This is a genomic window from Rhodococcus sp. USK10 (assembly GCF_019378875.1).
Taxonomy (GTDB): Bacteria; Actinomycetota; Actinomycetes; order Mycobacteriales; family Mycobacteriaceae; genus Rhodococcus_F; species Rhodococcus_F pseudokoreensis.
Genome location: NZ_CP076047.1, coordinates 683,506 through 740,833, shown reverse-complemented (window position 1 = coordinate 740,833; position 57,328 = coordinate 683,506). Strand labels below are relative to the sequence as shown.

Here is a 57,328-nt window from a genome sequence, read left to right as displayed (position 1 = left end):
GCAGGACTCGACACCGACGTCCCTGGCCGACCTGGATCGGCAACGCCACATCGAGCCGTATCTGGCTGCCGTGGCCGCCGCCCGCAACCCGCGCACCGGCGCAATCTTGTCGGCATCGGAACGACGCTCCCGGATACTCACCCTCGGCAGGTTGATCGACGACATCAACGAGTGGGGGTGGGCCGAGGCGCCCGGCCGCAAGCTGGTCTTCGCCCGCGACGTTCCCCGGCTCCCACGGGCGCTGCCCCGATACCTGCCACCCGACGCCGACCGCCGGCTCACCGCCGCGCTGCAAGCCTCACCCAACCGGTTGCGCGCCGACGCGCTGCTGCTCCTGCGCGCCACTGGGATGCGCATCGGCGAGCTACTCGACCTCGAGTTGGACTGCGTGCACGAAGTTCCCGGCGCCGGCGCCTGGGTGAAGGTTCCGCTGGGCAAGCTCGACACCGAACGGATGGTGCCGGTCGACGACGACACCCTCGACCTGCTCGACCGGATCGTCGAGCACCGCTCGCCCGCCCGGCCGCTGCCGCACCCGCGCACCGGCAAACCGGTCGAGTTCCTATTCACCCACCAAGGCCGCCGCATCTCCGCCGACACACTCCGCGTCGAGCTGACCCGGTCAGCCACCGAGGCCGGACTGAAATCGACTACGCCGCACCAACTTCGGCACACCTACGCCACCGTCCTGATCAATTCCGGGGTGTCGCTGCAGGCGTTGATGGCCATGCTGGGGCACGTCTCAGCGGAGATGAGCCTGCGCTATGGCCGGCTTTTCGACGAGACCGTGCGCGCCGACTATGAGCGCGCGCTCACCCTCGCCAAGGCCCAGCTCGGCCCGGTCCTGCCACAACGCACCCAGCTGCCCCTCACCGACATCACCGGCGGTGACCGCGACTGGCGCGGCGCGCCGCTGGTCAAGGCGCGGATGGCCGGCGGGTACTGCCTGCGCACCCCCACCCAAGGCGCCTGCGCCTACGCCAACATCTGCGAACACTGCCCGAACTTCCGCACCGGCCCGGCCTTCCTGCCGATCCTCGCCACTCAACGCGCCGACGCGGCCACGCTCGCCGCGGACGCCGACGCTCGCGGCTGGGGCGACGAAGCAGCCCGCCACCTGCGTCTCGTTGAACGGCTCGATCTGATCATGAACCGAGCGGACACACCGTGACAGACGACCTAACCGTCCGCGTCGAACGAGCGTGTCGACAACTCCTCGCCGCGGGCACCGACATCACCTTCGCCGAGGTCGCCACACACGTCGGGATCGGTCGCGCCACCCTCTACCGGCGCCCCGAGCTTCGTGCCATCGTCGAAGAACACCGCCAACGCGGCAAAGACGCGTTCACGCTCACCGGCCTCCAGGTCCAGATCGACCAACTCCGCACCACCCTCGAAGCCGTCGCCGCCAAAGCTCGGCGACACGAAGAAGAAATCAGACGACTCAAACGCGTCCACCAAGTCGACTGATGCGCTCTCCGCACGAGCGCAAGCTTCCCCCAGGATTAGCCGGATAACCTCAGGGCCGAGGCAAGATCGAACGGTTCTTCCGGACCGTCCGCGAGCAGTTCCTCGTCGAGGTCACCGGCACCAGCAGCGAGGACCTCACCGCCGCCGGGGTCGGCCACGCGGCCGCACTGCTCGAGATGAACCGCCTGTTCACCGCCTGGGTCGAGACCGAGTACCACCGCCGCGTGCATTCGGAGACCGGGCAGAGTCCGCTGGCGCGGTGGCAGGACGGTTGGGACCGGCTCGGCCGCACCCCGGCGATGCCGACGGCCATCGATCTCACCGAGGCGTTCTTGTGGTCCGAGTACCGCACCGTCACCAAGACCGCGACCGTGTCACTGCACGCCAACGTCTACCAGGTCGATCCCGCCCTGGTCGGCCGCCGCGTCGAGCTGGTGTTCTCCCCGTTCGACTTGGAAACCCTCGAGGTCCGCTACCGCGACAAGAGCTTCGGGACAGCGACACCGCATACCATCTCCCGGCACGCGCACCCCAAGGCGACACCGGAGATCACCGAGCCGGAGAAACCCACAGCGACGGGGATCGACTACCTCGCCCTGACCGCCGCCACCCACCACGAGCAGCTGCGCGGGAACGAACGCATCGGTTACCACGCCCTCTACGGCACCACCGACACCGACGGCGCCGACGAGAACCCGGACCCGCCGTCCCTCGACGATGACGGCCTCGACCACACACCCGCCGCCAACGACGACGAGGTGTCGGCATGAGTATCCAACGACTGCAATCACATTGGAGTTTCACCCGGATGCCATTCGGGCGAGACCTGGCCCCGGGGATGCTGCACCGCCACCCCGGTCACGGCGAGGCAGTCGCCCGGATCACCTGGTGCGTCGACCAACGCGCGATCGGGGTGATCACCGGCGAGGTCGGCGCCGGCAAGACCGTCGCCGTCCGCGCCGCGGCCGCGGCGTTGGATCCGTCCCGGCACGTGATCATCTACCTGGCCAACCCTCCATCGGGGTGCGTGGCATGCTGGGGCACGTCGTCGCCGCGCTCGGGCACACCCCCGCCTTCCACACCGCCAGCCTCGCCCCGCAAGCCTCGGACGCACTCGCTACCGAACACGCTGAGCGGGGACGTAATCCGGTGCTCGTGATCGACGAATCCCACCTGCTCGACAACCACCAGCTCGAAGCGATTCGCCTGCTCACGAACCATGAGATGGACTCCGGATCCCCCTTCGCGGTCGTGCTGGTCGGCCAACCCACCCTGCGGCACCGGCTCCGACTCGGTGTGCTCGCCGCCCTGGACCAACGCATCGCCGTGCGCTACACGATCGCCGGGATGAGCGCAGCCGACACCACCGACTACATCCGCCACCACTGCCGCATCGCCGGCCGCGACGACACCCTGTTCTCCGACGACGCGACCGAGCTCATCCACAACGCCTCACGCGGGCATCCCCGCGCCGTGAACAACCTCGCACTGCACGCCCTCACCGCTGCCTTCGCCGCCGACCACGCCATCGTCGACGAGAAGGCCGCCCGCATCGCCATCAGCGAGATCGCCGCGGACTGAACCCGACCCCCATCAGCCCGACCACCACCGCGTCAACCCGACGAGCACTCCGTCACCACGCCCACCACGGCCCCGCTCACCACCCCCTAGCGGGGCCGTTCTCACACCGCATCATCGTCAACCCCAATGACGCCGTCGTCGTCACAGTCAACGACGCGCAACACACAGCTACGTGGGCAAAACGGTGTGAACCAATCAAAGTTCGAGTCGTTTGAGCTATACCGTCGAAATTTTTACGAGCCGGAGATCATCACGTTCGACGAGTTGTTGTCACGGGCCGAATGGCACTGCTCCTTGGTAGACGGAGAGGTATAGAGCACCATACTGCCGTACTCGTACTCGTACTCGTACTCGTACTCGTGGTCGTGGTCGTGGTCGTGGTCGAACAGATGTATCGAACGCAATTCTGCTCAGTTTCGGAGTCACAACCCAATGTCCGTGACGGCGTTGCCGGCGAGGGGTGCGTGCTCGCGCCTGTACACCTCGACGGAATCGAGACTGACGTGTCCGGTTTGGCGGGCGATGGCTGAGCCGTCGGTGCCGTTGCGGGTGCCCTGCGTAACGAAGCCTGCGCGGAGGGAATGCCCGCCTAGCTTGGCGAGCGCTGTGGGGTCGTAGCCGGCGTGTTCGGCGCGGCGGCGGATGGTCTGGTGGACCGCTGCCCCCGAGAGCGATGTGGCACTGAGGTTGCCGTTCTTCGCAATCGCTCGGAACAACGGTGCCCGCGCGGCGGTCCGGGGTACTCCCCCACGGCACACATGTGCGTCGAACGCCTCCCGCTTGCGGAGTAGCCGGATGACCGACGGCCGTCCGCCGGCATCGAATGCGGCGACCACCTGGACCCAACGGACGTATGCCCAGGGCGGGCAGGTCTCGTGAGAACGCGTCAACCGCGGGATCCGCTATTGGTCGACGACATCAAACTTCTCGTCCGCACTGCGCGGGACCGGTGTTCAGGTTGGGCCGACGAGGTGCTCGAACGCCGAGATTCGGCGATTCTCCTCCTCGGGTTCGCCGGTGCGTACCGACGTAACGAGCTGTCGGAGATGGTGTGCGGGGACGTCACCGTGCACCGTCACGACGGACTCCATATCCGGCTGCGAAAGTCCAAGACCGACCAGGAAGGCCGGGGAGCGGTGAAAGCACTGCCATACACCCGGTCGGTCCCCCCGCAGACGCGTACTCCCGCCGAATCCCCGACAAGGTTGCAGTCACGAGTTCGTGCGCGGACGGGGACAGATGTCCGGTGGTGCGATGGTGGTGGTTGATGGCGGCGATCCAGGTGCCGAAGGTGGCGACGGCGTAGGCCCGCTCCCCCGTCTCGGTTCGGGTGTCGGCAGCGTCGACGAGGTAGGCGGCGACGGTGATCGGGTGCGCCGGCAACGTCACGTGACCATTCGACTCGCACCAACCGGTGAAGCGTCTCCAGGCGGCAGCGTACGTCTTACGGGTCCCCTCGGAGCGGGACGAGTGAACCGCGGCCGCGATCCGCTTGGCGACCGCGGGCGGGATCTCCGGCTCGACCGCGACCGACTCAGCACCCGCAGGGATGCCCACCGCAGGTGCTTGGGCCGGTCGGAAGTCCATATGAGCAGCCTAACGCAGGTCACCGATAGATCTGCACAGTAAAACTGTGCTGAACTGGCGTTTCAGTCAAGATGCTGCGGAAAATGCAATTTATACGATCAACATCCATGAAATTGGCGGTGACTACGGCGAGCTGGAAGTGGACCAAGAATATGGCGGTGTTGGCCGAGAAATTTCACCAAATGTGAATCGCTTGACCTGCGGTTTTTCAAAACGAGTCAGCGGAGTTTCCCAGTCGGTGTCCGTAGCAACGACTTGTTGTGTGAGGGCTGAGCTGGGGTTTCAGGCGGGTTAGGCGGGTGCCTCAGGTTGTCCGCCGCAGAATGCCTGTGCAACCTATTCAGCGCCGCACTACCTGTGGTGGCCGGGGTGCATCCGAGCCAGGATGAGCGCGACGGTGCTGCGAAGCCCGGCACCGCGCGCCACGGGTGCCGGCACCGGGTGCCTCACAACGCACAGGCGCCGCGTGCGGATGCCGGATGCTGCTGCTGCCAATCGTGTCGGCGAACAGGCGATAACCGAGTCGCGAATCTTCTATCGAAAGAGGCGGTGGCAGACAGAATCTGGCCGGTGCCGGAATCACATGTACAACCCCAGGACGGTGGGTTCGCGGCGGCGCCTATGTCGATGGAATCACCGCGTCTCCCATGATGGTGTTCAGAGGGTTGATTGCGAAGCTGTGGGAGCAGGCAAGGCGCGATACGCCTCACTATTCGTCACTGTGACGGTGCGTACGCGTCGCCACTTCCCTGTCTCATACGCCGATCCGTACTTGCAGTCACCGCTTGGTCTCGCTTGCCCGCATGTTTGCAAAACGACCATGGCGTCTCGGCGTTCTTCCGGTTGCGAAGCCGCCAGACTCCCGAATAGCGGAGCAGTAGTGGCGGGGTGACAGCTTCGACGTTCTGGGCCGTTCGGATTGGCATTCCGTTCTGACTGCTTACCGCGTGAGCTGTGGCCTCGGCGCGGGCGTTGAGGGCGAGTGCGAATCGCTCTAGAGCTTCGGCCCGCTCTTGTGGTGACCACCGCGACCATCCTGTCAGGTCGTCGAACGCCTCGCGTGCGGCCGTAGCAGCACGGTCGATGTCTGCTCGAGAAGCAGATCGAGGGCGGACGACCCGGTCGAGGATCATCGACCAAGCCGTCGAGGCGTCGGTCGACGAAGCGCCCGCGCCATTTGTTGACCGTGTTGGCGGATATCCCCAGGTCTGCCGCAACTTGCTTGTTGGTCATCCCCGGCTCCGCGCAGGCCAACACGATCCGCGACCTCAGTGCCAACGACTGTGGGGTTTTCGCTCGCCGCGACCATCGAACGAGTTGCTCGCGTTCGTCATCGGTCAACATCAACTCCGCCTTCGGGCGTCCAGTTCGAGGCATGCCCCAGACTATCAATTAAAAGCACGAATTTATGGCGTAGAACACTAGTGCTTCGTGGGGCAAGTAGTTTGACGGTCAAATTGTCGCGAGACACTAGAAGCTCCGGTCACACCCAATGACGTGTGGGCCGCCGACTCGACGGGCCGCGGGTACATTCTCGCTAGAATGCGTATCTCGTCTTGGAGACCGTTCGATTCAGGGATGACCTGCCACAATCGCTCGATAAACCGGCGCATTGTCATTCCGAAATGCACAAGGACTTCCTCCTCCGGGGCGCCCCCGAATGGTGCCCACCTGCTGGCAAACTCAATGAGGCGCTCCGCCTCGGAGTCAGGATGGTTGCGTTTGCGGTTGGCTTCGATCCAAGCGGCGCGACGCCGTTGGCGCCACTGGCGATACTCACGAGAGTTCATGGGAATTCACACATCCAATAGTAGGGATAGCCGAAGCCTGGAAACTTTGGGGACCTCGATGCAGCAAGGGAAATACGCAGAGCGCCAGTCGCTCTCGAATGTCAAAGTACTTATGTCACGCCGCACAGGGTCAGCCCGGCGTTCCAATGGCGACGGGTACGCCGGTAGCGTCGTTCCAGGTGGCGAATCGGCCGGTCATTTCGGAGCGATAATAGCTCGCGGTGAGCTTGCGTCGTCCTGGCCGCAAGTGCGGCGAAATCGCACTGAACGCCGCCAGAAACCGTTGTGCCGCACCCGGTGAACGGAAGAATTGCATGGCGCGTTCGCGCTGCCCGGTCGGTTGGTGCGAGTTTTCGGCCCGGTTGTTGAGGTAACTCGAGCGCCGATGTTCGACCGATGGCATCAGGTATTTGTGCGCTACAACGCAACTGGCAATCGTGTCGGTCACCAGCACCCTCGGCACGCGGCCCTGTTTGCGCATCAGCTTGCCGAAGAAGCGCTTCGCTGGCCTTCGCGTTGCGGCGGGACTGGACCAGGATGTCAAGGACCTTGCCGTCCTGATCGACCGCCCGCCACAGGTAATTTTGGATGCAACCGATTTTCTTGACTAACAGCTCGTCCAGAAGCATGTTTCGCCGAGTTCGGGAGCACGGCGGCGCAGGCCACGGGCGTATTCGGGCCCGAACTCCGCGACGTCGCGCAAGCTCAAAAGGTGAACCTGTAGTAGCCACACGCCGTGCGCGACGATCTCCGCGGAATAGCGGTGCCGTTTATACAGCGACCGCGTCACATCCGCCCGCGTTCCGTCTCCACGACTCATCCGACCATCACCCCTGCTTCACGGCCCAGTTAAGTTGACAGAGTGGCCATTGGCTAGTGGAGTGCACAAACGCTAGTCGCCCAAGCTCTCCCCGACCCGTTCACCGGTGTGTAGAACTGCCAACAACGCCAACAGACAGAGGCCGATGATGACTGCAGATATCAGCTCGATGCCAACGTCCAAGGTGATTAAGGCACTGGCAATCAATGGGGTGAATCCAGCGATCACCGCACCACCCTGGTACGCCACCGAAATGCCGGTGTTACGCACCTTCGTTGGGAACAACTCGGGTAGCAGTGCACCCAGGCCTGCAGTCATCGACGTCGAGATTCCCACGAAGAGGACCGCAAAGGTGAGGAAAAGCAGAACGCCGTTGCCCGAATTGAGCGCCAGGAAGGCTGGATAGGCGAGGATGATGAACGCAGTCAGCGAGACAAAGAAGATGGGACGTCTGCCGACGCGGTCGCCGATTATTCCGTAAATCACCATCGCCGGAATACCGGAAGCCCAGGCAACCATCAGTGCGGCGAGCACCGTCGTCCGGCTGTGACCGGCGTCGACCGCGTAGGTGATTGCCCAGCTGCCGTACAAAGTGGTGACAACGATCGTCGGAGCTACGATGAAGATGCCTCGTGCGATCGCGAATCCGTGGTCGTCGCGTTGCGCGTACCCGTATGCGGACATGAAGCGCCGCGCGTCAATAGTCGGAACTCATGAATCGCGCCCTCACGCCTATGGCGTCACCACTACTCGTACTCGTCCTCAGTTGGCGGCCGACGGCGGGCGCCATGCTTGTTCTAGTTCGCTACGCAGAGCGCTCTTCATCGATCGGACGGGTTCTTGATCTGTTCCGCTTGGCGTGAGTGCGAGGCCGACGCGTTCCAGGAACCTGGCTCGGTCTACGCCGAAAGTGACAAGTATTTCCTCCGCTGGGGCACCGTCGTAGGGAGCCCAGGTGATGGCAAAGGTCACGAGAATCGACTCGAATCGCGATAGTGCGCCGCGCTTTACGAGCGAGTCGCATATCCCGATCTTTTGACGCATCCAGGCTGCGTCAAGAGATCGGGACAACGTACTGTCTTCACTGGTGCCGACCCGACTTGAGCGAGGGAGGTTCGGTGGCGTGGTTTCGCGATTCGTGTCAGGCCGCTGAAGGTGCGGAGGTGTCGCGGATCCTTCCATCCTTCGGTCAAGGATTGCCCCAGCCGCAGGATGGGAAGTGCCCCAGTCTTTCTCGTCCACAATCCTCTCCTCCCGTCACTGCGCGGCGTGCCTCTGTCGGCTGCTTCGGTCGCCGCCCGCGCTTACCAGCGGCGTCCAGCCATCTCCCCCTCCCATATGGCATTGAAGATTCGACGAGGCGACTGGCAGTCACCGATCGCGACGACATCGAGGCCTGCGGCTTCGAGAGCGCGCGCTAGCGTGTCGTCTGCCCGGTTGCCGATCGAGAGAACGACGGCGTCCACGTCCGGACGTCGCGTGATCTCGCCGGTGTGGGTATCGGCGAGTATGGCGACATCCTCGTCGATTTCGCGAAGGCTGGTGTTGACCTGGAAAGTCACACCCTTGCGCCGTAGCGAGCCGTAGACGAAACCGTGGTCAAGACTTCCTGTTGTCAGATGGCCGATCTGAGGAAAGGCGGTGACGACATGCACGGGATGTCGGCGATCAGCGAGATACTCAGCAACCGCGAAAGCGTGCCGATCACCTGTGTCGTCGAGAATGAGTACGGAACGTGGCATGTCTGCATCGCCGCTGAGTACGTCGGCCGGCGTGAAGACGTTCCATTGGTCCGAGCCGGGTAACGGGTCCGCTGCTGGCGACCATCGGGCGGGATCGATAGATGTCCATCCGTGGCGGACGGGGACAGATCCGGTCGCCACGATCACAGCGTCGTACTGACGAAGATCGTCGAGTTCTGCCTTGTGATTCAACCGAATATCCACATCTGTCTTGCGCAACTGGTCTTCCAACCAGCTGACGATCCCCGTCCACTCCCGGAAGGTCGGAGCTTGCGCGAGCAGGTTCACCTGCCCACCAAGAACCGGGAACTGCTCGAAGATGGTCACGTCGTGGCCGCGTTCTGATGCTGTCAGGGCGGCGCGCATCCCGCCTGGCCCTCCGCCCACCACTGCAAGGCGTCGTGCGCCGGTGGAGGACGACATCTCACGGAACTGGCGCTCCCGCCCGACCTGTGGATTGTGGATGCAAGCAAGAGGAGTGCTTCGTGCTTGAGTGGCGACACACCAGTTCGCGCCGACACACGGGCGAATGTCGTCCGACCGGTTCTCCTCCGCTTTACGGACCCACATCGGGTCGGCAATCAGCTGACGGGCCATGCCGATCATGTCTGCTTTGCCCGACGCGATGATCTCCTCTCCGATCTCCGGTGTGGTGATGCGGCCGACTGCGATGACCGGCAGCGAGCCGACTGCCGACTTGAGGCGTGCGGTGTCCTCGACCTCGTAGGCAGTCGGCTTGGCCGCCGATGTTCCGAAGATGGACATGAAGTCCATGTATGTGCCTTGAGTTGTCGACATGTAGTGAAATACGCCCCAGCTTGCGATCACACGGGCGATCCCGGTCCATGCCTCGTTGTCGAGCCCACCTTCCATACGGCCGTCGCTGCTGTTGACCCTGATGCCGAAGACGCGGTCGGCCGGGAGGATTGCTCGCACCGCGTCGACGATCCGGCGTAACAAGCGCATGCGGTTCTCGAGCGAGCCGCCGTATTCGTCGGTTCGATGGTTCGTTGCCGGCGAGAGGAACTGGTTGATCAGGTACCCGTGCGAGACCCCGTGGATCTCGATGCCGTCGACGCCCCCCTCGATTGCATATTGAGCAGCGAGGACGTAGTGGTCGACGAGTTCGTCGATCTCACTGACAGTCATCGCATGGGGAACCTCGCGATACGCGACATCCGGAACAGCACTCGGTGCCCATGTCGGCATCCGGCTGACCTGTCCGTCCGTTTGCCGGCCGCGATGCCACAGTTGTGCAATGAGAAGGGTTCCATGAGGTTGGACCGCCGCTGCAACCCGTTTGTAGCTCTCGATGACGCGTCGGTCATATGCGAGGATCACCCCGCGGCGTGGCTGGGAGGTCGGATGGACGGCCATGGCCTCCATCGTGATCGCCGCTACCCCGCCCCGTGCGCGTTCACCGTAGTACTCGACACTGGCGTCGGCGAACGTGCCGTCGGTGGCGAACTCGGTGGCGTGGGCTGTTTGCCAGATGCGGTTGCGTGCGATGCGTGGGCCGAGCTCTATCGGTGAGAGCAGGTACTTGTAGGGGTTGCCCGGTGTAGGAGCCGTGAGCGGTGCTTGAGCCATCAGAACTCCGAGAGAAGGCGGCCGAAGCCGGTGATCTTGTCGTCGATTCCCGACATCCGCAGCGCGTACCAGTACGTCGCGGTGTTGACTGCAATGACAGGGATACCCAGCTCGGTCTCCGCTCGTGCAGCGACCTGGCCGAAGGGGAGGTTGGCGCCGAACTGGACGATGGCTTGCGGTCCGGATTCTGCGAGTGCATCGACCTCGGGCCGGATGCGTTCCGGGGGGTTGTGCGCGATCTTGACCAGCGTGTCGGAGACGAGGTGTCGGACACTGTGAAGCTTGTACCCGCAGTGCTCGACGAACGAGGTGAGGTGCGGTTCACCCTGAGGACCGTAGGGAGAGAGGATCGAGATGGGTCCGTCTTCGATGCCGTAGGCGCGGAGCGCAGCAGGGAGCGCGTCGCCGGCGTGGATCAGTGTCAGATTGGGCTCGTTGAATTTGTCCCGAAGGCGATTCTGGATTGCTCCGCCAGCTGCAGGGTCACCGTAAATTGCCTCGATCGACACGCCGAGCACGATCACGCCTGGCTCTGCCGTCAGGACACTTTCCACAGAATTGTCGAGTGCGCGGTCGAGGTCGGTGACCGATTGAAGGAGTGCGTCGTCATTGTCGGTCGTGATGTTGGGGACGTGAATCCGCGAAATGTGGTTGGTCACGCCTTCCGGTCGCATGCGGTCGTACTCGTACTGGACGACGGTGTTGACCGAGGGGGTCACGACGCCGAGTTTGAGCCTGTGTCCGTAGATGTCAGTCACGTTTTGTTTCTCCTGTTCGTCAATGGGTTTCACCGCCGTGCGCATGTCTGCGCTCGAGTGATGTGTCGAGCGGGGCTGCGGGTCAGTTGCGGAGTTCGGTGGCACCGTTCCAGTAGGACATGTCGATGATCTGGTCGTAGGAGAAGGTGTCTTGGGTGAGGTCCTGCCCGGTGTTGTGGTACTTCATGACATCGAGGGCTTTGTCCCAGTTGTCCTTGGTGATGCGGCCGTCGTCGGGTGCAAGGAAGGGAGGGTCGTACTTGAGGGTGCTTTCGATGAGCTCGGCGGATTGTCCGGCGAAGGCGGGATGCTTGGCGAGTTCGGCGGCGACCTCCGAAAGGGGGGTGGTCATGACGTACTGATGAGCGTCACGCAGTGCCGCGATGTAGCCCGTGACAGCCTTCGACTTGGACTGCAGGTTGGACTTCAATCCGAACAGGGTGGCGGCAGGAAAGTCACCACCGGTGATCTCGGCCATCACCGGGTCGGTGTTCGGGACGATCATCTTCAGCTTTCCTTCGGCAATCGCTGCCGCGCTGTAGTCCGGTAGACCCAGGGCTGCGTCGGCCTGCCCGCTGATCAGCTGCGCCGTGGGCCCGTCTGCGGTGTCGACACTGACGATGGTCGGCCGTTCACCGCCGTGGTCTTCTACCCACTGGGCAACCATCACCGAGTTGCCGTATGCCGCGCCCACCGTTCCCTGAGTGACCAGCTTTGCTCCGGAAAGCTGCTTGAGGACGTCCTCGGTAGTGCCCTCTCGAATCGGGGACTGTGTCGACACCCCGATTCCACGCGAGATGTTGTTGACGAGGCCGTAGATGATCGACACATCGCGTCCTTGAGCAGCCGGACCGAAGGCGGCGGCAGTGCCGAACTGAGCCAGATCAGCTTTGCCGGCGGCGACCTGCGTGGCCCCCAGTGCGCCCGAGTTGACGTACTCGACGTCGACGCCGTACTTGTCGGTATATCCGAGCTGCTCTGCAATGTAGAGCTCTGCTTGAAACGTGTTCGCCGACGAAGTCGCGACGGTGAGCTTGCTGGACGCTTCAGACGAGGCGCCGCTTCCACAGGCCGCCAACAGTACAGCGCTGACCGCCGCCCCGAGGGCCGCGATGGTCTTCCGATTGACAATGTGCATTTCACGTCCCTTGGTGAATAGGGTTGAGCGGTTGGTTCGTTGAACTGAAGTGGCGCCGGGTTACGCGTTCCACCACGGCACGACCTTGCTGCGCAGCCAGTCGCTGCCCTGCACGAGGACGACGCCGACGACGGTGAGCATGACGACGACACTGAAGGTCAGAGTTGCGTCAGCGGTATTTACCGCAACCTGGAGTTGGTGTCCGATTCCGGGAGCTCCGGTGAAGATCTCCGTGGTCACGGATCCGACCAGCGCGAGCGCGAAGGCGCTCGGCATGGACGCAAATACCCAGGCCACTACGTAGGGGAATCGCACTCGGAGCATGACGTCGCGCGCGGAGGCGCCCATGAGGCGGGCGCCGTCGATCATTTCCTGCGGCACTGATCGCCCCCCTTCGAGAGCGCTGTAGAAGACCAGGCCCACGACCACTGCGGCAGCGGTTGTGATGTCGGCGCCGGCTGCTGACCGCGCGATGATGACCACGATCGGCACGATCGCGATGCGGGGGACGGCGTTCAGTGCTGCTACGAGAGGCCGAAACACGCGCTCCGCAGTTGCGTTGTTGCTCAGCAGCAGTCCGGCAGCGGTGCCGATGACCACGGCGATCATCATGCCGACAAGCGCTGTCCAGACGGTGAAGAAGAGGGGGTCCCATATCGTCACCCCGGGGCCTGATCCGGTGCACAGGTCCCACAGGCGTTGCGCAACTCGCGTTGGTGAGCTGATGAAGAAGGGGTCGAGCCACACGACACTGTCCGAGATGCCGGGGATTCGGGGTAGGTATTCCCATGCGGCCAAGAGCGCACCGACGATGGCGATACGCCAGGCCGAGACGGTGGCGATCTTACGCCAGCGTGTAGTGGCAACCGCCTGTTCGCCGGCCTTGATGGGGCGGATGGTGCTCGTCTGAACGCTCATGCTGTTGTCCCGATCTGATCCCAGAGCTTGTCCCACAGGTCCCGGTAGATGAGCTGGTACGTGTCGGTACTGCGGATGTGGTGGACGTCGCGATCGCGGCCCAGGGGCACGTCGACGAGAGAGGCGACAGTTCCGGGTCGTTTTGTGAATACGACCACTTGGTCCGAGAGTGACACAGCCTCGCTGAGGTCGTGGGTGACCAGGAGAATCGACATGTCCAGCTCGTGAGCCATGTCGAGGAGATCTGCGTGAATCCCGATGCGTGTCGGCTCGTCAAGCGCCGAGAACGGTTCGTCGAGGATCAGAAGTTTGGGTTGCGGTGCGATCCCGGTGAGGAGCGCCACCCGTCGTCGCATGCCGCCCGACAGCTGGTGTGGTCGGCTGTGGCGGAAGTCCTCGAGCCCACCCATTTTGAGCAGGCGGTCGATCCGCAGTGCCTTCTCCTTCTTCGGCAAGGGCAGGTACCGCAGCCCGAACGAGATGTTCTTCTCGACGGAGAGCCAGGGCATGACGGTGTCACGCTGGAATACGACATTGACGAGTCTTTGGTTCAGTGCGTTGGCGGCATCGACGTACTTTTGGTTCCACTCGATGGTGCCGGACGCTTCCCGCAGTCCCGAGACGATCGAGATCATCGTGGACTTTCCGCAGCCGCTCGGCCCGATCAGTGACATGACCTCGCCTGAGCGAATCTCGATGTCTAGGTTCTGTACTGCCTGTACACCGCCGGGGTACGTGTACGACACGTTGTGCATTCGCAATAGCCAGTCAACGTTCATCGCTGGTCTTTCCGGAGCGCCGGCCAGAACCGGTTCCGTGTTGGTGATACCTGTGGTCATCGGGGCATGAACCCTTCTCTGGCGAGGCGGGGCAGCAGTCCACCGGCGTCGATGATCTCGCGCATCATCGACGGGATGGGCGTCGCTTGGTGGCTCCATCCGGTGGACAGGTTCTGCACGGACCCGACCTCGATGTCGATGCGCGCGATATCACCGTCGGAGAACCGCGTGGTTGCGTTGGGAACGGTCAGCGCAGGCAGGCCGAAGTTGATGCAATTGCGATGGAACAGCGAGTTGAACTCTTCTGCGAGCAGGGCCTGTACTCCGAGCAGTCGGAACAGTCGGGCGACCGGCCTCGACGAGCCGATTCCGAAGTTCTTGCCCGCGACCACGAGGTCTCCTTCCTGCACTTCGTCGACCCATCCCGGTCGTAGATCGTGGAAGACATAGCGGGCCGCCTCTTCGATCGGTAGCCGCATGGCGAAGCCGGGATACATCGCATCGGTGTTGACGGCATCGCCGACAACCCAGACTCGTCCTTCCATCACGGTGTTCACCTGAGGGCCTTTCGTGGGTCGGTGATTCGTCCGGCGATGGCCGACGCCGCGACGGTGGCGGGCGAGGCCATGTAGATCTCGGCTTCGGTACTACCCATGCGGCCCCTGAAGTTCCGTGTCGAGGCGGTCAGGCACACCTCACCCGGACCGACGAGACCCATGTGGTAGCCGAAGCACGCTCCGCAGGTCGAGTTGGTGACCACGCCGCCTGCGTCGGCGATGTCTTGCAGATAGCCCAGTCGCATCGCGTCGCGATAGACGCTCTGGGAGGCGGGGGTCACGATGAGACGTACCCCGTCGGCCACGCGGCGTCCGCGCAGCGTCTCAGCAGCAATGCGAAGGTCGTCGAGTTGGCCGTTGGCGCAGGACCCGATGAAGCACTGATCGATGGCCCTGTCCTCGATGTCGGTGATCGGTACGGCGTTGCGGCTGACGGTGCCGGGGCGTGCGACGTAGGGAACGAGCGAGTCCAGGGCAATGGTCCGGACGTCGGCGTACTGGGCGTCTTCGTCGGCGTGGGCTGGCGTGTACGGGGACGTGGTGACGGTCGAGAGATACTGGTGGCACAGGGCGTCCGCTTCGAAGATGCTGAAGTCGGCGGAGATTTCCGCCCCCTGTGTCGCGATGGTCCTGCGGTCGTTCATCGGGATGGTGCCGAGACCGGGTCCGCCGTATTCGATGTTGTGGTTGGTGGCGTCACCGTAGAGTGCCGCGATGTGCAGGAAGATGTCCTTGCCGCTGACCTGATCGGGCTTGGTGCCGATGAACTCGTACCGGATGGTGGGCGAGATGGTAAACCATGTCTTGCCGGTGCACATGATCGAGTACACCTCCGCAGGACCGAGGCCACGGGCGGCATTGTTGTAGGCGCCGCCCGCACAAGTGTGGGAATCCGTGCATGCGAGAATCTGCCCGGGAAGGGCGAGTCCGTTCTCGGCGATCACCTGGTGACAGATCCCGTGCTGACCGACGTCGTAGAACTTGTCGATTCCGAAATTGCGAGCGAATACGCGGGCCCTGCCCCCACCGACGGCGTCTTGAACCGATGGTGCTGGAACTGCGTGGTCCATGACCACGGCGATCTTCGACGGATCTGCGACCTTGAGAGGTTCGACCCACCCTGTGCTGAACTGCAGGTCGATCAGGACGGTCATGTCGACGTCGACGACGACGGTGTCGCCGACCCGAACCTCGTCCACACCGGCCGATCGGGCGAGGATTTTGTCGATCATCGTCATCGGCATGTCAGAACCTGCCCCACTTCTCACCGACTGCTGACCATTCCGGTAGGCCAACCAGGTCGAAGAAGGCCGCGACACCGACCGAGTCCGTTCGCGGATCCCGCCCTCCGAGAGCCTCGAGCTCTACAACCATCGCGTTGGTCGCGGCGGCCAGTGGATTGCTCGGGTGGATGGCGATCGCGAATCCGAGCGCGTCGAGTCGATCTGCTCCTTCGTCGGGAGTCATCCCGGTCTGGACGATGTTGATCAGCAACGGAGCGGACACCTCTTTGCTGATGCGCTCGATTTCGTCGACCGATTCCGGCGCCTCGACGAAAACGATGTCGGCTCCGGCATCGGCGTACGCATTCGCGCGATCGATTGCTGCCGACAGGCCGAGCACGGCCCGTGCATCGGTTCGTGCGACGATCAGCGCGTCGGAACGGGTGTCGAGAGCGGCACCGAGCTTGGCCAGGAAGTCGGCCTCGCTGATGATCTCCTTCTCGGGCAGGTGTCCACAGCGCTTGGGAAAGGCCTGGTCCTCGAGCTGGATCGCGGCCACCCCGGCCTTCTCGTACGTCTGCACCGTACGCACGACGTTGAGGGGCGATCCGTAGCCGGTATCAGCGTCCGCAATGAGCGGAACGTCTTCGAGAATGTCGACCAGAACCGACGCGCGTGCCGCCATCTCCGTCGCCGTCACCAGCCCGACATCCGGGAGTCCATATCCCGATGCCGCGATCCCTGCGCCGGTCATGTATGCCGCCGAGAAGCCCATCCGCTTCACCAGATGCGCGCTCAATCCATCGAACACGCCTGGAGCCACTATCAGTCGGTCTTCTTCGAGTTGCGCCCGAAGGCGCGATCCACTCTTCATTCGGTTTCACCATCTGACACTCATAGGTCTATTTGCTGGAACTTGAACCTAGGTGGCGGACGCCACAATTGTCAATAGGGGTGACGCACGGCAACTCGCCGGTGCCGAGCCCGACAGGAAGGCTGATGGGCATACGCTTCTACTCATGCAGCCGCAACCGAGAACAGAAGGGGCCGACACAGCCCGCAGGGCGCTCAGGGTCCTCGAGGTCATCAGCCATGCCGATCAGCCAGTATCGCTCGAGGAAATCGTCCGGCGCACGGACCTCGGAAAGAGCATGGTGTACCGGCTCATCCGGGCACTTCAGGAGGAGTCGTATGTCGAACGCGCCAACGGCGGGGGGTACACGATCGGAGGACGCTTGTTCGCTCTCGCCTCCGCCGCACTGCCCAACTTCGACGCGTACGCGAGCTACCTCCCGCTCCTTCGCGCGCTTGCAGCAGAGTCAGACGAGACATGCACCCTTCATCGCCGTGCCGGCCATCGAGTGGTACTTCTACTCGGGGCGGAGAGTGAACAGCCGCTTCGCCGGGTGTGGGTGGCCGGAGAGTTGACACCCCTCGCGCAGGGCAGTGCCGGCCTCGCGATCATGTCCGGCCTGCCCGGTAAGGAGATCGATGACGTCCTCGAGCGCCTCGACGATTCGGCGGCCGCGAGGGCTCGCCGGGACGTGGCGCGCGCACGCCGCCGCGGATACACGGTGTCCTTCGGCGTCAACCACCCGGGGGTGAACGGTGTGGCCGTGCCGGTTCCCGGCCTCCCCATGGCGATTTCGGTTTCCGGACCGGATGCCCGGTGGTCGGAGAAGCGAATGATCGAATTCGCTCCACGCCTGATCGAAATGGTCGAGGAGTTTCACCGAGTCGGTTGACGGCCTTCCTCGTCACCCGTTAGCGTGTTTCACAGTTCAGAACAGAAGGTTCTGATTAATGAAACGAGGGGCGATGTCTCTTCCGAACTCTGCACCCTCCCCGACCGAAGACCGTTGGGCCGCGTGGCTCACACTCGTCGGCCATTCAGCAGCATCGCTGCGCACCACGGCGACCGGAGTCGAAGCACTCGGCTTCCGGACGCTGTGGTTTCCCGAAACACCCAACAGCCGTGAAGCATTCACGCAGGCGGCGCTCCTGCTCGGCGCCACCGAACGGCTACGGATAGCCACCGGAGTAGCGAACGTGTGGGCCCGCGACGCGACCGTCGCCGCAGCCGTGCGCCGGACCCTCGAAGACGCGTACCCGGGTCGGTTCATCATGGGACTCGGCACCAGCCATGCGGTTCGCAACGCCGATCGAGGCCACACCTACACCAAGCCGCTCACCTTCATGCGTGAGTACCTTCATGCGATGTCTGCTGCCGGGCCTTTCGATGCCGGCTCAGGCCAGTCACCAGTCATGATCGCAGCACTTCGCGGCCGAATGCAGGAGCTTGCTCGTGAAGCAGCGGACGGTATGCACACCTTCTTCGCTCCGCCGGAGCACACCGCACGAGCGCGCCGCATTCTGGGGCCTGATCCACGTTTGGTGCCGCAGCAAGCGTTCATCATCACCGATGATCGAGACTCTGCCGTCGAGCGTGCACGAGCGTACGTCAGTTCGCGTCTGGCCTTGCCGAACTACGCAAACCACCTGATTGAACTCGGCTTCACTGAGCGCGAACTCGCAGACGGTGGGTCATCGACTCTCGTCGAACGCATGGTCGCCATCGGCGACGCGGACGAGGTTGTCACCCGGCTGAGCGAACATCACCAGGCCGGTGCCGATCAGGTCGCCGCGCACCCACTGGACGAGCGTGGCGGTGGACTACCCCAGCTTCGTCTTCTCACCGATGCCATTGCCAGAACATACCAGGAGCCCACGTGACAAATCTTGCGACACTGCTCGACGACACGGCGTACGCCCACCCTGATCGCACCGCCGTCGTTGCTGCCGGCACGCAGCTCAGCTACAACGAGATTCAGGCTGCGTCCAACCAAGTCGCCAACTTGCTCGCAGCCAACGGTATCGGCCGCGGCGACACGGTTGCGCTGTCGATGCCCAACATCCCGCACTTCACCATCGCCTACTTCGGAATCCTCAAAGCCGGCGCCTGCGTCGTGCCGCTCAACATCCTGCTCAAGAGCCGCGAAGTCGCATACCACCTGAGAGACTCGAATGCGAAGGCGTACTTCGCATTCGAAGGGACTTCCGAACTCCCCATCGGGACCGAGGCGGCCGCCGGATTCGAGCAGACCGACACATGTGCGTCACTGTTCCTGATCCATGCCGATCCCGCGACAACAGCGCCCTGGACGCAGCAATCACCTGCGTTCGAGACCGTCGACGTCGACGACGACGACACGGCCGTGATCCTGTACACCTCAGGGACCACCGGCCAGCCGAAAGGCGCGCAACTCCGACACCGCAACATGCGCGACAACGCACTTTCCTGCGAGCAGATTCTGGCGGTCGACCGAACGAGGCCGGACACGTACCTCTGCGCGCTCCCGTTGTTCCACTCATTCGGCCAGACCGTCATCCAGAACGGTGGAATCGCTTCCGGCGGCACGATCGTGATGATGCCCCGCTTCGATCCACTCGTCGCGGTACGCACCATGCTCGACAACCACGTCACTGTGTTCGCGGGTGTACCCACCATGTACTGGAATCTTCTCACCCATACCGATCGCGACGACGTCGACCGACTTGCCAGTACCCTTCGGATCGCGTCCTCCGGAGGGGCCGCATTACCCGCTGAGGTGCACAAGGACTTCAAAGCGATGTTCGGAGTGACGATCCTCGAAGGGTACGGTCTGTCGGAAACCTCACCGGTCGCATCCTTCTCCGTCTATGGCGACGAGCCTCGAGTCGGCTCGATCGGCCGGCCCATCCCCGGCGTGCAGATGAGGCTTGTCGACGCAAGCTGGGCCGAGGTACCGAACACGGTAGGCGCGATCGGCGAGATCGCGATCAAAGGACACAACGTGATGAAGGGGTATCACAACCGCCCCGATGCCACAGCCGAAGCGATCAAGGATGGCTGGTTCCGAACCGGTGATCTCGCAACGAGGGACGCAGACGGGTACTACTACATCGTCGACCGCGCCAAGGACATGATCATCCGAGGCGGCTTCAATGTGTACCCCCGCGAGATCGAGGAACTGCTGATGACCCACCCGGCAGTGTCGTTGGTCGCAGTCGTCGGCGTGCCCCACGAGTCACACGGTGAGGAGATCAAAGCAGTAGTGGTCAAAGCGGATCCCAGCGATAAGGTCACCGAGAGTGATCTGGTGGAATGGTCCAAGGAACAATTAGCGGCATACAAATACCCGCGCATCGTCGAGTTCGTGGAAGCGATTCCCATGACGTCCACTGGAAAACTTCTCAAGCGCAAACTGGTTTGACCCCGGCTGGAAATCGTTCGAGGGCGGCGTGCTTCTGGCACGTCACCCTCGATCGATTTTCTAGCTGTTGCCGTCGTTCTACTTGATGGCGACAGCGTTGGGTGGCGAACCGACTCCCCCGACCACCGCGAGAGGCTTCGCCACAAGCAGGAACTCGTACTGACCGTCCTCGGCACAGTCGTCAGCCAGCCTACGCAGTGACCACATCTCGCCGACCGCGAGGCCGAAACCAGCTATCAGTGTGCGATGGAGCATTCCGTTATGGTTGGCACCGGACTCCGGCGCAGGCTCGTCCGCATCCCAGAAGTCCGAGTCCGCCGACGTGGGCCACGCTTCAAGCGCAACGTTGTCCGCAGCGGCCAGAGCAATTCGGTGATCCCACAGCCACCCCGCGACGCCGTGCGACTGGTTCAGACCTACCGAGAAGCCCCGCACTACATTTTCCTTGGCTCGCTGCTCGAGGTACCACGATGCCCAGCCGGTGTGAAGCAGAACCATGTCCCCAGGTTTGATCTGTACCCCCTGGCGCTGAGCGCAGTCGTCGAGGTCGGACTGGTCGATGTATCGCGGCTGCTGGTAGTTGATGGGGTCACCAATGAACTCGAAGTGACGCACCATGTCGAGCAGGACTCCCCGCCCGACGATGCCGTGGTCGGCCCACACTTGTATCCCGAGATCGGGCGTTCCCACCTTCACGCGGTCGTCCGGTGTCCCGCCGTAGAACCCGTGCCGAGGGTGCCGTATGTGACGGAGCCCGTCGATCTGTGAGGTCGACTGCAGATAGAACGAGTCGAGCCAGTCATCGCGGTGGTTGGGGTTCGTCGAGAAGATCTCGTGCCGGGTCGGTGGACGTGTTCCTGACGGGTACGGATCGAATGCACCGATCGGGTGGTCGAGGCTGAACACCGCGCCGCGCCTGACCAGTCGGGTCGCTTCAGCTCTCATGGTGTTCGTGACGAAGTTGAGAGTGCCGAGCTGATCTGCGTGGCCGAACACCCCCCAGGCGGTCCCTGGAGGCGCGCCGCCGGTTCGCAGTTCGTTGTACGTGGGCCATTCGTCAGTCTCCGTAATCACTTCCGCTACTTTCCTTCTCCAGTGAATTTTTTGGTGGTGTGGCGCTCGGCCGCACGCAACGCGATCGCCGGCACGAGTGCGATCACAGCGGCGACGACGACGGTCGCGAGGATCCGATCCATTCGGACCTGGGTCATCGCAGTGAGGAGTTGGTTACCCAAGCCCCCTGAGCCAGCGAAGAGTTCGGCGATGATGAGGGCGAGCAAGGTGGATCCGAACGCCATTCGTGCACCAGCGGCCAGCGAGGGTGTCACCGTCGGAAGCAGGATCTTTCGGATCATCGCAAATCGGCTCAATTGCAGCGATGCCGCCAGTTTCAGGTGAGTGCGTGGCACTCGAGACACCGCCTCGGTCGCGATCAGGAACATCGGGACCACTCCGGCGACGAAGGCAAACGCGCCTCGGCTGGCGTCGCCCAGTCCGAGGTAGACCAGAAAGATCGGGAAGAAGACGATTTTCGGGACGCTGTCGAACGCGTATGTCAGCGGCAACACCACCCGGGACCAGAATGGACTCATACCGAGCAGGAGACCTGTCAGGCCTCCGACGATCACGACTGCGACATAGGCAGTCACACCCACGCGAACCGTCGTCCACACGTCCTTCTGGAAGCGCGTGTTCTGAAGCCGTTCTACTAGCACCTCGAACGTCTCGGCCGGGCTCGCGAATACAGCACTGCCGGCGTACTCGCTTGCGACCCACCACGTAGCCAGAAACATGATGAGCAGAGCGGTCGCAGGCCACATCAGCGACCAGGCGCGGCGACGGCGCGCGCGCCACGGCTCTGGTCGAGTGTTAACGATCGAGGAAGAGTCGACTTTGGTCATCGCCGACTCCAGTCGAGTCGTTGGCACACGGCGGTCATCGCGAGGTTGACAGCGACAGCGACAACGGTTGCCACCAAGATCGCACCGTACATTTGTTCGGTGGCGAAAGCGTTGTAGGTGTCGGCAATGACGTGGCCCAGGCCGAACGGAGAAAGGATGAACTCGGCGGCGAGCACCGAGATGAACGCGTACGCGAGTGCCAACTTGGCGCCTGTCAGGATGTGCGGCAGCGCAGTTGGCAGGAGGATTCGTCGAGCGTAGGCAAGCCCTGTGACCTCCAAAGACGCTGCAAGTTTCTCCACTGTGCGATCGACGCTGTCGAATCCGATCTTGGCATTGGTAATGACCACGACCGCACTGAAGACAGTGCACAGGGCCACGATGGGCCCGAGCCCAGTGCCGAGGATCACCACCAAAATCGGGTACAGCGCGAATATCGGTATCGCGTAGAAGATCGCCAGGAATGGATCGAGCGCTCGACTGATCGCATCCCATCGATACATCAGGTAGGCGATCAGGACTCCAGCGATGACGGCGATCGCGAACGTGATAGCGATGGTCGCCATGCTCCGGGCGAGGCCGTCAACGACGAATGCACTGTCCGTGAGCAGCTCCCGAGCACCGCTGACCATGGCGGTGACGGTGACCAGTTCGTGCGGGCTTTTCAGTACGAAGCGTGCATAGAGATCGACAGCAACGCAGAACAGAACCGCCACAACGACGGACCACTGCCCCGGAGACAGACGGAGAACACGGTCGGGCGCTGCAGCGAGGTAGGAGGGCACGCGGGACCTGCGTACCCGTAGGGCGGACGTCACCATGCTCACGGCGCCTCCGTGTCCGAGCCGCCCATCGCGGCCCTCGCCTCGTCGCGGATCCTCGCCCATACGCGTTCGGTGATCCGTGCAGATTCAGACAAGCCCAGTACCGATTCGTCTCGGGGACGCGGCAGATCAACGACGATCTCGTCGACAATCCGTCCAGGCCGTGCCCCCATGACAAGGATGCGGTCGGCGAGCAGAACTGCCTCCTGGATCGAGTGCGTGATGAACAGGACGGCAGCGGACGATCGGTCGACGACCTGCATCAGCTCGAATGCCATCAGAATGCGGGTTTGTTCGTCGAGGGCACCGAAGGGCTCGTCCGCCAAGATCAGGTCAGGGTCGAGTGACAGTGCTCGTGCGATCGCCACGCGCTGTCTCATTCCGCCGGAAAGCTGCGGCGGATGGTGACGCGCAAACTGCTCCAATCCGACCGCGCGCAACAGCGCCCTGGCCTGTCTCCGGCGTTCCTTCTTGGGAACCCCACTCGCTTCGAGCGCGAACGCCACGTTGTCCTCGACTGTCCGCCACGGGAGCGTCGACGAATCCTGAAAAATGATGGAGGTCTTGCGACGAGGTCCCTCGAGCAGATGTCCGTTGACCGACACACTTCCTGCATCGGGAGCCTGCAGGCCCGCGACGAGCTCGAGCAGTGTCGACTTTCCGCAGCCGCTGGGCCCCACCACGGCAACGAACTCGCCCCGGTCGATCCGAACGTCGATCGGCCCCAAAACCCTGACAGCACCGAATCGGCGCTCGACGCCGCTGAGCTCGATCATCGGGCCTGCCGAGCTCGTGTCAGATGCCGGTTCCCGCCGGATGACCGCGCTCGCCGGTTGGGTGGTCATCGGCACGACTCCGGCAGGTGCGATTCCACATTCTCGGGTATGAACTGCGGGTCCAGCGCCTCGCAGTAGTCGACCGCATCGTGGGCACCGGTGATGGCGAACGCCTCGGCAGCAGAGGTCAGGGCGTCCGGATTGAACCCGACGCTCCACATCTGTGCGTCGACAGCCTCCTCGAGAAGCTCGGTTGCAGAACCAGGAGGGAGATCGTTGTACTCGGTGTACAGCTCAGCGGCCTTGCCCGGATTCTCGTTGATCCACGCAACAGAATCGGCATACCCAGCCACAACTGCCCGCACCACCTCGGGGTTCGTCCGCGCGTACTCAGGCGTCGTCGTAATCACCGATTGCTGGAGCCACTTGACATACTCAGCGGACGACACCACCCGTTCGAATTTGTCGCCCGACGACGCGGCCAGAGACGGCGGCACCACAGCGACGTCGATCGCGCCGGATTCAAGCAACGCCACTCCCTCCCCCAGTCCTCCCGTTGCCACATGTTCCACTTCGTCGGCCGGAATGCCAGCCGCCGCGGGAAGCATGTAGGTCATCGCTTGCGACGTTGATCCCGCCGTGCTGTAACCCCATTTGTGGATCGAATCGATTCCGGACACTCTCGTGTTGGACGCCACCTTGAAGAAATCCAGTCCGAAGGGACTCTGAGCACCGCCACCTACAACTGTGACCTCGCCGCCAGCCTTACGTGAATCGAACACCGAGCCCAAACCCGCTTCAGCGATGGGGATGTCACCGGCAAGCTGGCTACGGACAGTCTGCGACCCTCCCCGTCCAGCCACGATCTCGTCGACGATGACACCCCGATTCTCGAAGAACCCCTGGTCCTGACCGACCAACCACGGCACCGAGAACAGCTCACTGGGCGCCGTCACGACAACCGCGATGGCGACCGGATCGTCGCTCGCGCCGCCCTCCCCTATGCCACTCGCCGCGCACCCAGCGAGCACCACAAACGGAATCGGCATCAGCGACAGCATGCGACAGCGATAAGAGATCTTCATGAACGCTCCAGAACGAGTGAGGCCTACCAGTTGCCCAATAGGTTCTATTTAATGGAACAAAACTTTCGAATGACAAAACCGAGATTAAGGTGACTCGCATCACATGTCAAGCGTCACAGCCCAGTCGTCAGCTCCAGTTCACGTCCACCAAACGGCTCGCTCCCTCAGTCTCTGTGATCGGAACTTCCTACCTGCTCCAGGTCTCGGGATGCTCATTGCGGCAATGTGTTTCGGACCAGATCCACTGGGTTGCCGCACGAGTACAGCTGAGCGGCGCGTCCGATCCCCTGCGCAACGAGAGCGTCCGATGCCGATCCGATCCGTTCTCCGCATGCATCGCTCGACACCCGGTATTTGGACCCCTCGCCTCGGAGGGCGTCGATGATCGCGTTGACATACCGAGTGGCCCGCGCATAGGTTCCAAATATCGTGTCGAGACATTCGAAGTATGAAACCAAGATCTCACCCGAGACGCCCGAGCACCTCCATTAGCAGGTTCTACTTCTCCCATCCGGAAGGATCAATTGTGAACGCCGACAGCTTTATTGCCATTCAGAGTCTCATCGTGCGGTACTGCCAGGCGCATGATGCGCAGAACGCCGCGGCAGCTTCGGCATGTTTCTCGAAGGACGCCACGTACCTGGGATCGGGTCCCGGTCCGGAAGCGCTGCGAGAAGGCTTCCAGCGGGTCTACGAGACGCGCTCGGCGCAGAGGCGGCATGTCCTGACGAACTTCGACATTCGTTTCACCTCGAAAGATGCTGCCACTGTTGTCGCGATCGAGCAGATGTACACCATTGAAGACGGACACGCTGAGCTCACTTTGGTGGGCAGGTACTACGTCGAAGTCGTTCTCGAGGACAGTGAGTGGAAGATTCAGTTCCTCGAGCCACGAATGGACACCACCTTCGAGTTCGCCGACACCCCGCAACTCACCTGCAAGCAAGTCGAGGGTGAGGATGGGGACACCTACTACGTCCTGGTGCCATCGGCTTGACACCCACGCCGACGGTTCGCATCACCATAGCCCGTGCGTGCCGAGCGCCGAAGCGGGTCGTGGGCGGAGTCGAGTGATACCGAGGCTCCGGCAGTCGTTCCAATAGAGGCTCGTGGTAAGGCACGGGGTCAACGAATTCGGCGCACCGCCAACCCCGAAGAAGGAGCGCAGTTCTGGCCCGGGCCTACCCGGCTATGCGCCCCGGGCAACCACCCTTCGGTGGGCCCGGAGACCAGATGCCAACCGCATCGAGCATGCGGCTCGGCTGGACAATGCTGCCGCAGAACCGGAACAGGTCACAGCCCACTCGCGATCCGGCAAAGGGCACCGGCCGAGATCGCCACCGCATATCAACAGACCCCTTTCCGCAAGTCCGCGTTTTGCCGTCCAGTAGCCCGGCGGCAGGACCGAGAGATGACGGCGCTCGCTGAGGTTGGATCTGGAGAACTTTCCGTGAAGGGGCTGTGGGGCCGGGTCATTCGAGATGAAGACCTCATCCGGGCAACCCTCGACGATCAGGAACCAGCAGTCCAACTCACCCGAGGTTCCCACCGCCAAACCTACGACGAACTCACGACATTCAACGACGACCTTCGGGGACGACGCGATTGGACCGACGTCGATCTCGACGCGGCACTGACCGAGGAGCAACGTCAGGCATTCGAGTTGTGACAGCAGAAGCATCGTCTCACCTGGTCCACCTCCGACCTCGTGGCTGTCGGTGTCGTCGGGATGATGTGCACCTGGTTCGACGCCTCGATCGACAGCTCCATCCGAGATCGACTCACACTCCTCAAGTCCTCCGGCATCGTCAGTGGGTGGGAGAAGGCCGGCAAGCGACTGCCGATCGATTACATGGGGCCCGGTTTCGGGGGACGCGCGCACCGCATCAAAAGCGCCGGACATGATCTCGCGCGTCCGATCGAGGCGATCAAACAGATCATGGCGGGTGAATTCAGCGGCACCGCAGGGCATACCGGCGTCGCCAGCCGGGTCGTCGTCGGAGACAAGTTCCAGGATGTCGATTCCGCGTCAGAGGCGGCTCTGCGGTTAGCTCAGCATCTCCTTGCGGACGTGATCACCCCGATGAGTCTTCCGCTTCCCGGTATGTCCTTTCTCTACGAGAGCGACAGTAAAGCGCTGCGCGATTTCGCGCTCCACGCCTACAACGGTCTCAGTGCAGGCAGCGGATGGAACGTACGAAACGGTATCGCGTTACCTGCAATGACCGTCCTGGTCACAGAAATCTTGATACGCACCTACGTACACCTCGACGTCTACCAGCAAACCGGCACCGCTCGGTTGGATCCTCCACACACGCGCCGACGAAACGAACTACTCCTGGCGTCGCACAGCCTCATATCAGCCATCTCGCTGGGAAAAGTCGCGGCCCAAATCACCGCTCACTGTGTCGAGGGAAACTATGCCCGCGCCGTCCATCCCTCACACATCCGGCACGCCAACATTCCCGCCCTCCTCCGCGCAGGCACACTCGCCGGCACTGTCGTGAACGACGCCTACCGGGCCTCCGAAATACCCTCCGCTCGTTCATGGAACGACCTGATCTCCGCCACGGCACGACCATGGCAACTGGACCTCGTAGACGAGATCGAAACGCTCGGTCGTTCAGACGTCGCCACCGCGCTGACATTCCTCGACTAATCTCACACACCGAACTTCACGGCCGGCGAAGCCGTATTAATATCTTTTAGATCAGAGAACCACGCACGATCGCGCACCACACGGAACCGAAAAAGATCTTCAACAGTTTCCGAACTGCGCGACAACTGTCATCACCGTCACCACCGAAGGGGCCTCATGCACGACCAGTACCTGATCAAGGGCCAGAACATCACCCTTCCCGACGACATAGGCCAGATCGATGTCCTGATCACCTGGGAGGACTCCGCTTCCGGAGTCGACGCCTCAGCTCTGCTTCTCGGGGACGACAAGAAAGTCGCCTCCGACGAGGACTTCGTCTTCTACAACCAACAGGAATCCACCGACGGTTCCGTACGCTACCTCGGCCGCCGCGACACCGAATCCGGACCACACGAACGCCTCCTCGTGCACCTTTCCGCCGTGCCCACAGGCATCGACGCGATCGCCTTGGCGGGAAGTGTCGACAGCGGATCGTTCGGGGACCTCGGCAACCTCTCCCTCCACATACTCGATGCGTCCGGATCCCTCATCGCCGAACACGTCACCGCCGATGCGGACACCGAAACTGCGTTCGTCTTCGGTGAGATCTACCGCCGCGACGGGCGCTGGAAACTGCGAGCCGTCGGTCAAGGCTGGGCATCCGGACTGGCCGGCCTGGCCGAAGATTTCGGCGTCGACGTCAACGACGAAGAACCAGAACTCGCCGACCCCGCCACTGCTCCCACACCTCTCATCGCACCCACTGATGGGTCTATCTCGCAAAGGGTGTTTGGGGCTGCTGAAGGTTGGTTTGACTCCTAACCTCTGAGGATCGAACTGATCTTCGGTGCAAGGATGAGACCTATGCCCAAGCCCTATCCCGCGGAGTTCCGGCGCGACGTGGTCGCGGTCGCCCGCAAGAACGAAGCCCCGCTTTTTCAGATCGCGAAAGACTTCGGCGTCAGCGAGGCGACACTGCACAATTGGCTCAAGAAGGCCGACATCGAGGACGGAATTCGCCCTGGCGTCACCGACGGCCAAGCTTCCGAGATCCGGGCGATGAAGCGGCGGATGCGTCTACTCGATCGAGCAGGAAAGCGAAGTGCTGCGCCGCGCTGCGGCGTATCTATCGCAGGCGAACCTGCCAAAAAACTGATGTATCCGCTGGTCCGTGAACTGGCTGCGACCGACGCCCCGATCAGGGTTCCCGTCGCGGTGACCTGCCGGATACTGGGTTTTTCGAAACAAGCGTTCTATCACTGGCTCCGAGAGCCGGTCTCGGATCGAACGTGGGACGAGGCGCATCTGATCAACGCCGCCTACGACATCCACGCCGACGATCCGGCCTTCGGGTACCGGTTCATCGCCGATGAGCTCGCCGAGCAAGGATTCACCGCGAGCGAGCGGCGGGTATGGCGTCTGTGCTCGCAACACGAACTGTGGTCGATGTTCGCCAACAGACGTGGTCGACGCCGCAAGGCCGGCCCACCGGTCCATGACGACCACGTGCAGCGAAAGTTCACCGCACCACGACCAAACCAGTTGTGGCTCACGGATATCACCGAACACCGCACGGGCACCGGGAACTTGTACCTGTGCGCGATCAAGGACGTATATTCCAACCGAATCGTCGGATATTCCATCGATTCACGGATGAAAGCCTCACTCGCGGTCTCGGCGTTGCGGATGTCGATCAGCCGACGCGAACCTGAAGGGACAGTGGTTCATTCAGATCGCGGCTCGCAATTTCGTTCGAAGAAGTTCGTCCGTGTCCTGGCCGACAACGGCCTGGTCGGATCGATGGGGCGTGTCGGAGCATGCCTGTTGACCGGCTAATCCTGAATCCGTGGATAGCTGATTTCGGTCGGATTCGTTTGTGATGCGCACAGGTGATGCTGTTCGGGGTGTAGTTGATCTGCTGACCTGGTTGTCAGCTCATCCACGTTCGTTGTGTTCCTGGGGTTGGGGCCGGTGCGGCCTGTGTGTCGAGGGTCAGGCTGCTTGGGGTGGCGTGTAGTCGATGGTGTTGTCCCAGAGGGATGTCCAGTGGGCTTGTCGTGGCCAGTGAGCTGGCAGGTGGAGCACGGGTTTGCGTGCAGGTCGGGCGAATCGGGCGGGAACGTTGACCAGATGCCGGCGCAGCGTGGCGCCTCTGGCGACGGCGTGGCGGCCGCCGGCGAGGGTGCCGGCAGCTCGCAGCAGGTTGTAAGCGATCGCCGCGCAGAGCACCCAGGCGCTGTTCGCGCCGAAACGCCCCGACGGGATGTGAGCGAGTGGTCCGTCGATCAGGTCCGCGAACACCGTCTCCACGATCGCGTGCTTGCGGTGCATGATGTCGGCGTCGACGGTCGACAGGTCGGAATTGGTGAGGAACGGGTGGTACCGCCAGACGGGGAAAAGCGCGTCCGGGTAGTTCGCGTCCTTGACCCGGCGCACGATCAGGCGGGCGGTGACCCGGTGGCGGCCGGAGAACGCGGTGTACGACACTTCGGCCACCTCGGCGTCGGAGATCAACTGCCCGGTGTCGGGGTCGGTGACCGCACCGGGATAGTGCACCGGCATCCACTGCTGCTCGTCGATGCTGGCGATGGCCCGGGTGATCCGCGGATTACGGGTCATCACCAGGGAGAACTCGATACCCGCGGCGACCGCGGCACCGACGACGGCCTTGTTGCCGAACGCCGAGTCGCCGCGGGCCATGATTTTGCCCGTCGCGCCGCAGGCACGAGCGGTGGTGATCGCCGACCGCAGCTGGGAGGCGGCGCCGCGCCCGGATCCGCTCTTGCCGGCCCGCAGCCGCATCTCCGCGACCACCGGCGCCGCCTGCGCGGTGGACAGCGTCGTGACCAGCGGCGACAGTCCCTTGCGGAGTAGGGCGCGACCGGCGATCTTCGCGTGCCCGTAGGACGCTCCTTGTTTCTGGTGCCCGTAGACCGGACGCAGCAGCGAGTCGATGTCGAGGGACGCCCGCTCCTCGATGCCCGGCAGCAGGGGTGTTCGGGCGGCGAGGCCGATCAGGTGCCGGCGCAGTACCGCCCCGAGCTGCAGGCTGTGGCCGTAGGTGAACTCGCGCAGGAAGATCCCCAGGGTCGAGGGCGCGTAGACCTGATCGAACAGGGCGGGCATCCCGCCGGCCCGGAGCAGGTTCATGTCGTCGATGACGTCCGCTCCGGTGCACATCCCGGCAATGATCGAGGTCAGTTTCCCGACCGGGTTCGCCGCGCCCGAGGCCACCCGCGTGGAGGTGAGGTCGACATGGGCGTCGATCAGCTCCGACAGGCCGGCCTGTTCGGCGAGTTCGAGGACCGGGACCAACCCTGCCGCCGACACGAGATTCATCTCATCGATGACAGCGGACCCAGCCGTGAACGTGTGCGATGATTGCACTGAAAGTGCCCTTCCGTATGTGGACAATTGTGACGTGAGAATCTTGATTGTCTCACTACGGGAGGCGCTTTCGTCATTCACACGCCGCTCCGGCCGGCGTCGTCTCCACGGATCCAGGCTAATCCACCGGATCGTTACCCATGAATCGACACGCCGTCGGTGGAAATGCTTGACCAGCATCGACGGTGGCGTTACACCTGTCTCATGACGAATCAGCTCACGCTGCGTCTCGAGGCCGGCGCCGAGGTCGGTTGGATGTTGTCCGGGCCCGGTGCCGACAACTACCCGTTGGTCAACGAGTATCTCGGCTATCTCGCCGACCGAAACTATTCACCGCGCACCGTGCGGGCCTACGGCTACGATCTCCTCGCGTTCTGCCGCTGGCTCGAATCCCAGGACTGCGCCCTCGAATCAGTTACGACCGGAACGGTATTGGACTTCATGCGGCATTGCCGCGAGACCTCGATCGAGGGACGTCCCGCGAACGTGCTGTCGATGACTGGCACACGTCTCGACCGCTACTCCGCGACCACCATCAACCATCGGCTCGCCGCCCTGACCGGGCTGTTCACCTTCCGCACGCTGCGCGAACCGGACCTGCGCAACCCGATACCCAGCAGACGTGAAGCCCGCCGAGTCAGCGCCGAGGAACGCAATGGTCTGCTCGGCCACCTGGTGCGACCGAAACGCCGATCGGCCCTGCGCCTGCGAGAGCCGCGCCGGTTACCGCGGTCTCTGGATCGCCGAGAAACAGCCGACCTGCTCTCCAGCCTGCGAACGTGGCGGGACCGATCGATCGCCGATCTGATGTTGCTGTCCGGCTTACGATCCGGGGAGATACTGACCCTCGACGTCACCGATATCGACATCGGCGCCCGCTGGATACGAGTACTCGGCAAAGGCGCCAAGGAACGCCGGGTTCCACTCGATGTGGAGGTTGCCGGTCTGACCCAAACGTATCTGCTCACCGAGCGGCCCGAATCCCCGAGTGCCCGCTTGTTCCTCGTCGCCAAAGGCCCGAACCGGGGGCTGCCGTTGACCCCAGCCGGGCTCCGGACCATCTTCCGCTACCACCGCCTCAAGTCGGGAGTCCCCGCGGGGCACCCGCACGCACTGCGTCATACCGTCGGTACCGCGATGGCCGAAGCCGGTGTGGATCTGGCTGTGATGCAAGCGCTGCTCGGGCACGCGCACGTCGACACCACGGCCCGGTACATCCATTAACCCTCGGGAATTGCATCAGATGGGTGCGTTTCCACAGGTCACCTGCTGACCGCCCGACGGTAACAGTTTCGCGGGTAGGCCGGACACGCCGCTTGAGCTGGGACGCTTGCCCAGCGACTCCGTTAGATGCATGATTCATGCGCTGGAGGGTCGCGGGTGGATCGTGGTCAGGAGGCGGCGTTGAGGCGTGGTGATCTGGCAGGTGCGGCACATCTGGAGTTGGTTTCTGGAGTGGCGCAGCTGCATCCGGAGGATGCGATGTTCGAGGCGATGCTGCGTGGGTGGCGGGCCCAGCAGACGGCGCGAGGGCTCCAGGAGGGGACGATCGCGCCGCGGGAACGGTTGGTGCGCCGGTTCATCTCGTTCACCAACGAGTATCCGTGGCGATGGGGTCCGGCGCATGTGGACGAGTGGTCGCTGTCGATGACCGGTGAGTTGCAGCTGGCGCCGTCGACCATCCGGGGTTATCAGACGGATCTGCGGTTGTTCAGCGAGTACCTCTGCGATGGCCGCTACGGGTGGATTGCGGCGTGTCAGCGGGAGTTCGGGCCGCAGGTGCATCCGGTGGCGATCGTGCACGAGTGGAACACCATCGCGCACCTGAACAGCTACGAGGGCCGGCCGGAGGCGCGCCCGTTCACGCGGGAGGAGCTGCAGCGGTTCTTCGATTATGCCGACGACCAGGTGGAGCGGGCAGTGCGGGCGAAGCGCAAGGGTGCGCTGGCCGCCTACCGTGATGCGACCCTGTTCAAGGCCGTCTACGGGTGGGGACTGCGCCGGACGGAGACGTCCAAGCTGGATGTGGTCGATTTCGGCCGCAATCCGCACGCACCGCGGTTCGGTCGTTACGGCATGCTCAACGTCCGATACGGCAAGGCGAAGAAGGGGCAGCCCCCGCGGCGGCGCAATGTGCTGTCGGTGATGGACTGGGCGGTGGAGGCGGTGGCCGATTACGTGGAGAACGTGCGCCCGCGATTCGGGTTCGACGACCATCCGGCGTTGTGGTTGACCGAACGTGGTGGCCGGATCAAGCCGGTGGAGATCAACGCCCGTTTCGTCGCTTATCGTGACGCCTTGAAATTGCCGAAAGCGCTTGTACCCCACTCTATTCGTCACTCGTACGTGACCCATCTCACGGAGGATGGGGTTGACCGCCGGTTCATCCAATCGCAAGTCGGCCACGAATGCGACGGTTCCACGGCCATCTACACTCACGTCAGCGACGATTTCATGAATACCGCTCTACAAAAAGCCCTTTCACCGTTGTTTGGTTCTACCGACCCCGCACACGAGGACCGCACGTGACACCGAAATTGGACTACCGCTGGAATCTACGCGCGGTGATGGCCGAGCGCGGGATGTTCGCTACCACCGACTTGATCGAGCCGCTCGCGGCACGAGAGATCGTGCTGTCGTCGAGCCAGGTCTACCGGCTCGTCGTCGAACGCCCGGAACGATTGAGCCTGAAGGTGCTGATGGCACTTCTGGACATCCTCGACTGCGGGATGGACGACCTCATCGAACCCGTCGCGGCGGCCTCGGCCGCCACCAAGCGCAGGAAGGTCGTTGGCGGCGACGCCGGAGTTGGGGACCTGCGCCCGAAACGAGCCCGGGTCCGCGACACCGGTCACCGGTGAGCACTGTGGATCCGAGGCGGGTGATCAGTGATCCGGTCGGGCTGATCAGCGATTTGGTCGCGGAAGCCGACCCGGGCCTGGACCCCGGCCGGGCCCGAACGGTGGTCGTCTCCACCGTCGGGGGCCGGGCGAAATCGCGGCGGATCGCCGCGGCGCTGGTCGCGCGGCCCGCGGTGTTGGCCGACGGGCGGTCCCCGGCACCCCGCGCGATCGGGGATCTGCTGTTGGCGTTGCGCAAGGCCGGGGCAACCGCGATCGCGGCGCCCTGCTGCGCCGATTGCGGAAAACAGCTGCGCACCCTCATGCGTCGTGGACAGCACTGGTACTGCAGTGTCTGCGAGCAGAACACCGCAGCCTGCGCCGGTTGCGGGAACCTCAAACAGGTTCGGTCACATGACCGCGACGGGCATCCACGCTGCGCCCAGTGCCCGGACCCCGACGATCGTGACCCGATCGCGGTCATCCACGCCGCCGTCGCCGCACTCGATCCGGCCGTCCCGCGTGATGCCATCGCTGGTGTTCTCGACCGCTGCTGTCGTCAGCGCGGCTACCAGCGGCGGGTGGCCTGGGCGTTGGAAGCCGACCCTGCCCTGCTGACCGGCGAGGGGCATCGTGCGCCGCTGCGAGTGATCCCGCGGCTCGTCGAGCACCTGCACGCGAGCGGCGTCCGCGGAATCGTGCTGCCGACCTGCCCGGGCTGCGGCCGGCAGGTCCGCATCGACAAGCCCCTGGACGGTCAGCGGGTCTGCCGCACCTGCATCGCGCACTCCCGCATCGAAGAATGCGCTCGCTGCGGCGCCCGCCGCGAGCCGGTCAGCAGGGACGAGCACCGGCGCCCTATCTGCGCCAACTGCTTCTGCACCGACCCGGCCAATCTGGAGATCTGTCTCGGCTGCGGACGCCGACGTCCGGTCGGGCGGCGGACCACCGACGGACCGCTCTGCCAGACCTGTCATACCCTCCCGATCAGGACCTGCTCGATCTGCGGCGACACCACACCCTGCGGCATCTCCAGGCGCACCGGCCGACCATGGTGCCCGACCTGCCAACGCCGAGCCGCGGACTGCGCTCGCTGCGGACGCCACACCGCGATCGCCGCCGGCACCCTCACCGAGCCGCTCTGTGACAACTGCGCACCACCACCCGCCTGGCGGGACTGCCCCACCTGCAGCGACCCCGACCACCCCACACCGGGCCGCTGCGGGAAATGCTTGACCAATCAACGCCTCTACCAGGTCATGGGTCCGGTCACCGCCGATATGCCACCCGGTCTGCTGGCGCTGCGACACGACATCGCCACCGCCGAACACTCGATCACCGCACAACGCTGGCTCACCAAACAACCCGTCACCACGGTCCTGTCCGACCTCGCCGCGGGCCGCATGCCCCTGACCCACGCCGCGTTCGACACCCTGCCCAGACGTCCCGCCACCGAGTATCTGCGGCACACCCTCGTCGCCGTCGGCGCCCTGCCTGAGCGTGACGAGGAACTCGTGCGGCTGGAACGAACAATCTCCGAGTTCCTTGCCACGCAGCAGAATCCGGAATGGAAGAAGCTGCTGCACCGCTACCTGGTCTGGCATCTGCTGCGGCGGCTGCGCACCCGAAACAACGGACGTCCCACCACCCGGCAGCAGATGCTGCGCATCCGCAGCCACGCCCGCGCCGCCGCCGGGCTTCTCACCTGGCTCGACACCCGCGGACTCACCCTGGCCAGCTGCGGCCGGACCGACCTCGATCAGTGGATCACCGATCCAGCCGGCGGCTACCGCTACGAGACCGGAACCTTCCTCCGATGGGCCTATGCCAGCAAACTCACCACCGCCTACCTGCCGGCCCGGCGCTGGAATGGCCCGGCCAACCCAATCGACGACGACAACCGCTGGACAACGGCCCGAACACTGCTGCACGACAACACTATCGACTCCGTCGACCGCCTCGCCGGCCTGCTCGTTCTCCTTTACGCCCAAGGTTCTTCCACGATCGCCCTACTGACCGTCGATCAGATCTCGATCACCAACGACAACGTCCACATCAGCTTCGGCCGAACACCGATCCGGCTCCCCGAACCGGTCGATGACCTGGCCCGGACCGTGTTCGCCACACGCAAAGGCCACGCCACCATCGGCGCCACCACTCCGTCGCGCTGGCTATTCCCCGGCGGTCAGCCCGGCCGTCCGATCAGCGCCCAACGACTGAAGCTGAGACTGAACCAGCTCGGCATCCGACCTAACCAGGCACGCAGCACCGCACTGTTCGGCCTCGCCACCCAGATCCCCGCAGCCATCCTCGCCCGAACCCTCGGCATCAGCGTCAGCTCCGCCGTCCGCTGGCAGCAGATTTCCGCTGGAGATTGGACCACCTACGCCGCCAACATAGCCGACAGGAGGGGGCATTCGGACAGTTGTGATATCTGACGTCACCATTTTGACACCCACCCATGTCAAGGCGGAATACGATGCAGCCCGCACCCGCTTACGCACCCGCAGCTGAGAGTCCGGCGGACATCTACGCCGCCTACCTGGTCCACCTCGAACGACGCGGTCGCGGCAACACTGCCTACACCAAGCCGCCCACTCGTTCCTGCGGCGCTGGCCGCAGGTCCAGCAGTGGGCCGACCTGCCCCTCGACACCCGGTTGGCCGCGAACAGCTCGACCCGCCCGTTCATCACCTTCCTGATGGTCAGCCGGCGGTTGCGACCGGGCTACGACTACCTCGTTTCGCGCAAACTCTGCAGCCTCTGGCACGAACTGACCGACAGTTGCCTCGACCCCGATTTGAATCAGTTCATTACCGCAGCATTAGAATTGGGGTTCACCCAGCGCGTCGCGTCGGCCATCGGGTCGCAGATCATCGCGAGGTGCTGATTCAGACCGGCCGCCCCCTGGCCGATCTACGCGAAGACGATCTGCAGGACCTGTTGGACGCGTGCACTGTTCGCCAGATGCGCACAGGTCGAGGCGCGAGGCACTATCGGGGCTCCACCCACAGTGCGCGGCAGATTCGCTTCCACCTCGGGATCCTCAATAGCCAAGCCCGACCGGCCCTCACGCCGCTCACCCTCGACGAACGGATGGCCGACGTCCCCGCGGCACTACGCCCGGCGTTCGTGGCCTACCTGCACCGCAAACGCGCCACCTGCGCTCCCAAGACGGTCAGCAGCCTCGCCACCCGGTTGGCGCATTTCGGCCGATACCTCACCGCCATCGACCCCGATATCGCCTCGCTGTCCGCCCTGGACCGGCGCCGGCACATCGAACCGTTCATTACCTCGCTGACCACCACCGTCAACACGGTCACCGGCCAACCGATCACCGTCGCAGACCGAATCAGGCGAGTACATGCGGTCGGCCACTTCCTCGCCGAGATCACCGAATGGGGCTGGGACGACGTGCCCCCGCGGCGGCTGATCTTCCACACCGACCTGCCCCGCCCGCAGCGCGTTTTGCCTCGATACCTACCCGTCGATGCGGACCGCAAACTTACGGCAGCACTGTCGAACTCGCCCTACCGGCTCGCGGCCGACGCGCTGCTGGTGCAACGGGCATGCGGGCTGCGGATCGGGGAACTCCTCGACCTCGAACTCGACTGCATCCACGAAATACCCGGCCAGGGATCCTGGCTGAAGGTCCCGCTCGGCAAGCTCAACTCCGAACGCATGATCCCCCTCGACGAGGAGGTCCTCACCCTCGTCGACCGCATCACCGCCACCCGCTCACCCGGCCGACCCATGCGCCACCCCCGCACCGGCGCCCCCGCCGACTTCCTGTTCACCCATCACGGAAAACGACTCTCCCAGAGCGCGGTTCGGGACGAGCTGAACCGAGCCGCCGCAACGGCAGGCCTGGGACACATCACGCCGCATCAACTCCGGCATACCTACGCCACCGCCCTGATCAACGCCGGGGTGTCCCTGCAGGCACTGATGGCACTGCTCGGGCATGTGTCGACCCAGATGAGTTTGCGGTATGCGCATCTCTTCGATGCCACCGTGCGCACCGAATACGAACGCGCCCTCAACCTGGCGAAAAGCCACATCGGACCACTGCCCACCGGCCGACCCCAACTGCCCATCACCGACGTCACCGGCGGCGGGTGGAAGGACGCACCGGCGATCAAGTCCCGCCTGGCCGGCGGTTACTGCCTGCGGGCACCCGCGCAAAGGCGCCTGCCCGTAGCCAACATCTGCGAGCACTGCCCGAGCTTTCACACCGACGCCACCCACCTCGCCGTCCTCGCCGCGCAACGAGTCGACGCCCACGACCTCGCCGAAGACGCAGAACGGCGCGGATGGATCGACGAAGCGGAACGGCACCGCACCCTCGTCTCCCGACTCGACGCCCTGATTGCCCAAGCAGAGACCGCATGAGCGAAAACGCCCTGGTCAGGGTCGAGCGGGTCTGCGCCGAACTCGCCACCACCGGGCAGCCGATCACCTTCACCGCCGTCGCCGAACACGCCCACATCGGCCGCGCCACCCTGTACCGCGACAAACAGCTGCGCGCCGTCGTCGACGAACACCGCACCCGCCAAACCGACGCCCGCACCCTGACAGGCCTCGCCACCGAGGTCGCCCACCTGCGCACCGTGGTCGAGGCCCTCGCCGCCACCGTCACCAAACACGAAGAACAACTGCGACGACTTCGCCGCAACCCACCGCCCCGACAATGAACCATTCCGACCCCGATCGGCACAATCTCGGCTGCGATTAGCCGGTCAATGTGGTGACAATGCCTCGATGGAATCGTTTTCTCGCTCTGCAGAACAACGTCCTCGACACGAGACGGTGGGCTACCCAGCAAGAACTTCGGATCGCAATCGTCACGTGGATCGAACGCACCTACCACCGACGACGCCGACAACGCGCCCTCGGCAAGCTCACCCCCATCGAGTACGAGATGATCATGACACCAGCGAACATGCTGGCGGCCTAAACGAACGAGTCAACGAAACCTTCAGCAGCCCCCTTACGCAGTAGGACGGGAGAGGACAACCCGCCTTCTTCTGCCAGCTCCGCGAGTGTCTCGCCCGCGAAGAACCGCTGCACAAGGTTCAATTTCAATTCGAACGGATACACAGCAGGCGTTGCCTTCTTCGACACCAGCACTCCTCTTCCTCGGATCTGCCACCGCTGGTGCAATCGACGAATCGGACCGCGGGCACCCCCAACGACGTCGCGACGGCCCTCGAAGCCGCACCTTTCTCGAATAACGCTACTGCTGCAATGCGCTGCTCTTGCATCAGCGAACTTCGTGTATCCACAAAACTGACCCCTCGGAGTAGGAACTGATTTCTCAGTCCAACTCCCAGGGGTCAGTTCAAAACGCGATGCAGGAAATCTACAACGCCGAAGACGACGCACACGCCCGCCAAGCGATCTGCAAGTTCGAGAAGACCTATAGCGCCAAGTATCCCAAAAGTGTCGCCAAGATCACCGACGATGCCGATGTGCTCTTGGAGTTCTTCAACTACCCCGGCGAGCATTGGGTCACCTGCGCACCACCAACCCGATCGAGTCGACCTTCGCGACCGTACGTTTGCGGACCAAGGTCACCAAAGGTCCAGGCTCGCGTGCCGCGGGGATAGCTATGGCCTACAAGCTGATTGAGTCCGTACAGGAACGCTGGCGGGCAGTGAACGCACCACACCTAGCCGCGCTCGTACGGGCCGGAGCCACCTTTGAAAGAGGGAAACTTGTCCAACGAACCACTGATTCGCCCGGCCAGGAAGACGCAGCCTGAAAGTTGCGTGCCAGCGGGCCGTAACTCAGTCGAGTCCGACGCTGAGGGCAAGGGCTTGGTGGGCATTGTGCTCAGCGAGACGTTGTGTGTAGGCATCACGCAGGGCCACGTCTGTGTCTTCGCCTAGCGGAAGCCGGATGGGTGTGGGTTCGGGGTTGGTGGCTAGATCGATCATTGCTTGGGCAATCTTAGCTGGATCATTTGGTTGCGGGAATGCGCCACTAATGATGGCTCGTCGTACCTCGCCCACTGGTCCGTTGTCGTAGGCTGCGGATATGGTGCCGTCGTCACGGCTGGGGGTGAACTGGGTGGGCGAGGCCCCGGGTTCGACGATGGTGATTTCTATTCCCAGAGCAGCGAGTTCAGGGGCAATGGCCTCGCAGAATCCTTCGATTCCCCATTTGGCTGCGTGGTATGCAGCGAAACCCGGGTAGGCGGCTTGCCCTCCAGCAGAAGATACTTGGAGAATTCGGCCATGCTGTTGTGCACGAAAGTACGGCAATGCTGCCTTGATCACATCAATTGATCCCAACAGGTTGGTATCGATTGACCGGCGAATCTGTTCACGAGTCAATTCCTCGACAGCTCCGAAGGTGCCGTATCCGGCATTGTTAACGACAACATCGATAGTGCCAAGGTCGCTGAATGCTTCGGCTACCACCCGATCGACGGCTTGCGGATCAGTTACATCGAGCTTCCTCACCCACAACCGCTCACCGGCCGTGGCCGCCAGATCGTCGAGCTGATGCGGTTGGCGAAGCGTGGCAGCAACCCTATCGCCACGAGCGATGAGCTTTTCAGACATCGTGCGGCCGAATCCTGTCGATGTTCCCGTGATGAACCATGTGGTCACAGCTATGTTCCTTACCTGTAGTTGGTGAAACTTGACCCCGCGAAACCTGTCATAACGGTGATCGGGAGCTGCCTGCGACACTAGGAGTTCGAGTCGACTGGAGGTCAAGTGCGTAGCATCGGAATGTGACCATCACCCCATTCGCCCACCCCGGTCCATCGTTGACGATCGGCGAACTTGCGCACCTCACCGGGATGACGCCGTCGACGTTGCGGTTCTACGAGCAACAAGGACTATTACTGAACTCCCCAGCACGGGACAGTGCAGGTCGGCGACGATTCGAGCCGAGCGAGGCGGATTGGCTGCTGGCGTGTAGGAAGCTCCGATCCTCTGGCATGCCGATCCCTAGAATCCGCGAGTACGTCGAACTCACCAAGGCGGGACATCACACCCATGAGCAACGCCTGGACCTACTGCGACGGCATCAGCAGGAAGTGGAAAAGCGCGTAGCCGAGCTTCAAGACGCCCTCACCACGATCGAGGCGAAAGTCGACTTCTACGCGGAATACGGAGCTGCCACGGCCAGCGACGACCTCTGGCTCGACGTGCCAACCTGCACGCTATCGACGACCAACGACACCAGACCGGCAAATCACTACCCAGTCACGACCTGATTGGCCAAAATCTCGTCCACAGGTTTTGACAATATCTCCACCCAGTGCTCGGCCGGATACTTGTAGAACTCGAGCAACACATCCATGTCGTCGGTGATCTTCGCGACCACCTTCGGATACTTCGCGCCGTAGTCGAGTTCGAAGGCCTTGATCGCCACTTGCGCCTTGTCGATGTCCTCGGCGTTGTAGATTTCCTTCATCGCCGCGAGCGCCCCGGGATGTGCCGACTTCGGTAGCGCAGCAAGTACATTGGCCTGCTTGTGGAACCAGCACCGCTGCTCCCGGGTTTCCGGGAACACCTCCCGCAACGCCCTCCAGAACCCCAGGGCGCCGTCACCGACCGCGAGAACGGGAGCGGTCATGCCGCGGCGTCGGCAGCCGCGCAGCAGGTCCGCCCACGACTCGGTGGACTCGCGGTACCCGTCGGTGAGGGCGACGAGCTCCTTCCGGCCGTCCGCGCGGACCCCGATCATCACCAGCAGGCACAGTTTGTCCTGCTCGAGCCGCACCTTGAGGTGGATGCCGTCGACCCACACATAGACGAAGTCGGTGCCCGAGAGGTCCCGATCCTGGAAGGCCTTGGCCTCGTCCTGCCACTGGGTCGTCAACCGGGTGATCGAGGCCGCCGACAACCCGGCACCCGATCCGAGGAACTGCTCGAGCGCCGGCCCGAAGTCGCTGGTGGAGAGCCCGTGCAGATACAGCAGCGGCAGCACCTCGTTCATCTGCGGGGACTTGCGCACCCACGCCGGCAGGATCGCGGACGAGAACCGCTGTCGCTCGCCGGTGTCCGGGTCGACGCGCTTGTCGTTGACCCGCGGGGCCTTCACGCTGACCGCACCAGCGGCGGTCAGCACGTCGCGTTCGTGGTGGTAGCCGTTGCGCACCACCAGGCGGTGACCGTTCTCGTCGACCTGATCAGCGAACTGTTCGATATAGGCGGCGACCTCCGCCTGCAGCGCGGCCGCCAGCATCTGCCGGGCACCGTCACGGACGATCTCGTCGAGCAACGACCGCCCGCCGTCGTCGGTGGAGCGGTCGTTGTCATGTACTACCGTGAGCACGGGCGTACCTTCCCAACCAGCGTTGCAGCGCTGGTCTTGATCGAATACCTGTTTTCTTGCAGATCATCATCCGGGAAGGTACGCCCTCCCCGACCCACAGGTATTGATCATTTCTCACGACCCTGGCGTTCGGACACCAGCGCCGGTAGCTGATCGGCCATCTGTCCCAGGACCTGCTGATCTGGGCGGGCGGACCAGTACTGCACATGCGGGCCCGGCACCTCGTCCTCCGGGAAGGCGAACGTCGCCGCCCAATGCCACCCCTCGCCGTCGTCGCCGGTGCAGCGCGCCAATGCAAGTCCAGATCCTTCGGAATGGTGTCCGGGCTGTACGGCTCGTAGTCGGTGTTGGACTCTCGTGCCGCGGCCTTGGTGTTCTCCCGGATCTCCGAGGCGAGGAGGCCATCGAGACTGATTCCCCACGGCACGCCATGCGCGATTCCGGCGGCCATCCGGGCGCGGACAACCAGCGGCACCATCCTCGCAGCGATCTGCAAGGTCATGCGGGGAGCGAAAGCAGGGTTTCCAGGGCCTCATCGCGCCGTGCGGCGACGATCTCCCGCCAGTCGACCAACCGGGCCACCCTCGGCCTGCCTGGTGATGGTGGTGGCGATCTGGCCGTGCCCGATCCCCGTTCGCCCGCCCAACCAACCCAACCGGGCGAACTCGGCCAGGACATCGGCGACGAAGGCGTGGTCGAGGTCGGAACCGCGGACCAGCTGCACCACGACACGAATCGGGATCCCGGCGCGAGGGTTTCAATGTCGTACCGCCTCACCGGCGAACCCGATCCACCCGACTCGACATCGGGGTCGACGGTGGTGCCGGCGTGACCGCGGTCACATCGTCGAGGTGGGTGTAGGACTCGAGGGCTTCGATGTCGAACCGGGACGGAATCGGCTGCCCCTCGTAGCTTCGGCGAAGGATTGGGGTCGCTTCGGTGAGACCGGCACCACGTCCCCGACGCGCAGGCAGCCGTCGATCGGAGCTGCCCCGATGGCGCCGCCGAACACACTCAGCAGCGGCACCAACTCCCGGAGCTGGTGCAGGCGACGACCGGTGATCGGCTCGGCCTGCGTCTTCACGATCGCGCCACCGTTGGGCAGGGCGTGCGCGACCGCGAGCGGCAGCTGGCCCTCGTAGTCGAGAACGTCGCGCAGCATCCCCTCGGCGATCCGGCGCAGCACGCCGCGCAAGGAGTTGCCGGAGATCACCGGGACCAGCTCCACCGACCCGTCGGCTGCACCGACAGGAAAGTCACCGCCACCAAATCATCGGCGGTGAACCGGTCGCCTCCTCGGCCCGGTCCCCCGTGCTCGACCAGGAATCGAAGTGCGCACCGACGTACGCGTCCCCACCCAGATGGGGATCGCCGAAGTACCGGTTCAGCGCGGCGATCGCCGCAGAATCCGAATCCGTCGCGAGGGTGCTCGGCAGCCGCAATGTCATACCCGCACCCTGTCACCCTCAGTCGCCGGCGGCCGGGAATTGACAACGGCAAGGGCCAGACAGATCGCGTTGGCCACCGGCCCGGCCTGCTGATAGCTCTGTCGATCATGTTCCCCGCTGTTCGAGAATGAAGCCCGCAAACCCGAAACGGGACGGGGACGTGTCATTCGCACTGGTGAGATCACTTTTCGAGGGCCGCGGTTCACCCCTATGGCAGGTGCGTGCGGGCCTTTTCCGCCAGGTCCGGCAAGCCCAGGGCGTCGAGCCAGTTGCCGGTCGAAGGTCCACGATTCGGTGAGGTAGAGCTCCCGGTCGATCGACGCATGCCCCGCATCGGACGCGTAAGCGAGGAAGACTCCGATCCCAGTGTCACGATTGATCGTGTCGACCGGTTCGCTCTACCATCCGAGGCGGATTCCACTGATCGAGGCGAATCCTTTCCCGAGAGGATTACGATGCCCAGGTATGCGTGGAACAAGTCACCACAGGAAGACAAGCGCCGCTACTTCGAGCTGATCAGACAATGCCACTCAGGATCGAAGGCGGCAGCGACGGTCGGCGTGTCGCTGAGCTGTGGGTCGCTGTGGTTCATCGACGCTGGCAGTATGTCTTATGTCGAGAGTCCGATCAGTAGCCGTTACTTGAGCCAAGACGACCGTATCGAGATCGCCGACGGGCTGGCCCGTGAGGAGTCGGTCAAGACGATCGCAGAACGCATCGGCAAAAGCTTCCAGTCGGTGTACAAGGAGATCGCACGCAATCGAAAATCCGATGGTCGCTACCAACCGTGGTACGCCCACAACCAGGCACACCAGCGTCGACGACGCCCGAAAGTGCGTGTGTTCACCCACGATGACACGCTGCGTCGGCTCGTCGCCGCTAAGCTCGGCAAGCGCTGGTCACCGGCACAGATCAGCCGGTGGCTGCGGCGACGTTACCCACGCCGCACGGCGTGGCACGTGTGCGTTGAGACGATCTATGAAGCGGTGTACCGCGGACTGGTCTTGGCTGCGACTGGCGGGTCTTTGCGCACCGGCCGGACTTATCGCCGGCGCCGTGGCCGCGGACGATCCCGGGACGGTTCGCTCAAGCAGTCAACGAATATGACGCCCATCGCGCAACGGCCAGCCCACGTGGAATCACGTCGTCGGGTAGGGCATATCGAGGGCGACCTCATCATCGGCGCCGGCCAGAGATCGGCGATCGCGACACTCGTCGAGCGCAAGACGCGATTGACCATCCTGGTCGCGATCCGTGGTGGCCACTCCGCGCAAGTCGTCGGGGATGCTCTCATCGAGCGCTTCACGCAGATGCCCGTCTCCCTGCGTCGGTCGCTTACCTGGGACCAGGGCAACGAGATGTTTCACCACGAGCGTATCGCGGACGCCACCGGCCTGAAGATCTACTTCGCCGATCCCCACTCGCCGTGGCAGCGGGGATCAAACGAAAACACGAATGGACTTCTGCGGCAGTATTTCCCGAAGGGAACTGACCTAAGCGGCTGGACCCAAGACCAGCTCGACGAGGTCGCCACCGAACTCAACGACCGTCCGAGGCTATGCCTGAATGACCTCACTCCGAACCAGGCTGTGCGACGATGGTGGCCCCTGCACGATTACCCGATGATTCGCCACGACTAGTGGAATCCGCCCGACCTGCCTTCGTGGCTTCTGCCAGTTCTGCGGCCGGCCGACACACGAAAAGGGACCGGCCGACCTGGCTTGAGAGGAGCGTGGCGTCGCCCCGACTGGGATATGCCGATCGACCGGTCCATGCCAACCACCCGCAACCTGGGCAGGAGACATACCACCATGATCGTCATCGGGATCGATGCGCACAAGCGCACCCACACGGCCGTCGCCGCCGATCAGAACGGGAGCTAGCTGTCGACGAAAACCACTGGCACCGCCAGCAAGGACCATCTGGCGCTGCTGCGATGGGGCGCAGAACAATGCGACGATCGCTTCCGGTCCAAGGATGCCTTCGCGCGCCACAACGGAACCGCACCGCTGCCGGTGTGGTCGTCGAACCATGCCCGACATCGTCTCTCGCGCACCGGGAACCGGCGGATCAACGCAGCGATCCATATCATCGCACTCACCCAGGCTCATTGCCATCCCGACGCCCGAGCCCTCTTGGCCCGGCGCAAAGCGGGCGGTGACGGTGGCATGGAAGCCCTTCGCATCCTCAAGCGCAGGCTTTCCGATGTCGTCTATCGCGCCATGCTCGCGGACCGACCACTGATGGGCACCGCGACGGCTGTTTGACAGAGGAGCAAGTGGCAGCTTTCCACCCGTCCGGCGGTGCCCGAGCACTGGCGTTGCACCCCGGCCGAGCGGGTGCCCTTCTTGAGGAATCCGGTGTCGTCGACGATCAGTACACCGGCCGGATCGCCGAGGCGTTCGACCACGTAGTCACGGACGTCGTCGCGGACCCCGTCGACGTCCCAGTCCGCCCGCCGCAGCAGCCGTTGCATCCCGTCCGGGCTCATTTCGCCGGCCCGCTCGGCGAGGGTCCACCCGTTCTTGCGTTCCAGACCCGCAACCAAACCCGTCACATATTCACGGACCCGGGACCGCGGCTCCGACCGGGCGAACCGACCGGAGATCCGCTCATGCAACGCTTCCAACTCGGCAGCAACCAGATCGAGGACCACACAACCAGTATCGTCTACCTGTCAAGCAAGTGCCGTTGCAGTACTACCGGGGCTGCGCCCCAGCCCGACGAGTCGTGTGGCAGCCGCTGCGGTCCGGGGGCTCCGGCCGGTCGGGGTGATGACCCTGGTCGACGTCGTCGATCGGGTGTATGAACCGTCGTAGCGGTTGGTTGGCCTACTGGCCGCCCGATCGTCCGGAGCTCATCATGACCATACCGCGCAGCGTCGCCGACGTGCTGACCGCGCACACGCTCTTCGAGGTCGAGTGCATCGACCGGATGTACCTCAATGTCTACGTCCCCGGTTTGCAGTACGCCCCAGGTCTGGTCGCCTACGTGCACCGACAACTCGGGTTGCCGGTCGCCTCGACCGCCACGTTGGCGCGGATCACCGACCGCTTCTCGGCGGCGGTGCACCGCTTCGCCGACACCCGACACATCCCGTGGGTCGACTTCGTCAAGGGTCAGCGCAAGGACGACGTCATGCACGAGCACCTGCAGCACTTCACCGCGGCCGAGGGAGTGGTGTTCATCGGACGGGCGCAGGAGAAGACCCCGTTGTTCCGCACCGAGAAACGCCGCGACGCGGACGGCAACAGCTACCCGTGGATCGTCAAAACCACCGGCATGGTCAACGATTACTACTTCTACTGCGTCGACGCGGACTTCGGACCTTTCTTCCTCAAGTTCTGCTCGTACTTCCCCTACAACGCCAAACTCTGTATCAACGGCCACCATTGGGCCCAACGTCAGGCGGCGAGGGCCGGGCTCGGGTTCACCGCGCTCGACAACGCCTTCGCCGCCGTCGACGACCCCGACGCGCTGCAGGCGATCTGCGATCGGCTGACCGGTCCCCGGATCGATGCCCTGCTCCGCAAGTGGCTGGCGATTCTGCCGGATCCGTTCACCGACGCCGATCGGGACGTCGGCTACCGCTACGACCTGTCGATCCTCCAGGCCGAGTTCTCCCTGACCCAGATGCTCGACGCCCCGGTCTCGGGGCGGGTGTTCTTCGAGCAGGTCATCCGCGACAACCTCGATCTCGGTCGCCCCGATCAGGTCACGCTGGTGTTCGACCGGCGGTTGATGCGCCGGGGGCCGCGTGCCACCCCGGGACGATTCCGCACCCGGGTGATCACCGAAGGCGTCATCCCCAGCCTGCACGTCGACTACAAGCACACCACCATCAAGCAGTACCACAAACAGGGACGCGCCCTGCGTACCGAGACCACCATCAACGACACCCGCGATTTCCACCTCGGGAAACGACTGACACATCTGCCCGCCCTGCGGGAGATCGGCTTTCACGCCAACCGACGCCTGCTGCGCGCCGGGCGACTCAGCCACGACCCGATCACCGGCGCCGACGCCCTCGCCGCCATCACCGGCCCCCTCACCACCGCCACCGGCACCCGCGTCCCGGGCTTGCGGTTCGCCGACCAGCGCAGCCACGCCCTGCTCTCCGCGCTGCTGGTCTTCCGGCTGCACCCGAACGGCTTCACCAACAAGGACCTGCGCACCCTCACCGGCGAGCTGCGCGGACTCGACCCGGACACGGTGTCTACCGGGCAGATGACCTACGACCTGCGCCGGCTGAAAACCCGCAACCTCATCGCCCGGATCGAGGGCAGCCACCGGTACCGGGTCACCGACCTCGGACTCGACACCGCGAAGTTCCTCACCTGTGTTCACGATCGGGTCCTGCGCACCGGCCTAGCCGAACTCGCCACCCCGACAACCACTCCCGGCCGCCTGCGAGCGGTTGCCACCGCGTACCGCACCGCCGTCGATACCCTCACCGCCACAGCGCAACTCGCAGCCTGAAATATCAAGCAGTCGAACGTGACCCGAACACCGCAAACTTGACTCAACAATCCGGCTACGCCATCTCTAGTAGTACTTTGTTAGGTGGGGAAGGTGTGGTCACAGAGTGGGCAGGTACCGATCCAACGGGCAAGTGCGCGTTGGAGTTCGCGGAGAACGGCGTAGAGGCTCAGTCCTGCCCAGCTGCTTTAGGGTCGGTGAGCCGGAGGGTGGTGAGGAATAGGTGAGCGGCGGTGACCAGGGTGGCGTGGTGATGCCAGCCCAGCCAGGAACGACCCTCGAAATGATCCAGCCCGAGACCGGTTTTCAGCTCCCGGTAATCGTGCTCGACGCGCCAGCGGAGTTTCGCCAGGCGCACGAGTTCTTTCAGTGGGGTCTCGGCGGGCAGGGTGGAGAGCCAGTAGTCGGTCGGCTCGTCGGCGCCGGCGGGCCACTCGGCGAGCAACCAGAGCCGGGCAGGGTGCCGTCGTCGGCGCGGGGAATGTCGCGGTTCGCCGGGCGGATGCGCAGCGCGGCGAACCGCGAGCGCATCGCCGCGGTCGGATTGGTCAGGTCGGCCTTGCTGCCGCGGCGCCAGGTCACCGTCCGCAGGGCCTTCCGTCCGGCGGCCAGGACCAGGTCCTTGCAGCTGGCGGCCGGTCCCGGGTAGCGCGGGGCCGGTTGCCGTCCGCGCCCGCTGTAGGGAGGTGTCTCGGGGACTGCGTCGCCGGGAAAGGCGCTGGTGGACCCCTTGACGGCGACGACGTAGTCGATGCCCCGCTCGGTCAGCGATTCCCGGAAGGCGGTGGTGTCGCCGTAGCCGGCGTCCGCGACCACGACCGGCGGGATCCGGCCCCACTCGATCAGCTCGTCGATCATCTCGATCGCCATTTCCCACTTTGTGCGGTGATGCTCCGCGTCGGGGATCGCGGACCGGCGCCTGCGGGCGGTGATCGCCGCGACCGCATCGGGATCGGTGGTGGACCGATCGTCCCAGCTCTGCGGCAGGAACAGTCGCCAGTCCAACGGGGCCGACGCGTCATCGGTGGCGGCGTGCACGCTGACCGCGATCTGGCAGTTGCCGACCTTGCCGAGGGTGCTCGAGTACTGACGGGCCACACCCGGCGAGCGGTCGCCGTCCTTGACGAACCCGGTGTCGTCGACGACCCACGCATCCGGGGCGATCAGACCGCACGCTTTGCGGGAGAGGGTTTTCCGTACCGGAACCACGTCCCACGGCGAGGTCGTCACGAACTGCTGCAACTGTTGATGGTCGACCTGCAACCGCTCCGCCATCGGCTGCATCGACTTCCGACGCCCGTCGAGCATCAACCCGCGCGCATACAGCCCGGCCTTCGCCCGCTGATCCTTCCGTGCCAGCGACGAGAACACCTCACCGACAAACGTATCCAACTGTTCCCCGACCCGGGCGAGAGCGGCTGTATCCATGCCCGCATGCTCTCGAGAAAACCACGAAAACTCGAGCCGACACGCCGAGCTAACAAAGTACTACTAGCTACCTACGCCATCTCTAGCTACCTAGGGCTACAAAGGCGGATCGGCATGTCGCCACAACGCATTTGGCGAAATAGACCTCTTGTCGAGCGCGAGCTGAACTACGGCGATGCGTATCTCTTGGCGTTGATGTGAATTAGGGCATCATGCAGCCAGATCTTCCCCGCTGAAGCCCTTCTCGAGCTTCATACGAACTGATGCGAGATAGCGCGCGGCGTCGGCACCGTCGATGATGCGGTGATCGTAGGACAGCGACAGGTAGGCGATTGACCGCGCCGTGATGAGGAGGCTCCCGTTTTGGTCTCGCTCTGGCATCATTCTTTCGACGACAGTTCCTACACCGAGGATCGCCGACTGTGGCTGGTTGATGATCGGAGTGTCGAACAGTGCGCCCCGGCTCCCAGTGTTGGTGATGGAGAAGGTGCCGCCAGCGAGGTCGTTGGGACGAATGGTCCCGGTGCGGACCGCGGCGGCCAGATCGGCAATGGCGTGGCTGATCTCTGCGATACTCATGCGGTCAACGTCTCGGATGACTGGCACCATCAGTCCCTTCTCACTGTCGACGGCCATGCCGAGATGGACGGCACCGCGGTACGTCACTTCGGTGTAGTCCGCATTGAGCGAGGAGTTGATCACGGGGTGCTCCCCAATCGACTCGACCGCGGCCGCGACAACGAACGGAAGGAACGACAGCTTCACACCGGTCTGCCGAACGAATGTCTCCTTGTGTGCATTGCGCAACGCAGCGATGGCGGTGAGGTCGGCCTCGACGACGGTCGTCAATTGTGCTGACTTTTGGAGAGATTCGAGCATTCTGCGGGCGATGGTGAGTCGAATCGGGGACAGCTTTTCCACTCTGTCTCCCACCGCCTTCGGAGCCGCATGCACCGATGTCTCAGTCACCGCTGGCGCGGGCGGTGCGTCCGGGGGAGCCGCATCTCCGACCACCAGCTGCGAGTCGGGTTCCGGCTGAGCCTCGGACTCCCGCGCAGTCGTCGGCTCAGGCTGTGTAGCGCCGAGCCGTGCGATGATCGCACCGATCGGCACGACGGCGTCTTCGGGTTCGAGGATGGCGGTCAGGATCCCGGTCGCTGGCGCGGGGATCTCGGTGTCGACCTTATCGGTGGCCACTTCCAGGAGTGGTTCATCGACTCCCACGGGGTCTCCGACTGCTTTGAGCCAGCGCGGGATGGTGGCTTCGGCGATGGCGTCCCCCAACTCCGGGACGGTTACTACGATGTCGGTGTCGGTGGTTGGCATCTCAGCCTTTCTGAGTGAGATCGAGGTCGGGCGCGCACGGCGTGGTGGATGAGTGGCGGTCGAGAAACACGATATTCGCTGCGCTAAGTCTCGCCAGCGGCGTGCTTGGGCTGTTGGCGGGATGGGCAGTGGTCTCCACGCGGTGTGCCGGCGGATGCCGGTGGACCTGCTACCCGCCAGCGGACTCTCAGAAATCTTTGAGCGCCCGCGCTCCTGCAGTTACGTCGTCAAGCATCCGCCACTGGCCCGCTCCTGGCAGTTCTGCGATCTGAGGGCATTGGCCCGGTTTGCCATCGAGCGGCGCGAATCTGTGCTGCCGACGTACGTGTCATCGAGGGGAATGATGCCGGCCGGGGCGGTCAGCAGCCGCTTCGAGGGACCGTCCGGTGTCGGCCAACATCGGGTGCGTGGCCGAGCGATAGAGCTGCAGTGTCGCCCAGCCCATGTCGGGTCCTGCGGGTCGGTGACCTTTCGGGCGAGTGCAGGGTTCACTCCGCGTTCCAAATGGTGTGTTCTAGTAGGACTTTGTTAAGTGGGGAAGGTGTGGTGGCATAGTGGGCAGGTACCGATCCAACGGGCAAGTGCGCGTTGGAGTTCGCGGAGAACGGCGTACAGCGCCAGTCCTGCCCAACTGCTTTTGGGTCGGTCAGCCGGAGCGTGGTGAGGAACAGGTGCGCAGCGGTGACCAGGGTGGCGTGGTGGTGCCAGCCGAGCCAGGAACGACCCTCGAAATGGTCCAGTCCGAGGCCGGTTTTCAGCTCCCGGTAGTCGTGCTCGATGCGCCAGCGGATCTTCGCCAGACGGACCAGTTCTTTCACTGGGGTGTCGGCGGGCAGGTTGGAGAGCCAGTAGTCGGTGGGCTCGTCGGCGCCGGCGGGCCACTCGGCGAGCAACCAGAGCTCGGGCAGGGTGCCGTCCTCGGCGCGGGGAATGTCGCGGTTCGCGGGGCGGATCCGCAGGGCGGCGAACCGGGAGCGCATCGCCGCGGTGGGATTGTCGGGATCGATCTTGGTTCCCTTGCGCCAGGTCACGGTCCGCAGGGCCTTACGTCCGGCCGCGAGGACGAGATCCTTACAGGTCGAATGCGGGCCATAGCGGGGTGTCGGCGGGCGACCGCGACCGCTGTAGGCCCCGGTCTCGGGGACCGCCTCGCCGGGATAGGCGCTGGTCGCACCCTTGACGGCGACGACGTAGTCGATGCCGCGGGCGGTCAGCGCTTCCCGGAAGGCGGTGGTGTCGCCGTAACCGGCGTCCGCGACCGCCGTCGGTGGGGTGCGGCCCCACTCGGTCAGCTCGTCGATCATCTCGATCGCCATTTCCCATTTGGTGCGGTGATGCCCGGAATCGGGGATGGCGGACCGGCGCCGTCGGGCGGTGATCGCCGCGACCGCATCGGGGTCGGTGGTGGACTGCTCGTCCCAGCTCTGCGGCAGGAACAGCCGCCAGTCCAGCGGAGCGGACGCCGCGTCGGTGGTGGCGTGCACGCTGACGGCGATCTGGCAGTTGCCGACCTTGCCGAGGGTGCCCGAGTACTGGCGGGCCACGCCCGGGGAGCGGTCCCCGTCCTTGGTGAAGCCGGTGTCGTCGATGACCCATGCATCCGGGTCGATCAGACTGCACGCTTTGCGCGACAGCGTTTTCCGTACCGGCACCACGTCCCACGGCGAGGTGGTCACGAACTGCTGCAACTGTTGATGGTCGACCTGCAGCCGCTGCGCCATCGGCTGCATCGACTTCCGCCGCCCGTCCAGCATCAACCCCCGCGCATACAGCCCCGCCTTCTCCCGCTGATCCTTCCGCGCCAGCGACGAGAACACCTCACCGACGAACGTATCCAACTGTTCCCCGACGCGGGCAAGAGCGGCTGTATCCATGCCCGCATGCTCTCGAGAAAATCACGAAACCTCGAGCCGACACGCCGATCTAACAAAGTACTACTAGTGTCCTGAGTCGTTGTTCAGTTGATTAATCCGCGTGCAGTAGTTGGCGAGGTTGTCCAGGATTTCGTCCGCGGTTTTGGTCCACACGAAGGGTTTTGGATCGTCGTTCCATGCGTCGATCCAGGCTTGGACGTCGGTCTCGAGTTCTTTCACGCTGCGGTGGGTGGATCGGCGGAGTTTGCGGCTGGTCAGCTCGCCGAACCAGCGTTCGACGAGGTTCAACCAGGAACCGCTGGTCGGGGTGAAATGCAGATGGAACCGCGGGTGGGCGGCCAGCCAGGTCTTGATCGCCGGGGTCTTGTGGGTGGCGTAGTTGTCACAGATCAGGTGCAAGTCCAGCTCGGCGGGGGTGTTCTTGTCGATGGTCTTGAGAAACCGGAGGAACTCCTGATGGCGGTGTCGTCGCTGGTGCTGGCCGATGACCTTGCCAGTGGCGATGTCGAGGGCGGCGAAAAGGCTTGTGGTGCCGTGGCGGATGTAGTCGTGGGTCTTGCGGCCCGGTACGCCGGGCATCATCGGCAGCATCGGGGCGGTGCGGTCCAACGCCTGCATTTGCGATTTCTCGTCCACGCACAGCACCAGTGCCTTGTCGGGCGGGGCGAGGTAGAGGCCGACGATGTCGCGGACCTTCTCGATGAACTGTGGATCGGTGGACAACTTCCAGGTGTCCACCAGATGCGGCTTGAGGCCGAAAGCGCGCCAGATACGGGAAATCGCGGTCTGGGACATGCCGGTGGCCCGGGCCATCGACCGGGTCGACCAGTGCGTGTCCCCGTTCGCCGGCGTCTCCTCCAGGGTCTTGACGATCACCGTCTCGACCTGCTCGTCGGTGATCGTGCGAGCCGCACCCGGCCGCGGCTCGTCCGCCAGGCCCGCCAGTCGATCCTTGACGAACCGGGCCCGCCACTTGGACACCGTCTGCGGCCAGATCCCCAGTCTCGCAGCGACATCCTTGTTCGTCACGCCCTCCGCGCACGCCAGCACGATCTTCGCCCGCAGCGCCAACGCCTGCGACGTCTTCGCGCGTCGAGCCCAACCCAGCAGCGTGTCACGCTCGACATCGGACAGAACCAATTCCGCCTTCGGGCGACCAGAAAATGCCATTACCCGATGCTACCAACATATTCAACGGATCAATAACTCAGGACACTAGTGCGGCGTGTGGTAAGTAGCTTGACGGTCAGGCTTGTGGAGCCACAGCAGTGTCCGGTCACGCCCTATGACCTCGAGGGATCTCGAGCAAAGGCGCGACTGCGGACACCGCATAGATGGCCTCAGGAGACGTCGTACCGTGCTGCAGTCGGGCCAATTGGCGCCTCGCAGCACTTCTGAGCCGATGATTGAATTCCGCGAGCTCAATCGAGAAGGCAGTTGCGACGTTCTCCGGAGTAGGCCCTCCCAATGGTTCCCAGAGGAGAGCAAAATCCAGAATATCATTCTCGTTATTAGCGTTCCACATTTCGTCCTGCCGAAGTATGCGCTCTGGATTCTACAGGTTTCGGGATCTATCGAATGGTCATACCGCCAGGACTAGCCGGTCAGCGACTGGGTGCAGATTCGCTCGTCTTCCGTTGTCGCGGATAGGCACTCGCTAAGCTCAGCATCTCGTCTTCGGTGCACTTCGATTCAGCGATGACCTGCCACAACCGATCGATGAACCGACGCTTTGTCAATCCAAAGTGCACAAGGATGTCCTCCTCGGAAGCGCCTCCGAATGGCGCCCACATTCGGGCGAACCCGATAAGATGCTCGGCATCGGTCCCAGGATGGCAGCCTCGCTGGCTCGCTTCGACCGCGGCGCGACGTCTCTGACGTAATAAGCGATACTCACGAGAGTTCATAGAAATTCACGCACCCAATAGGTAATGAGGAACCGATAATTTCGGATGACGGTACGGGGTATACGAGGGCCGGTCGCCTCCTGCCCGCCCGTCAAGTTACTTATCCCACACCGCACCAGAGGTGGTCCGGCCAGATCGTAAATCGCGGTCTCTCCGTCGTCGGACGGCAGTCGCTCCGCGAAATCGTGCCAGTCGTAGCGCGGGTCGAACAGTCCGATGGCATCGCCGGCCCACGAGCGTAGGAGATCTGGGCGTGCCATGGCCACGTTGACGACATGTCCCCCGCCCCAGTCGTGGCCGACCAGATCAACTGGCTCACCGAACTGCTCCAGTTCGGTGATGAGCCAATTGCGGTAGCTGTTCATGCCGGCATCAAAGCCGGCTGCAACATTGCCGCCGAACCCAGGGGGGATCAACAAAAAGACGTCGGGCATGTGATTCTCGAACGAGCGGTTGCCAGACGTCCGCCGTCTCGGGCGCTCCGTGCACGAAGACTTTCATCAGGTACTCCTGTTCATCAACCAACTGTCGTTCCGCCGAGTCAATTCAGTATTTCGCGAGATAACCGAGATCGACCGGCAGAACCGTGCCTGTCAGGTTGCGGGACTCCTCGGATGCGAGGAAGACGACCGCATCACTGACGTCGTTCGCCTCAACCCACGGTTCATTGAAGATGTGGAACGGACTCAAAGCCGCTGACACCTCGGCCTCGGTTGCGTTGTCCTTTCCGCCTACAAAAGTCTGGGACACGGTGGCATTCCTGATCATGGGGGTATTGACGTTGGTGGGTGCGACCGAGTTCACGCGAATTCGGTGGGGACCGAGTTCGTTAGCTACTTCGACCTGAAAAAGTCGGGGTGTGGCGGTACGTGATCAGCCAGTCCTGGAACGGGAGAATGGCCTCAACCCGTTGGGCTAGAAGGGATCGAGGCCATCGTGTTCCGTACCGTAGGCGATCAACCGTCGTTGTTCGAGTCGGTGCTGCCGCAGGAGTTGCTGCGGCTTCCCGCGGAGCTCGAGCGAGTGGATGGGCTGTTGGATGATCCGGCGTTCTTCGCACCGTTCGTTCCGTACTTCGACCCGCGGATCGGTCGTCCGTCGACGCCGATGGAGACCTACCTGCGGTTGATGTTCCTCAAGTTCCGCTACCGGCTCGGCTATGAGAGCCTGTGTCGCGAGGTGAGCGACTCGTTCACCTGGCGCCGGTTCTGCCGGATTCCCTTGGACGGGTCGGTGCCGCACCCGACGACGTTGATGAAGCTGACGACCCGCTGTGGCGCGGCGGCGGTGGTCGGGCTGAACGAGGCGCTGCTGGCCAAGGCGACCGAGGCCAAGGTGCTGCGCACCACCAAGTTGCGGGCCGACACGACGGTGGTGCCCAGCAACGTGTCCTACCCAACCGACTCCGGTTTGTTGGCCAAGGCAATCCGACGGATCGCGGTCACGGGCAAGCGGATCCAGGCCGCCGGTGGAGCGACTCGCACCCGGGTGCGGGACCGGTCCCGTGCGGCGGGCAGGCGTGCGCACGCGATCGGTTTCAAGCTGCGGTCGCGCAGCGCCGCGGGCCGAGACGAGGCCCTGGCGGCGGTCCGGCACACGACCGGGGAGCTGGCCGACCTGGCCGAGACCGCCGCCACCGATGCCGAACGGCTGCTGGCCAACGCGAAACACGCGCTGCGCCGGGCGCGCGCCAAGGCCACAGCCCTGAAGGGGACGGGTGCGCACGACGGGGCCGCGGGCCGCCGGCGCGGACGCCTGGCCCGCGCCATCGACGACCTCGAGGACCTGGTCACCGCCACCCGGCAGATCACCGCTGAGGTTGCCCCTTGAGAGTGGACACCGGATTTCATGCGGCAACTGACAGCGTAGACGACGCGATCAGCCGTTGTTCGAACTCCACCGGGGAGAGGTATCCCAGCGCGGAGTGACGGCGACGTCGATTGAAGTACGAGAGCCACTCGAACAGCTCCAGCCGTGCCTGCGACTTCGACGTCCAACTCCGTCCGTGCAGCCACTCCCTCTTGAGTCCTTGGAAGAACGACTCGGCGAGAGCATTGTCGTAACTCGAGCCGACCCGGCCTCGACTCGGGCGGATCCCATGACGGCGGCATACATCGCCGAAAGCCTTTGCGGTGTACTGAGATCCGCGATCGCTATGGAATACGACCCCATGGACATCACCACCGCGGGTGCGCACCGCCATCTCGATCGCGTCCGTGACGAGCTCGGTGCGCATATGGTCGGCGATGGACCACCCCACCACCCGACGTGAACAGATGTCGATCACCGTCGCCAAAAACAACCACGACGAGCCCACCGGAATGTAGGTGACGTCCCCACACCACTTGGTATCCACAGCCGAAGCGGTGAAGTCCCGCATCACCAGATCCGGGACCGGTGGAGCTGACTTGTCCGCGATGGTCGTGCGCTTGGTGCGGCGCAGGTGCCGGCCCACGACGTGGTTGATTCGCATCAGCCGAGTCACCCGCTTGCGGTTGATCTTGCGCCCGCGGGAGCGGAGTTCGGCGTGCACCCGCGGGGCGCCGTAGGCGCTGCGGTGCTTGGCATGGATGGCGCGGATCTCGGCGACCGTCGTGGCCTCGTCGGCCTGGCGGTCGGCGCGAGCATCCTCGGTGGCCAGGTGCTTGTAGTAGCCGGAGCGGGAGGTCCCGAGCACCCGGCACAGCCGCTGCACGCCGAACTCGGCGCGATGGTCGGAGATGAAGTCCCAGCGGCGGGTCTTCACTTCACCTCCTTTGCGAAATACGCGGCTGCCCGGCGCAGGATCTCGCGTTCGAGCTGCCATTCCTTTTCCGCACCCCGTAGCCGGGCGTTCTCCGCCCGCAGGCGCGCGAGCTCGTCCGCCTCGGTCCCGTCGGCGCCGGTACTGCAGTCCTGCGACCGCGCGTTACGGG

Annotated in this window: 51 protein-coding genes and 13 pseudogenes (2 of these 64 running past the window's edge); 27 read left to right on the top strand and 37 right to left on the bottom strand. The window is 63.8% G+C overall.

Translation table 11 applies throughout. The features are described from left to right. Positions 1–1,171: the 3' portion of a tyrosine-type recombinase/integrase gene (locus I1A62_RS03980; protein ID WP_219454270.1), read on the top strand. Its footprint begins 776 nt before the window's first position; 1,171 of the gene's 1,947 nt are visible here — the last part of the coding sequence; its start codon lies beyond the left edge, outside the window; the stop codon is at positions 1,169–1,171. A gap of 8 nt (positions 1,172–1,179) precedes the next feature. Here the strand turns inward: I1A62_RS03980 and I1A62_RS47050 are convergent, their stop codons facing one another. Further along, entirely contained in the window at positions 1,180–1,458 is a 279-nt protein-coding gene (locus tag I1A62_RS47050) for a hypothetical protein (protein ID WP_374710670.1), read from the bottom strand. A gap of 59 nt (positions 1,459–1,517) precedes the next feature. On the opposite strand from I1A62_RS47050, the pseudogene I1A62_RS03970 reads away from it, so the two are divergent. After that, a pseudogene (locus I1A62_RS03970) lies at positions 1,518–2,240 on the top strand (Mu transposase C-terminal domain-containing protein); the annotation flags it as partial. Beyond that, positions 2,237–3,051: pseudogene (locus I1A62_RS03965) on the top strand (ExeA family protein). The pseudogenes I1A62_RS03970 and I1A62_RS03965, both read left to right, overlap by 4 nt. A gap of 233 nt (positions 3,052–3,284) precedes the next feature. Here I1A62_RS03965 and I1A62_RS03960 read toward each other — a convergent pair. Both I1A62_RS03960 and I1A62_RS47045 read right to left on the bottom strand, forming a co-directional pair. Then, positions 3,285–3,455, bottom strand: coding sequence for a hypothetical protein (locus tag I1A62_RS03960; RefSeq protein WP_219454268.1), 171 nt, complete (start codon positions 3,453–3,455; stop codon positions 3,285–3,287). An 18-nt stretch (positions 3,456–3,473) separates the two neighbouring features. Continuing rightward, positions 3,474–4,638: pseudogene (locus I1A62_RS47045) on the bottom strand (integrase). A 46-nt stretch (positions 4,639–4,684) separates the two neighbouring features. Here I1A62_RS47045 and I1A62_RS03945 point away from each other — a divergent pair. Then, positions 4,685–4,933: a hypothetical protein gene (locus I1A62_RS03945; RefSeq protein ID WP_219454266.1), complete on the top strand. Its 249-nt coding sequence runs from the start codon at positions 4,685–4,687 to the stop codon at positions 4,931–4,933. Between the two features lie 658 nt (positions 4,934–5,591). On the opposite strand, the pseudogene I1A62_RS03935 reads toward I1A62_RS03945, so the two are convergent. From I1A62_RS03935 to I1A62_RS03885, 12 genes and pseudogenes are all read right to left on the bottom strand, one after another. Next, positions 5,592–6,015, bottom strand: a pseudogene (locus tag I1A62_RS03935) (helix-turn-helix domain-containing protein); the annotation flags it as partial. Positions 6,016–6,059: 44 nt separating this feature from the next. After that, positions 6,060–6,428, bottom strand: coding sequence for a hypothetical protein (locus I1A62_RS47040; protein WP_257890403.1), 369 nt, complete (start codon positions 6,426–6,428; stop codon positions 6,060–6,062). A 130-nt stretch (positions 6,429–6,558) separates the two neighbouring features. After that, positions 6,559–7,248, bottom strand: a pseudogene (locus tag I1A62_RS03930) (transposase). Between the two features lie 72 nt (positions 7,249–7,320). Then, positions 7,321–7,932 (bottom strand): MFS transporter, encoded by a 612-nt coding sequence (locus tag I1A62_RS03925; RefSeq protein ID WP_219454263.1) that lies wholly within the window; start codon positions 7,930–7,932, stop codon positions 7,321–7,323. A 620-nt stretch (positions 7,933–8,552) separates the two neighbouring features. Then, the gene (locus tag I1A62_RS03920; RefSeq protein WP_219454261.1) at positions 8,553–10,580 is read right to left on the bottom strand and encodes an FAD-dependent oxidoreductase; all 2,028 of its coding nucleotides are present in this window, start codon (positions 10,578–10,580) and stop codon (positions 8,553–8,555) included. After that, complete coding sequence (locus tag I1A62_RS03915) at positions 10,580–11,383, bottom strand: IgiC (RefSeq protein WP_257890417.1); 804 nt, start codon at positions 11,381–11,383, stop codon at positions 10,580–10,582. Before I1A62_RS03915 ends, I1A62_RS03920 begins: the two co-directional genes overlap by 1 nt. Before the next feature lie 37 nt (positions 11,384–11,420). After that, entirely contained in the window at positions 11,421–12,476 is a 1,056-nt protein-coding gene (locus tag I1A62_RS03910) for an ABC transporter substrate-binding protein (RefSeq protein ID WP_219454259.1), read from the bottom strand. A gap of 60 nt (positions 12,477–12,536) precedes the next feature. Beyond that, positions 12,537–13,394 (bottom strand): ABC transporter permease, encoded by an 858-nt coding sequence (locus I1A62_RS03905; protein WP_219454257.1) that lies wholly within the window; start codon positions 13,392–13,394, stop codon positions 12,537–12,539. Next, positions 13,391–14,149 (bottom strand): ABC transporter ATP-binding protein, encoded by a 759-nt coding sequence (locus I1A62_RS03900; protein ID WP_257890523.1) that lies wholly within the window; start codon positions 14,147–14,149, stop codon positions 13,391–13,393. The genes I1A62_RS03905 and I1A62_RS03900 overlap by 4 nt, the downstream gene beginning before the upstream one ends. A gap of 80 nt (positions 14,150–14,229) precedes the next feature. Beyond that, positions 14,230–14,718: a 3-isopropylmalate dehydratase gene (locus I1A62_RS03895; protein WP_219455068.1), complete on the bottom strand. Its 489-nt coding sequence runs from the start codon at positions 14,716–14,718 to the stop codon at positions 14,230–14,232. An 8-nt stretch (positions 14,719–14,726) separates the two neighbouring features. Then, positions 14,727–15,974, bottom strand: coding sequence for an aconitase/3-isopropylmalate dehydratase large subunit family protein (locus I1A62_RS03890; protein WP_219454253.1), 1,248 nt, complete (start codon positions 15,972–15,974; stop codon positions 14,727–14,729). A 1-nt stretch (position 15,975) separates the two neighbouring features. After that, a complete protein-coding gene (locus I1A62_RS03885) occupies positions 15,976–16,827 on the bottom strand; it encodes an oxaloacetate decarboxylase (RefSeq protein WP_219454252.1) in 852 nt (283 codons plus the stop codon). A 145-nt stretch (positions 16,828–16,972) separates the two neighbouring features. Here I1A62_RS03885 and I1A62_RS03880 point away from each other — a divergent pair, with 145 nt between their 5' ends. From I1A62_RS03880 to I1A62_RS03870, 3 genes are all read left to right on the top strand, one after another. Then, complete coding sequence (locus tag I1A62_RS03880) at positions 16,973–17,698, top strand: IclR family transcriptional regulator (protein ID WP_219454250.1); 726 nt, start codon at positions 16,973–16,975, stop codon at positions 17,696–17,698. Between the two features lie 73 nt (positions 17,699–17,771). Continuing rightward, the gene (locus I1A62_RS03875) at positions 17,772–18,686 is read left to right on the top strand and encodes a TIGR03620 family F420-dependent LLM class oxidoreductase (protein WP_219454248.1); all 915 of its coding nucleotides are present in this window, start codon (positions 17,772–17,774) and stop codon (positions 18,684–18,686) included. Next, positions 18,683–20,206, top strand: coding sequence for a long-chain fatty acid--CoA ligase (locus I1A62_RS03870; protein WP_219454246.1), 1,524 nt, complete (start codon positions 18,683–18,685; stop codon positions 20,204–20,206). Before I1A62_RS03875 ends, I1A62_RS03870 begins: the two co-directional genes overlap by 4 nt. A 78-nt stretch (positions 20,207–20,284) precedes the next feature. Here the strand turns inward: I1A62_RS03870 and I1A62_RS03865 are convergent, their stop codons facing one another. The 5 genes from I1A62_RS03865 to I1A62_RS03845 all read right to left on the bottom strand — a co-directional run bounded on the left by I1A62_RS03865 (position 20,285) and on the right by I1A62_RS03845 (position 24,792). After that, positions 20,285–21,151, bottom strand: coding sequence for a cyclase family protein (locus tag I1A62_RS03865; RefSeq protein WP_257890522.1), 867 nt, complete (start codon positions 21,149–21,151; stop codon positions 20,285–20,287). 134 nt (positions 21,152–21,285) lie between these two features. Further along, positions 21,286–22,107, bottom strand: a complete 822-nt coding sequence (locus I1A62_RS03860) for an ABC transporter permease (RefSeq protein ID WP_219454243.1) — start codon at positions 22,105–22,107, stop codon at positions 21,286–21,288. Further along, on the bottom strand, positions 22,104–22,823 hold the full coding sequence (locus I1A62_RS03855) for an ABC transporter permease (protein WP_219454241.1): 720 nt from the start codon (positions 22,821–22,823) through the stop codon (positions 22,104–22,106). Before I1A62_RS03855 ends, I1A62_RS03860 begins: the two co-directional genes overlap by 4 nt. A 107-nt stretch (positions 22,824–22,930) precedes the next feature. After that, a complete protein-coding gene (locus I1A62_RS03850; protein ID WP_257890416.1) occupies positions 22,931–23,707 on the bottom strand; it encodes an ABC transporter ATP-binding protein in 777 nt (258 codons plus the stop codon). A gap of 65 nt (positions 23,708–23,772) precedes the next feature. Beyond that, complete coding sequence (locus I1A62_RS03845) at positions 23,773–24,792, bottom strand: ABC transporter substrate-binding protein (protein ID WP_257890415.1); 1,020 nt, start codon at positions 24,790–24,792, stop codon at positions 23,773–23,775. Between the two features lie 526 nt (positions 24,793–25,318). Between I1A62_RS03845 and I1A62_RS03840 the strand changes: the two genes are divergently transcribed. From I1A62_RS03840 to I1A62_RS03825, 5 genes are all read left to right on the top strand, one after another. Beyond that, positions 25,319–25,789 (top strand): nuclear transport factor 2 family protein, encoded by a 471-nt coding sequence (locus tag I1A62_RS03840; protein WP_219454237.1) that lies wholly within the window; start codon positions 25,319–25,321, stop codon positions 25,787–25,789. A 414-nt stretch (positions 25,790–26,203) separates the two neighbouring features. Continuing rightward, positions 26,204–26,461 (top strand): hypothetical protein, encoded by a 258-nt coding sequence (locus I1A62_RS45850; RefSeq protein WP_257890414.1) that lies wholly within the window; start codon positions 26,204–26,206, stop codon positions 26,459–26,461. Between the two features lie 39 nt (positions 26,462–26,500). Beyond that, complete coding sequence (locus tag I1A62_RS03835; RefSeq protein WP_257890413.1) at positions 26,501–27,451, top strand: hypothetical protein; 951 nt, start codon at positions 26,501–26,503, stop codon at positions 27,449–27,451. 156 nt (positions 27,452–27,607) lie between these two features. Beyond that, positions 27,608–28,252, top strand: coding sequence for a TerD family protein (locus tag I1A62_RS03830; RefSeq protein WP_219454235.1), 645 nt, complete (start codon positions 27,608–27,610; stop codon positions 28,250–28,252). 33 nt (positions 28,253–28,285) lie between these two features. Beyond that, positions 28,286–29,266, top strand: coding sequence for an IS3 family transposase (locus I1A62_RS03825; protein ID WP_374710669.1), 981 nt, complete (start codon positions 28,286–28,288; stop codon positions 29,264–29,266). Positions 29,267–29,422: 156 nt separating this feature from the next. Here the strand turns inward: I1A62_RS03825 and I1A62_RS03820 are convergent, their stop codons facing one another. Beyond that, complete coding sequence (locus I1A62_RS03820; protein WP_219454231.1) at positions 29,423–30,817, bottom strand: IS1380 family transposase; 1,395 nt, start codon at positions 30,815–30,817, stop codon at positions 29,423–29,425. 204 nt (positions 30,818–31,021) lie between these two features. Between I1A62_RS03820 and I1A62_RS03815 the strand changes: the two genes are divergently transcribed. From I1A62_RS03815 to I1A62_RS03785, 8 genes and pseudogenes are all read left to right on the top strand, one after another. After that, entirely contained in the window at positions 31,022–32,041 is a 1,020-nt protein-coding gene (locus I1A62_RS03815) for a tyrosine-type recombinase/integrase (protein WP_219454229.1), read from the top strand. A gap of 258 nt (positions 32,042–32,299) precedes the next feature. Then, positions 32,300–33,346 carry a tyrosine-type recombinase/integrase gene (locus tag I1A62_RS03810; RefSeq protein WP_219455065.1) on the top strand — a complete coding sequence of 349 codons (1,047 nt, stop codon included), beginning with the start codon at positions 32,300–32,302 and terminating at the stop codon, positions 33,344–33,346. Continuing rightward, positions 33,343–33,678, top strand: a complete 336-nt coding sequence (locus I1A62_RS03805; RefSeq protein ID WP_219454227.1) for a helix-turn-helix transcriptional regulator — start codon at positions 33,343–33,345, stop codon at positions 33,676–33,678. The genes I1A62_RS03810 and I1A62_RS03805 overlap by 4 nt, the downstream gene beginning before the upstream one ends. Continuing rightward, a complete protein-coding gene (locus I1A62_RS03800) occupies positions 33,675–36,095 on the top strand; it encodes a hypothetical protein (protein ID WP_219454225.1) in 2,421 nt (806 codons plus the stop codon). Before I1A62_RS03805 ends, I1A62_RS03800 begins: the two co-directional genes overlap by 4 nt. A gap of 220 nt (positions 36,096–36,315) precedes the next feature. Then, positions 36,316–36,546 (top strand): hypothetical protein, encoded by a 231-nt coding sequence (locus I1A62_RS45845; protein WP_257890412.1) that lies wholly within the window; start codon positions 36,316–36,318, stop codon positions 36,544–36,546. After that, on the top strand, positions 36,540–38,048 hold the full coding sequence (locus I1A62_RS03795; protein ID WP_257890411.1) for a site-specific integrase: 1,509 nt from the start codon (positions 36,540–36,542) through the stop codon (positions 38,046–38,048). Before I1A62_RS45845 ends, I1A62_RS03795 begins: the two co-directional genes overlap by 7 nt. After that, positions 38,045–38,350 carry a hypothetical protein gene (locus I1A62_RS03790; RefSeq protein ID WP_219454223.1) on the top strand — a complete coding sequence of 102 codons (306 nt, stop codon included), beginning with the start codon at positions 38,045–38,047 and terminating at the stop codon, positions 38,348–38,350. Before I1A62_RS03795 ends, I1A62_RS03790 begins: the two co-directional genes overlap by 4 nt. A gap of 43 nt (positions 38,351–38,393) precedes the next feature. Then, positions 38,394–38,613 (top strand): annotated as a pseudogene (locus tag I1A62_RS03785) (integrase core domain-containing protein); the annotation flags it as partial. Here I1A62_RS03785 and I1A62_RS03780 read toward each other — a convergent pair. Beyond that, positions 38,610–38,780 carry a hypothetical protein gene (locus tag I1A62_RS03780; protein ID WP_219454222.1) on the bottom strand — a complete coding sequence of 57 codons (171 nt, stop codon included), beginning with the start codon at positions 38,778–38,780 and terminating at the stop codon, positions 38,610–38,612. The pseudogene I1A62_RS03785 and the gene I1A62_RS03780 sit on opposite strands and share 4 nt — an antisense overlap. A 224-nt stretch (positions 38,781–39,004) precedes the next feature. Between I1A62_RS03780 and I1A62_RS03775 the strand changes: the two are divergent. Next, positions 39,005–39,420: pseudogene (locus tag I1A62_RS03775) on the top strand (transposase); the annotation flags it as partial. A 25-nt stretch (positions 39,421–39,445) separates the two neighbouring features. Here the strand turns inward: I1A62_RS03775 and I1A62_RS03770 are convergent. Continuing rightward, positions 39,446–40,273 carry an SDR family oxidoreductase gene (locus tag I1A62_RS03770; RefSeq protein WP_219454221.1) on the bottom strand — a complete coding sequence of 276 codons (828 nt, stop codon included), beginning with the start codon at positions 40,271–40,273 and terminating at the stop codon, positions 39,446–39,448. Between the two features lie 125 nt (positions 40,274–40,398). On the opposite strand from I1A62_RS03770, the gene I1A62_RS03765 reads away from it, so the two are divergent. Further along, complete coding sequence (locus I1A62_RS03765) at positions 40,399–40,887, top strand: MerR family transcriptional regulator (RefSeq protein WP_257890410.1); 489 nt, start codon at positions 40,399–40,401, stop codon at positions 40,885–40,887. A gap of 2 nt (positions 40,888–40,889) precedes the next feature. On the opposite strand, the pseudogene I1A62_RS03760 reads toward I1A62_RS03765, so the two are convergent. Together I1A62_RS03760 and I1A62_RS45840 are read right to left on the bottom strand one after the other, a co-directional pair. Beyond that, positions 40,890–41,951 (bottom strand): annotated as a pseudogene (locus I1A62_RS03760) (IS256 family transposase); the annotation flags it as partial. Positions 41,952–42,058: 107 nt separating this feature from the next. Continuing rightward, the gene (locus I1A62_RS45840) at positions 42,059–42,244 is read right to left on the bottom strand and encodes a hypothetical protein (RefSeq protein ID WP_257890408.1); all 186 of its coding nucleotides are present in this window, start codon (positions 42,242–42,244) and stop codon (positions 42,059–42,061) included. Positions 42,245–42,381: 137 nt separating this feature from the next. On the opposite strand from I1A62_RS45840, the gene I1A62_RS45835 reads away from it, so the two are divergent. After that, positions 42,382–42,783: a hypothetical protein gene (locus tag I1A62_RS45835; RefSeq protein WP_257890407.1), complete on the top strand. Its 402-nt coding sequence runs from the start codon at positions 42,382–42,384 to the stop codon at positions 42,781–42,783. A gap of 6 nt (positions 42,784–42,789) precedes the next feature. Here the strand turns inward: I1A62_RS45835 and I1A62_RS45830 are convergent, their stop codons facing one another. The 3 genes and pseudogenes from I1A62_RS45830 to I1A62_RS47035 form a co-directional block, all read right to left on the bottom strand. Further along, the gene (locus I1A62_RS45830; RefSeq protein ID WP_257890406.1) at positions 42,790–43,179 is read right to left on the bottom strand and encodes a hypothetical protein; all 390 of its coding nucleotides are present in this window, start codon (positions 43,177–43,179) and stop codon (positions 42,790–42,792) included. A gap of 28 nt (positions 43,180–43,207) precedes the next feature. After that, positions 43,208–43,399 carry a hypothetical protein gene (locus tag I1A62_RS03745; RefSeq protein WP_257890405.1) on the bottom strand — a complete coding sequence of 64 codons (192 nt, stop codon included), beginning with the start codon at positions 43,397–43,399 and terminating at the stop codon, positions 43,208–43,210. A gap of 248 nt (positions 43,400–43,647) precedes the next feature. Beyond that, positions 43,648–43,761 (bottom strand): annotated as a pseudogene (locus tag I1A62_RS47035) (IS701 family transposase); the annotation flags it as partial. A 93-nt stretch (positions 43,762–43,854) separates the two neighbouring features. Between I1A62_RS47035 and I1A62_RS03740 the strand changes: the two are divergent. Both I1A62_RS03740 and I1A62_RS03735 read left to right on the top strand, forming a co-directional pair. Next, the gene (locus I1A62_RS03740) at positions 43,855–45,039 is read left to right on the top strand and encodes an IS30 family transposase (protein WP_219454219.1); all 1,185 of its coding nucleotides are present in this window, start codon (positions 43,855–43,857) and stop codon (positions 45,037–45,039) included. 243 nt (positions 45,040–45,282) lie between these two features. Continuing rightward, complete coding sequence (locus I1A62_RS03735) at positions 45,283–45,666, top strand: transposase (RefSeq protein WP_219455062.1); 384 nt, start codon at positions 45,283–45,285, stop codon at positions 45,664–45,666. An 8-nt stretch (positions 45,667–45,674) separates the two neighbouring features. Here I1A62_RS03735 and I1A62_RS03730 read toward each other — a convergent pair. Continuing rightward, positions 45,675–46,055, bottom strand: a pseudogene (locus I1A62_RS03730) (transposase); the annotation flags it as partial. Positions 46,056–46,261: 206 nt separating this feature from the next. Between I1A62_RS03730 and I1A62_RS03725 the strand changes: the two are divergent. Then, on the top strand, positions 46,262–47,878 hold the full coding sequence (locus I1A62_RS03725; RefSeq protein ID WP_219454217.1) for a hypothetical protein: 1,617 nt from the start codon (positions 46,262–46,264) through the stop codon (positions 47,876–47,878). Positions 47,879–48,047: 169 nt separating this feature from the next. Here the strand turns inward: I1A62_RS03725 and I1A62_RS47030 are convergent, their stop codons facing one another. From I1A62_RS47030 to I1A62_RS03695, 7 genes and pseudogenes are all read right to left on the bottom strand, one after another. Continuing rightward, on the bottom strand, positions 48,048–48,455 hold the full coding sequence (locus I1A62_RS47030) for a transposase (RefSeq protein ID WP_374710697.1): 408 nt from the start codon (positions 48,453–48,455) through the stop codon (positions 48,048–48,050). Continuing rightward, positions 48,455–49,306: pseudogene (locus I1A62_RS03720) on the bottom strand (IS701 family transposase); the annotation flags it as partial. The pseudogene I1A62_RS03720 and the gene I1A62_RS47030, both read right to left, overlap by 1 nt. 210 nt (positions 49,307–49,516) lie before the next feature. After that, complete coding sequence (locus I1A62_RS03715) at positions 49,517–50,632, bottom strand: 2-oxo acid dehydrogenase subunit E2 (protein ID WP_219454215.1); 1,116 nt, start codon at positions 50,630–50,632, stop codon at positions 49,517–49,519. A gap of 514 nt (positions 50,633–51,146) precedes the next feature. Continuing rightward, a pseudogene (locus I1A62_RS03710) lies at positions 51,147–52,506 on the bottom strand (IS701 family transposase). Between the two features lie 63 nt (positions 52,507–52,569). After that, entirely contained in the window at positions 52,570–53,676 is a 1,107-nt protein-coding gene (locus I1A62_RS03705) for an IS630 family transposase (protein ID WP_219454068.1), read from the bottom strand. A gap of 733 nt (positions 53,677–54,409) precedes the next feature. Next, complete coding sequence (locus I1A62_RS46810; RefSeq protein WP_219454213.1) at positions 54,410–54,847, bottom strand: alpha/beta fold hydrolase; 438 nt, start codon at positions 54,845–54,847, stop codon at positions 54,410–54,412. Between the two features lie 112 nt (positions 54,848–54,959). Continuing rightward, the gene (locus I1A62_RS03695; RefSeq protein ID WP_219454211.1) at positions 54,960–55,217 is read right to left on the bottom strand and encodes an SDR family oxidoreductase; all 258 of its coding nucleotides are present in this window, start codon (positions 55,215–55,217) and stop codon (positions 54,960–54,962) included. 132 nt (positions 55,218–55,349) lie between these two features. Here I1A62_RS03695 and I1A62_RS03690 point away from each other — a divergent pair. Further along, positions 55,350–56,231, top strand: a pseudogene (locus I1A62_RS03690) (transposase); the annotation flags it as partial. Positions 56,232–56,259: 28 nt separating this feature from the next. Here the strand turns inward: I1A62_RS03690 and I1A62_RS03685 are convergent. Further along, a protein-coding gene (locus I1A62_RS03685; protein ID WP_219454209.1) for an IS3 family transposase occupies positions 56,260–57,328 on the bottom strand; the annotation gives its coding sequence in 2 pieces (ribosomal slippage) (positions 56,260–57,227 and positions 57,227–57,328; 1,221 coding nt in all); it runs 151 nt beyond the window's last position.

Coding starts and splice junctions, on each gene's coding strand:
- I1A62_RS47040 (WP_257890403.1), bottom strand. CDS start 6,428: ATGAACTCTCGTGAGTATCGCCAGTGGCGCCAACGGCGTCGCGCCGCT.
- I1A62_RS03925 (WP_219454263.1), bottom strand. CDS start 7,932: ATGTCCGCATACGGGTACGCGCAACGCGACGACCACGGATTCGCGATC.
- I1A62_RS03920 (WP_219454261.1), bottom strand. CDS start 10,580: ATGGCTCAAGCACCGCTCACGGCTCCTACACCGGGCAACCCCTACAAG.
- I1A62_RS03915 (WP_257890417.1), bottom strand. CDS start 11,383: ATGCGCACGGCGGTGAAACCCATTGACGAACAGGAGAAACAAAACGTG.
- I1A62_RS03910 (WP_219454259.1), bottom strand. CDS start 12,476: ATGCACATTGTCAATCGGAAGACCATCGCGGCCCTCGGGGCGGCGGTC.
- I1A62_RS03905 (WP_219454257.1), bottom strand. CDS start 13,394: ATGAGCGTTCAGACGAGCACCATCCGCCCCATCAAGGCCGGCGAACAG.
- I1A62_RS03900 (WP_257890523.1), bottom strand. CDS start 14,149: ATGCACAACGTGTCGTACACGTACCCCGGCGGTGTACAGGCAGTACAG.
- I1A62_RS03895 (WP_219455068.1), bottom strand. CDS start 14,718: ATGGAAGGACGAGTCTGGGTTGTCGGCGATGCCGTCAACACCGATGCG.
- I1A62_RS03890 (WP_219454253.1), bottom strand. CDS start 15,974: ATGCCGATGACGATGATCGACAAAATCCTCGCCCGATCGGCCGGTGTG.
- I1A62_RS03885 (WP_219454252.1), bottom strand. CDS start 16,827: ATGAAGAGTGGATCGCGCCTTCGGGCGCAACTCGAAGAAGACCGACTG.
- I1A62_RS03880 (WP_219454250.1), top strand. CDS start 16,973: ATGCAGCCGCAACCGAGAACAGAAGGGGCCGACACAGCCCGCAGGGCG.
- I1A62_RS03875 (WP_219454248.1), top strand. CDS start 17,772: ATGTCTCTTCCGAACTCTGCACCCTCCCCGACCGAAGACCGTTGGGCC.
- I1A62_RS03865 (WP_257890522.1), bottom strand. CDS start 21,151: ATGAGAGCTGAAGCGACCCGACTGGTCAGGCGCGGCGCGGTGTTCAGC.
- I1A62_RS03860 (WP_219454243.1), bottom strand. CDS start 22,107: ATGACCAAAGTCGACTCTTCCTCGATCGTTAACACTCGACCAGAGCCG.
- I1A62_RS03850 (WP_257890416.1), bottom strand. CDS start 23,707: ATGATCGAGCTCAGCGGCGTCGAGCGCCGATTCGGTGCTGTCAGGGTT.
- I1A62_RS03845 (WP_257890415.1), bottom strand. CDS start 24,792: ATGAAGATCTCTTATCGCTGTCGCATGCTGTCGCTGATGCCGATTCCG.
- I1A62_RS45850 (WP_257890414.1), top strand. CDS start 26,204: ATGACGGCGCTCGCTGAGGTTGGATCTGGAGAACTTTCCGTGAAGGGG.
- I1A62_RS03830 (WP_219454235.1), top strand. CDS start 27,608: ATGCACGACCAGTACCTGATCAAGGGCCAGAACATCACCCTTCCCGAC.
- I1A62_RS03825 (WP_374710669.1), top strand. CDS start 28,286: ATGAGACCTATGCCCAAGCCCTATCCCGCGGAGTTCCGGCGCGACGTG.
- I1A62_RS03815 (WP_219454229.1), top strand. CDS start 31,022: ATGACGAATCAGCTCACGCTGCGTCTCGAGGCCGGCGCCGAGGTCGGT.
- I1A62_RS03810 (WP_219455065.1), top strand. CDS start 32,300: ATGTTCGAGGCGATGCTGCGTGGGTGGCGGGCCCAGCAGACGGCGCGA.
- I1A62_RS03790 (WP_219454223.1), top strand. CDS start 38,045: ATGAGCGAAAACGCCCTGGTCAGGGTCGAGCGGGTCTGCGCCGAACTC.
- I1A62_RS45835 (WP_257890407.1), top strand. CDS start 42,382: ATGCGCGATTCCGGCGGCCATCCGGGCGCGGACAACCAGCGGCACCAT.
- I1A62_RS03745 (WP_257890405.1), bottom strand. CDS start 43,399: ATGACATTGCGGCTGCCGAGCACCCTCGCGACGGATTCGGATTCTGCG.
- I1A62_RS03740 (WP_219454219.1), top strand. CDS start 43,855: ATGCCCAGGTATGCGTGGAACAAGTCACCACAGGAAGACAAGCGCCGC.
- I1A62_RS03725 (WP_219454217.1), top strand. CDS start 46,262: ATGACCATACCGCGCAGCGTCGCCGACGTGCTGACCGCGCACACGCTC.
- I1A62_RS03715 (WP_219454215.1), bottom strand. CDS start 50,632: ATGCCAACCACCGACACCGACATCGTAGTAACCGTCCCGGAGTTGGGG.
- I1A62_RS03705 (WP_219454068.1), bottom strand. CDS start 53,676: ATGGCATTTTCTGGTCGCCCGAAGGCGGAATTGGTTCTGTCCGATGTC.
- I1A62_RS46810 (WP_219454213.1), bottom strand. CDS start 54,847: ATGCCCGACGTCTTTTTGTTGATCCCCCCTGGGTTCGGCGGCAATGTT.